The organism is Trichocoleus sp. FACHB-46 (assembly GCF_014695385.1).
Classification (GTDB): domain Bacteria; phylum Cyanobacteriota; class Cyanobacteriia; order FACHB-46; family FACHB-46; genus Trichocoleus.
Window position 1 is genome coordinate 1 of the sequence record NZ_JACJOD010000006.1, and the last position, 55657, is coordinate 55657.

Annotated in this window: 60 protein-coding genes and 1 rRNA gene (1 of these 61 cut by a window edge); 34 read left to right on the forward strand and 27 right to left on the reverse strand. The window is 48.9% G+C overall.

Annotated features, from left to right (window positions below):
• Positions 1-113: ribosomal RNA gene (gene rrf, locus H6F72_RS00235) — 5S ribosomal RNA — on the forward strand; the annotation flags it as partial.
• A gap of 62 nt (positions 114-175) precedes the next feature.
• On the opposite strand, the gene H6F72_RS00240 is transcribed toward rrf, so the two are convergent.
• Both H6F72_RS00240 and H6F72_RS00245 read right to left on the reverse strand, forming a co-directional pair.
• On the reverse strand, positions 176-1549 hold the full coding sequence (locus tag H6F72_RS00240; protein ID WP_190431028.1) for a DUF3370 domain-containing protein: 1374 nt from the start codon (positions 1547-1549) through the stop codon (positions 176-178).
• 111 nt (positions 1550-1660) lie between these two features.
• Positions 1661-2173, reverse strand: a complete 513-nt coding sequence (locus H6F72_RS00245) for a peptidase C15 (RefSeq protein WP_190431029.1) — start codon at positions 2171-2173, stop codon at positions 1661-1663.
• Between the two features lie 62 nt (positions 2174-2235).
• Here H6F72_RS00245 and hisH point away from each other — a divergent pair, with 62 nt between their 5' ends.
• Together hisH and rsmD are read left to right on the forward strand one after the other, a co-directional pair.
• Positions 2236-2880, forward strand: a complete 645-nt coding sequence (gene hisH / locus H6F72_RS00250; protein ID WP_190431030.1) for an imidazole glycerol phosphate synthase subunit HisH — start codon at positions 2236-2238, stop codon at positions 2878-2880.
• Between the two features lie 57 nt (positions 2881-2937).
• On the forward strand, positions 2938-3486 hold the full coding sequence (gene rsmD / locus H6F72_RS00255; protein WP_190431031.1) for a 16S rRNA (guanine(966)-N(2))-methyltransferase RsmD: 549 nt from the start codon (positions 2938-2940) through the stop codon (positions 3484-3486).
• Positions 3487-3660: 174 nt separating this feature from the next.
• On the opposite strand, the gene petG is transcribed toward rsmD, so the two are convergent.
• Positions 3661-3774 carry a cytochrome b6-f complex subunit V gene (gene petG, locus H6F72_RS00260; protein WP_190431032.1) on the reverse strand — a complete coding sequence of 38 codons (114 nt, stop codon included), beginning with the start codon at positions 3772-3774 and terminating at the stop codon, positions 3661-3663.
• Between the two features lie 234 nt (positions 3775-4008).
• Between petG and H6F72_RS00265 the strand changes: the two genes are divergently transcribed.
• Positions 4009-4383 (forward strand): cytochrome c, encoded by a 375-nt coding sequence (locus H6F72_RS00265; protein WP_190431033.1) that lies wholly within the window; start codon positions 4009-4011, stop codon positions 4381-4383.
• On the opposite strand, the gene H6F72_RS00270 is transcribed toward H6F72_RS00265, so the two are convergent.
• From H6F72_RS00270 to H6F72_RS00285, 4 genes are all read right to left on the reverse strand, one after another.
• A complete protein-coding gene (locus H6F72_RS00270; RefSeq protein ID WP_190431034.1) occupies positions 4384-6114 on the reverse strand; it encodes an ABC transporter ATP-binding protein in 1731 nt (576 codons plus the stop codon). It lies immediately after the preceding gene.
• Between the two features lie 83 nt (positions 6115-6197).
• On the reverse strand, positions 6198-6800 hold the full coding sequence (locus H6F72_RS00275) for a DedA family protein (RefSeq protein WP_190431035.1): 603 nt from the start codon (positions 6798-6800) through the stop codon (positions 6198-6200).
• Positions 6801-6885: 85 nt separating this feature from the next.
• Positions 6886-8163 (reverse strand): adenosylhomocysteinase, encoded by a 1278-nt coding sequence (gene ahcY / locus H6F72_RS00280; protein WP_190431036.1) that lies wholly within the window; start codon positions 8161-8163, stop codon positions 6886-6888.
• A 113-nt stretch (positions 8164-8276) separates the two neighbouring features.
• Positions 8277-9902 carry a cation:proton antiporter gene (locus H6F72_RS00285; RefSeq protein WP_370527417.1) on the reverse strand — a complete coding sequence of 542 codons (1626 nt, stop codon included), beginning with the start codon at positions 9900-9902 and terminating at the stop codon, positions 8277-8279.
• Between the two features lie 235 nt (positions 9903-10137).
• On the opposite strand from H6F72_RS00285, the gene H6F72_RS00290 reads away from it, so the two are divergent.
• From H6F72_RS00290 to H6F72_RS00310, 5 genes are all read left to right on the forward strand, one after another.
• Entirely contained in the window at positions 10138-10521 is a 384-nt protein-coding gene (locus H6F72_RS00290; RefSeq protein WP_190431037.1) for a hypothetical protein, read from the forward strand.
• An 82-nt stretch (positions 10522-10603) separates the two neighbouring features.
• Positions 10604-10882, forward strand: a complete 279-nt coding sequence (locus H6F72_RS00295; protein WP_190431038.1) for a hypothetical protein — start codon at positions 10604-10606, stop codon at positions 10880-10882.
• Positions 10883-10990: 108 nt separating this feature from the next.
• Positions 10991-11365, forward strand: coding sequence for a hypothetical protein (locus H6F72_RS00300; RefSeq protein WP_190431039.1), 375 nt, complete (start codon positions 10991-10993; stop codon positions 11363-11365).
• A 222-nt stretch (positions 11366-11587) separates the two neighbouring features.
• A complete protein-coding gene (locus H6F72_RS00305; RefSeq protein ID WP_190431040.1) occupies positions 11588-11992 on the forward strand; it encodes a helix-turn-helix transcriptional regulator in 405 nt (134 codons plus the stop codon).
• Positions 11993-11999: 7 nt separating this feature from the next.
• On the forward strand, positions 12000-12377 hold the full coding sequence (locus tag H6F72_RS00310) for a hypothetical protein (RefSeq protein ID WP_190431041.1): 378 nt from the start codon (positions 12000-12002) through the stop codon (positions 12375-12377).
• A gap of 4 nt (positions 12378-12381) precedes the next feature.
• Here H6F72_RS00310 and panB read toward each other — a convergent pair whose 3' ends face one another.
• Positions 12382-13164: a 3-methyl-2-oxobutanoate hydroxymethyltransferase gene (panB, locus tag H6F72_RS00315; RefSeq protein ID WP_190431042.1), complete on the reverse strand. Its 783-nt coding sequence runs from the start codon at positions 13162-13164 to the stop codon at positions 12382-12384.
• Between the two features lie 353 nt (positions 13165-13517).
• Here panB and H6F72_RS00320 point away from each other — a divergent pair, with 353 nt between their 5' ends.
• The 8 genes from H6F72_RS00320 (at position 13518) to H6F72_RS00355 (ending at position 20898) form a co-directional block, all read left to right on the forward strand.
• Positions 13518-14723, forward strand: a complete 1206-nt coding sequence (locus H6F72_RS00320) for an FAD-dependent hydroxylase (protein ID WP_190431043.1) — start codon at positions 13518-13520, stop codon at positions 14721-14723.
• An 88-nt stretch (positions 14724-14811) separates the two neighbouring features.
• Positions 14812-15609, forward strand: coding sequence for a hypothetical protein (locus H6F72_RS00325; protein WP_190431044.1), 798 nt, complete (start codon positions 14812-14814; stop codon positions 15607-15609).
• 144 nt (positions 15610-15753) lie between these two features.
• Positions 15754-16047 carry a nucleotidyltransferase family protein gene (locus H6F72_RS00330; RefSeq protein WP_190431045.1) on the forward strand — a complete coding sequence of 98 codons (294 nt, stop codon included), beginning with the start codon at positions 15754-15756 and terminating at the stop codon, positions 16045-16047.
• A complete protein-coding gene (locus H6F72_RS00335; protein ID WP_190431046.1) occupies positions 16044-16391 on the forward strand; it encodes a DUF86 domain-containing protein in 348 nt (115 codons plus the stop codon). The genes H6F72_RS00330 and H6F72_RS00335 overlap by 4 nt, the downstream gene beginning before the upstream one ends.
• Before the next feature lie 109 nt (positions 16392-16500).
• A complete protein-coding gene (locus H6F72_RS00340; RefSeq protein ID WP_190431047.1) occupies positions 16501-18912 on the forward strand; it encodes a PhoD-like phosphatase in 2412 nt (803 codons plus the stop codon).
• Positions 18913-18951: 39 nt separating this feature from the next.
• Positions 18952-19539 carry a hypothetical protein gene (locus tag H6F72_RS00345; protein WP_190431048.1) on the forward strand — a complete coding sequence of 196 codons (588 nt, stop codon included), beginning with the start codon at positions 18952-18954 and terminating at the stop codon, positions 19537-19539.
• A 150-nt stretch (positions 19540-19689) separates the two neighbouring features.
• Complete coding sequence (locus H6F72_RS00350) at positions 19690-20169, forward strand: hypothetical protein (RefSeq protein ID WP_190431049.1); 480 nt, start codon at positions 19690-19692, stop codon at positions 20167-20169.
• Positions 20170-20193: 24 nt separating this feature from the next.
• Entirely contained in the window at positions 20194-20898 is a 705-nt protein-coding gene (locus H6F72_RS00355) for an SMI1/KNR4 family protein (protein WP_190431050.1), read from the forward strand.
• Between the two features lie 54 nt (positions 20899-20952).
• On the opposite strand, the gene H6F72_RS00360 is transcribed toward H6F72_RS00355, so the two are convergent.
• Positions 20953-22053 (reverse strand): hypothetical protein, encoded by a 1101-nt coding sequence (locus tag H6F72_RS00360; RefSeq protein ID WP_190431051.1) that lies wholly within the window; start codon positions 22051-22053, stop codon positions 20953-20955.
• A 427-nt stretch (positions 22054-22480) separates the two neighbouring features.
• On the opposite strand from H6F72_RS00360, the gene H6F72_RS30980 reads away from it, so the two are divergent.
• Both H6F72_RS30980 and H6F72_RS00370 read left to right on the forward strand, forming a co-directional pair.
• Positions 22481-24112 carry a mechanosensitive ion channel domain-containing protein gene (locus H6F72_RS30980; RefSeq protein WP_190431052.1) on the forward strand — a complete coding sequence of 544 codons (1632 nt, stop codon included), beginning with the start codon at positions 22481-22483 and terminating at the stop codon, positions 24110-24112.
• Between the two features lie 374 nt (positions 24113-24486).
• On the forward strand, positions 24487-25095 hold the full coding sequence (locus H6F72_RS00370) for a LuxR family transcriptional regulator (protein WP_190431053.1): 609 nt from the start codon (positions 24487-24489) through the stop codon (positions 25093-25095).
• 33 nt (positions 25096-25128) lie between these two features.
• On the opposite strand, the gene H6F72_RS00375 is transcribed toward H6F72_RS00370, so the two are convergent.
• The 7 genes from H6F72_RS00375 to H6F72_RS30665 all read right to left on the reverse strand — a co-directional run bounded on the left by H6F72_RS00375 (position 25129) and on the right by H6F72_RS30665 (position 30498).
• Positions 25129-25968, reverse strand: a complete 840-nt coding sequence (locus H6F72_RS00375) for a BMC domain-containing protein (protein ID WP_199295738.1) — start codon at positions 25966-25968, stop codon at positions 25129-25131.
• 92 nt (positions 25969-26060) lie between these two features.
• Entirely contained in the window at positions 26061-26711 is a 651-nt protein-coding gene (locus H6F72_RS00380) for a hypothetical protein (RefSeq protein ID WP_190431054.1), read from the reverse strand.
• Positions 26712-26796: 85 nt separating this feature from the next.
• Positions 26797-28875, reverse strand: coding sequence for a ribulose bisphosphate carboxylase small subunit (locus H6F72_RS00385; RefSeq protein WP_190431055.1), 2079 nt, complete (start codon positions 28873-28875; stop codon positions 26797-26799).
• A gap of 160 nt (positions 28876-29035) precedes the next feature.
• The gene (locus H6F72_RS00390; protein WP_190431056.1) at positions 29036-29338 is read right to left on the reverse strand and encodes a EutN/CcmL family microcompartment protein; all 303 of its coding nucleotides are present in this window, start codon (positions 29336-29338) and stop codon (positions 29036-29038) included.
• 6 nt (positions 29339-29344) lie between these two features.
• On the reverse strand, positions 29345-29692 hold the full coding sequence (locus H6F72_RS00395) for a carbon dioxide-concentrating mechanism protein CcmK (protein WP_190431057.1): 348 nt from the start codon (positions 29690-29692) through the stop codon (positions 29345-29347).
• A gap of 78 nt (positions 29693-29770) precedes the next feature.
• Positions 29771-30079 carry a carbon dioxide-concentrating mechanism protein CcmK gene (locus H6F72_RS00400; protein WP_190431058.1) on the reverse strand — a complete coding sequence of 103 codons (309 nt, stop codon included), beginning with the start codon at positions 30077-30079 and terminating at the stop codon, positions 29771-29773.
• Positions 30080-30363: 284 nt separating this feature from the next.
• Positions 30364-30498: a hypothetical protein gene (locus H6F72_RS30665; RefSeq protein ID WP_255527242.1), complete on the reverse strand. Its 135-nt coding sequence runs from the start codon at positions 30496-30498 to the stop codon at positions 30364-30366.
• A 406-nt stretch (positions 30499-30904) separates the two neighbouring features.
• Between H6F72_RS30665 and H6F72_RS00405 the strand changes: the two genes are divergently transcribed.
• The 3 genes from H6F72_RS00405 to H6F72_RS00415 are packed head-to-tail and all read left to right on the forward strand — an operon-like array spanning position 30905 to position 35504.
• Positions 30905-32776 carry an NAD(P)H-quinone oxidoreductase subunit F gene (locus tag H6F72_RS00405; protein ID WP_190431059.1) on the forward strand — a complete coding sequence of 624 codons (1872 nt, stop codon included), beginning with the start codon at positions 30905-30907 and terminating at the stop codon, positions 32774-32776.
• Between the two features lie 12 nt (positions 32777-32788).
• Positions 32789-34357 carry an NADH-quinone oxidoreductase subunit M gene (locus H6F72_RS00410; protein ID WP_190431060.1) on the forward strand — a complete coding sequence of 523 codons (1569 nt, stop codon included), beginning with the start codon at positions 32789-32791 and terminating at the stop codon, positions 34355-34357.
• Positions 34358-34361: 4 nt separating this feature from the next.
• Positions 34362-35504 carry a CO2 hydration protein gene (locus H6F72_RS00415; protein ID WP_190431061.1) on the forward strand — a complete coding sequence of 381 codons (1143 nt, stop codon included), beginning with the start codon at positions 34362-34364 and terminating at the stop codon, positions 35502-35504.
• Here H6F72_RS00415 and H6F72_RS00420 read toward each other — a convergent pair.
• A complete protein-coding gene (locus H6F72_RS00420; RefSeq protein ID WP_190431062.1) occupies positions 35501-35656 on the reverse strand; it encodes a hypothetical protein in 156 nt (51 codons plus the stop codon). The two genes, H6F72_RS00415 and H6F72_RS00420, sit on opposite strands and share 4 nt — an antisense overlap.
• Before the next feature lie 188 nt (positions 35657-35844).
• Complete coding sequence (locus H6F72_RS00425; protein ID WP_190431063.1) at positions 35845-36336, reverse strand: hypothetical protein; 492 nt, start codon at positions 36334-36336, stop codon at positions 35845-35847.
• 312 nt (positions 36337-36648) lie between these two features.
• On the opposite strand from H6F72_RS00425, the gene H6F72_RS00430 reads away from it, so the two are divergent.
• Positions 36649-36849 (forward strand): chlorophyll a/b-binding protein, encoded by a 201-nt coding sequence (locus H6F72_RS00430; protein ID WP_190431064.1) that lies wholly within the window; start codon positions 36649-36651, stop codon positions 36847-36849.
• Between the two features lie 143 nt (positions 36850-36992).
• Here H6F72_RS00430 and H6F72_RS00435 read toward each other — a convergent pair whose 3' ends face one another.
• A complete protein-coding gene (locus H6F72_RS00435; protein ID WP_190431065.1) occupies positions 36993-37163 on the reverse strand; it encodes a hypothetical protein in 171 nt (56 codons plus the stop codon).
• Between the two features lie 368 nt (positions 37164-37531).
• Here H6F72_RS00435 and H6F72_RS00440 point away from each other — a divergent pair, with 368 nt between their 5' ends.
• Both H6F72_RS00440 and H6F72_RS00445 read left to right on the forward strand, forming a co-directional pair.
• On the forward strand, positions 37532-37765 hold the full coding sequence (locus H6F72_RS00440; RefSeq protein ID WP_190431066.1) for an acetyltransferase: 234 nt from the start codon (positions 37532-37534) through the stop codon (positions 37763-37765).
• Between the two features lie 136 nt (positions 37766-37901).
• Positions 37902-38045, forward strand: a complete 144-nt coding sequence (locus H6F72_RS00445; protein WP_190431067.1) for a hypothetical protein — start codon at positions 37902-37904, stop codon at positions 38043-38045.
• A gap of 28 nt (positions 38046-38073) precedes the next feature.
• On the opposite strand, the gene H6F72_RS00450 is transcribed toward H6F72_RS00445, so the two are convergent.
• Complete coding sequence (locus H6F72_RS00450) at positions 38074-38313, reverse strand: hypothetical protein (protein WP_190431068.1); 240 nt, start codon at positions 38311-38313, stop codon at positions 38074-38076.
• Positions 38314-38399: 86 nt separating this feature from the next.
• Between H6F72_RS00450 and H6F72_RS00455 the strand changes: the two genes are divergently transcribed.
• Entirely contained in the window at positions 38400-39524 is a 1125-nt protein-coding gene (locus H6F72_RS00455; protein ID WP_190431069.1) for an iron-containing redox enzyme family protein, read from the forward strand.
• Between the two features lie 130 nt (positions 39525-39654).
• Here H6F72_RS00455 and H6F72_RS00460 read toward each other — a convergent pair whose 3' ends face one another.
• On the reverse strand, positions 39655-40374 hold the full coding sequence (locus H6F72_RS00460) for a methyltransferase (RefSeq protein ID WP_190431070.1): 720 nt from the start codon (positions 40372-40374) through the stop codon (positions 39655-39657).
• 305 nt (positions 40375-40679) lie between these two features.
• Here H6F72_RS00460 and nrtS point away from each other — a divergent pair, with 305 nt between their 5' ends.
• Together nrtS and H6F72_RS00470 are read left to right on the forward strand one after the other, a co-directional pair.
• Positions 40680-40949, forward strand: a complete 270-nt coding sequence (gene nrtS / locus H6F72_RS00465; protein ID WP_190431071.1) for a nitrate/nitrite transporter NrtS — start codon at positions 40680-40682, stop codon at positions 40947-40949.
• A gap of 81 nt (positions 40950-41030) precedes the next feature.
• The gene (locus H6F72_RS00470) at positions 41031-41792 is read left to right on the forward strand and encodes a methyltransferase domain-containing protein (protein WP_190431938.1); all 762 of its coding nucleotides are present in this window, start codon (positions 41031-41033) and stop codon (positions 41790-41792) included.
• A gap of 15 nt (positions 41793-41807) precedes the next feature.
• Here the strand turns inward: H6F72_RS00470 and H6F72_RS00475 are convergent, their stop codons facing one another.
• The 4 genes from H6F72_RS00475 to patD form a co-directional block, all read right to left on the reverse strand.
• Positions 41808-42014, reverse strand: a complete 207-nt coding sequence (locus H6F72_RS00475) for a hypothetical protein (RefSeq protein WP_190431072.1) — start codon at positions 42012-42014, stop codon at positions 41808-41810.
• A gap of 153 nt (positions 42015-42167) precedes the next feature.
• The gene (locus tag H6F72_RS00480) at positions 42168-43892 is read right to left on the reverse strand and encodes an ABC transporter ATP-binding protein (protein WP_190431073.1); all 1725 of its coding nucleotides are present in this window, start codon (positions 43890-43892) and stop codon (positions 42168-42170) included.
• Positions 43893-44088: 196 nt separating this feature from the next.
• Positions 44089-44682, reverse strand: a complete 594-nt coding sequence (locus H6F72_RS00485) for a zf-TFIIB domain-containing protein (RefSeq protein WP_190431074.1) — start codon at positions 44680-44682, stop codon at positions 44089-44091.
• 72 nt (positions 44683-44754) lie between these two features.
• The gene (gene patD, locus H6F72_RS00490) at positions 44755-45126 is read right to left on the reverse strand and encodes a heterocyst frequency control protein PatD (RefSeq protein WP_190431075.1); all 372 of its coding nucleotides are present in this window, start codon (positions 45124-45126) and stop codon (positions 44755-44757) included.
• A gap of 384 nt (positions 45127-45510) precedes the next feature.
• Between patD and H6F72_RS00495 the strand changes: the two genes are divergently transcribed.
• Both H6F72_RS00495 and H6F72_RS00500 read left to right on the forward strand, forming a co-directional pair.
• Positions 45511-47760: a bifunctional (p)ppGpp synthetase/guanosine-3',5'-bis(diphosphate) 3'-pyrophosphohydrolase gene (locus tag H6F72_RS00495; RefSeq protein ID WP_190431076.1), complete on the forward strand. Its 2250-nt coding sequence runs from the start codon at positions 45511-45513 to the stop codon at positions 47758-47760.
• An 89-nt stretch (positions 47761-47849) separates the two neighbouring features.
• Entirely contained in the window at positions 47850-49286 is a 1437-nt protein-coding gene (locus H6F72_RS00500) for a YdiU family protein (protein WP_190431077.1), read from the forward strand.
• Positions 49287-49309: 23 nt separating this feature from the next.
• Here the strand turns inward: H6F72_RS00500 and H6F72_RS00505 are convergent, their stop codons facing one another.
• Both H6F72_RS00505 and H6F72_RS00510 read right to left on the reverse strand, forming a co-directional pair.
• Positions 49310-50416 (reverse strand): mechanosensitive ion channel family protein, encoded by a 1107-nt coding sequence (locus tag H6F72_RS00505; RefSeq protein WP_190431078.1) that lies wholly within the window; start codon positions 50414-50416, stop codon positions 49310-49312.
• A 6-nt stretch (positions 50417-50422) separates the two neighbouring features.
• Positions 50423-51517 (reverse strand): mechanosensitive ion channel family protein, encoded by a 1095-nt coding sequence (locus tag H6F72_RS00510; RefSeq protein WP_190431079.1) that lies wholly within the window; start codon positions 51515-51517, stop codon positions 50423-50425.
• A 54-nt stretch (positions 51518-51571) separates the two neighbouring features.
• Here H6F72_RS00510 and H6F72_RS00515 point away from each other — a divergent pair, with 54 nt between their 5' ends.
• The 4 genes from H6F72_RS00515 to H6F72_RS00530 all read left to right on the forward strand — a co-directional run.
• Entirely contained in the window at positions 51572-52183 is a 612-nt protein-coding gene (locus H6F72_RS00515) for a hypothetical protein (RefSeq protein WP_190431080.1), read from the forward strand.
• Positions 52184-52253: 70 nt separating this feature from the next.
• A complete protein-coding gene (mnmE, locus tag H6F72_RS00520) occupies positions 52254-53645 on the forward strand; it encodes a tRNA uridine-5-carboxymethylaminomethyl(34) synthesis GTPase MnmE (RefSeq protein WP_190431081.1) in 1392 nt (463 codons plus the stop codon).
• Positions 53646-53738: 93 nt separating this feature from the next.
• A complete protein-coding gene (locus tag H6F72_RS00525; RefSeq protein WP_190431082.1) occupies positions 53739-54515 on the forward strand; it encodes a TIGR00297 family protein in 777 nt (258 codons plus the stop codon).
• Positions 54516-54832: 317 nt separating this feature from the next.
• On the forward strand, positions 54833-55657 hold the start of the coding sequence (locus H6F72_RS00530; protein ID WP_190431083.1) for an ELWxxDGT repeat protein. 2196 nt of this gene lie beyond the right edge of the window; only the first 825 of its 3021 coding nucleotides appear in the window; it begins with the start codon at positions 54833-54835; its stop codon lies off the right edge, out of view.

The following is a 55657-nucleotide window of genomic DNA, read 5'->3' on the forward strand; positions in this document are numbered from 1 at the left end:
GTGTTCATGGCACGGTGGAACCACACTGACCCATCCCGAACTCAGAGGTGAAACGCTGTAGCGGCGACGATACTTTGGGGGCAGCCCCACGGGACAATAGCTCGATGCCAGGGTAATAATCAAATAAAGAAGGCCCCTTTGTATTTAATCAAAGGAGCCTTTTTTTGTTTTTAGGCTAATTGGGGGTGTCTAGGGTTTTGACTGTTAGAACTTGGGGCGGAGTTGAGTCAGGAGGGTAAAGAAAATCAACCTGAACGAGGCGGTGCTGGTTGCTAGGAATACTTAAGGTGACGAGTGGTTCACCTTCTTCGCCTCGCCGTTGTACTAAATGGATATATTGAGTGAGCGGCCGATTGCTCTCATCGTTATAACGGATTCGAACGTTACCCCGAAAGAACACTTGACGAGCAGGTGGTTCTAGGAAACGTAGGCCCTGTTTACTGAGTGCATCTTCTTTGAGGGGTGTCTCTAGGGAAACGGTAACTCTCTGTGATTGGCTAGTAGGATTGTGGAGCGGCAGAGTCAAGTTGTACTGAACTGCGTAGTTGCCGTGGGCTTGGTAGGCTGTATCGGAATAACGAGCTTGTATCGGAGCGCTCTGGATTTGATTCGTCCCTAAAGTTCCAGCTAGTAATGTGCTGAGGCCATAGGAGAATGCTTGTCCTGCCGTCGGAATGGTTAGGAATTGGTTAGTGGGGCTATCGACAAGTTGAGATTGCCAGGTAGATCCTTGAGCGACTCCAGCGACTCGACTGTAAATTACTTGGCCTGTTTTGATATCTGGAGGTGTAGGAGTCCGATCGCGTGGTCCTGATAACTCACCATTGTTCAAGAGGCTTTCCCATTCCTCTAGTGTGGGAGCCCGTTCATTCCCATCTGCATTGGTCTGCGCAAACATCCCTAAAGTAGCCAGATAGACTGGTCCGTTGCTCCTTAAGCGCATTAATGTAGAGCGACCATTGATAGGCGGATCGAGAGTTTTAACTGGGATTGGGAGATTGAGGAGCATGCGGCTTTCCCCGGGTGGGATCACCAGTTGTGCTGGGAAGTCAGCTTGCCTTCTGCCTCGCAAGATATCATTCATGGCGCGATCGCCTGGGCCTGCGTAGACGCTCCCAGTTGGATTTTCAATGTAGGGAGGTAGCTCAATAAAGGGGGCATCTGGTTGGCTGAGATAACTAGCGGCTTGCAGGATATCAACGGTGACTGGTTGGCTGCTGGAGTTGTGGAGAATTGCACCTAAATACAGTGTCTTCAAATCTTCAGGGGTAGTCGCTTTAGCAATGTGATGTGCGAAGAGATCGAAGCGGCCCTGAAGGGGGACATTAAGATGAGCCGCAGGAAAGCGTTTATTTGCAGAAGGAAAGGTCGAAAGTAGAATCCCTTCTTTCTGCACTACTTCCGGGCTATTGCTATTGAAGACTAAAACATCATCTAACTGACCAGGTAACGCCCTGACTTCTTGCAGACGCACAAATTCTTCCGAAGGCGGTGGGGAAGGCGTAGGAGTGGCTTGAGCCAAAGTGAAGAGGGGCAACAACGAGAACATGTGGCAGTTTGCTCGAAACGTATCAATAATAAAAAGTTTACGGGGTGCGGTAAGTTTCTATATTTGCCTTTGAAAAAATTGATCGGTTGGAGTGAATTTGATCAATTTCAATTACAGGCTCAGCAAGCGCTGCATAATTGTTAAGAAATCGGGCACGACGAGTTCTAGGTTTTGTGGAGTCAAAACTGGTACGTGAACAAAGAGGCAATGATTCTGGAGCTTTTGCTCTCTGCAATATTTCAAGAGCGAGTAATAAAGCCAATTACAAACAAATTGGCCAGCATCGTGACTGATGGCTGTTATGCGTAGGGCTGCGATTAAGGACTCTAAATCTAGAGGTGTGGTGATAACCTCATCGCCATGCTTGCCATTGGACTCCACTGTGAGCAGACAGCGGCTTTCTGCCATGCCACAACAAAGGATGATGCTGGGTTGTAATTCATCTACTTTGGCTAGAAGCTGAGATGGGGCGATATTAAAATCGACTGGAATCTGGCGGAGAAAATGCAGTTGTTGGGGGTAAGGATTTTGGTGGGAGACTATTTCCAGTAAGTCATCAGAAGAGTTCGATTGCTGGTGGGGTTGCCAGGTGGCAAAAGAAGTGAGGAGAATGGTTTGTGGCATGAGAGGTAATCTACAACCAACTACAATGAAAGTACTTTGAATCAGCGCAGGGATGTGGGTTAATGGCAGTCATTGCAGTGGTCGATTATGACATGGGCAACTTGCACTCGGTTTGCAAAGGCTTGGAGCGAGCAGGAGCCACACCTCAAATTACCGATCGCCCTGATGAGATCGCTCAAGCAGATGCAGTTGTCCTCCCTGGCGTGGGAGCCTTTGACCCAGCAGTGCAACATCTGCGATCGCGCCATTTAGAAGCACCCATCAAACAAGCGATCGCCAGTGGTAAGCCATTTCTAGGCATTTGCTTAGGCTTGCAAATTTTGTTTGACGGCAGTGAGGAAGGCCAAGAACCAGGCTTAGGAATTGTGCCTGGGGTGGTGCGTCATTTTCGCCGAGAGCCTGGAATTACAATTCCCCACATGGGTTGGAATCAGCTCAACTTGACGCAACCCCAATTACCTATCTGGCAAAGCTTGCCTGCTCAGCCTTGGGTGTATTTTGTCCACTCTTACTATGTTGATCCTATTGATCCTCAAGCGCGGGCTGCCACAGTGACGCATGGTTCCCAAATCGTGACAGCGGCGATCGCCCGAGACAATTTGATGGCGGTGCAGTTCCATCCCGAAAAGTCTTCTGATGCAGGCTTACAGATTTTAGCGAACTTTGTCAGTCAGGTTCGGACTGCCAGTTTAGTTGAATCACGATAATTTCAATTATATTTTTCCCTGCGAGATGACTATGGTAAGCGATCGCTGCGTTGATCCATGAGTTTAAGGATTTATGGAAATCGCCAACTAAAGACTCTGCCTGGGCAGATTACTCGACCTACATCTGCTCGGGTTCGAGAAGCTTTGTTTAACATGTGGCAGGGAAAGGTGGAAGGCTGCCGTTGGTTAGATTTGTGTACAGGTAGCGGCGCGATGGGAGCAGAGGCACTGTGCCGGGGAGCTGCTTCAGTACTGGGGATTGAGCAATCGAGCCGAGCTTGTAGCTTGATTCGGCAAAATTGGCAGCAGGTAGCCAAACCAGAGCAGCAATTTCAGGTGTGGCGGGGGGATATCTTGCAGCGCTTGCCAGGAGCCGCCGGCCAACAGTTTGACTGCATTTATTTTGATCCGCCTTATGCTAGCGATTTGTATCAACCCGTTTTAGAGGCGATCGCGCATTATCAACTCCTAGCGCCAGGGGGCGAAGTAGCTGTGGAACATGACCCTCAAGGTTGGACAATCGGTCAAATACCCACGCTGGAAGTTTGCCGTGAGAAAAACTATGGCAACACTGCCTTAACGTTTTACTGTCAAGCTACGACTTGATATGCAGCCCTAGAAACCGATTTGGGCAATCTAGTAAGTAAAGGCAGGTTAACCCCTGTGTTGGGCCATATCTCAGGGCAATGTCAGCTTGGCGCGATCGCAAATCCTAGTCAAAAAATTAGCCCTGACCTAGGAGGAAAACTCCGAAAAGGCCAGGGCTAGATTTTATGGATTTTACAGGCCGAGCTGGTTGCCGCGACGGTACTGTAGGTACGCTGCAACAAACAATCCAGCTAGGGTGATGGGAATCAAACCGAGAACAATCCCAGAAAGCAAAGGCTCTACCACGTCAAATCTCCTTATGACCGTTTGCAGTACGTTAACGTTTCTTGCCTGTTTCTCATACTACTAGTATTTCACCAAGTTGATTTTGTTGGTTGAGGTTATGTGAGGCCACAGGATTGTTGACTTTAGTCAGCCATCTGAGAAAACTCTCTCAGGTTGCCTGCACGCTTTGAAACTTTTAAGCTATGTTATTGAATGAAAAATTCTTTGTATCTCTCGTTTACAGTTAGAAACCTTTTGGATAACCAGACGATTAAGCCCGAAATTTTAATTCAGAAGATCAGCTTAATTGCGCTGTCAATTTTGCTGACGATTTTGTTGGTGATTCTGGGTGTCCACCAATGGCAAGTTTCTGATCCTTACGTCAAGAGTGTGCTGTCTCTTAGAGGAGACCCAGTGCTGGGCCATGCCATCTTTCAAATGAATTGTGCTGGATGTCATGGGCTGGAAGCAGACGGTCGGGTGGGTCCAAGTTTGCGAAATATTTCTGGGCGAAAGTCAAAGTTGAAGCTAATTCATCAAGTGATTAGTGGCAGAACGCCCCCAATGCCACAATTCCAACCGAGTCCGCAAGAAATGACAGATTTGCTGAGCTATCTGGAAACGCTTTAACTAGCCAATTTGGAATTGTTGGGCGTAGAAGCGAGCATAGCGATCGCCTTGCGCTAAAAGTTCTGCATGAGTCCCGGATTCCACCACACGGCCTTTTTCCAATACCAAAATGCGATCGGCGCGCCGGACAGTCGCAAGACGATGGGCAATGATGAATACAGTACGACCTTGCATCAGCCGTTCTAGCGCTTCTTGCACCAAAGCTTCAGATTCGGAGTCTAGAGCTGAGGTGGCTTCATCGAGGATGAGAATGCGGGGGTCTAGGAGCACTGCACGGGCGATCGCAATTCGTTGGCGCTGCCCTCCCGACAAATTAACGCCCCGTTCTCCCACCCAGGTTTGATAACCTTCCGGGAGCTGAGTAATGAATTGATGGGCATTGGCAACTTTGGCAGCGGCTTCCACAGCATCCAGATCGAACTTAGCGCGACCAAAGGCAATGTTTTGGGCGATCGTCCCGGAAAACAAAATTGTTTCTTGGGGGACAATCCCAATCTGCTGCCGTAAACTTCGCAAAGTGACATCACGGATATCTACACCATCAATCAGCACTTGGCCTGCTTGAGGGTCATAGAAACGCGGCAGGAGATTCACCAAGGTAGTTTTTCCTGCTCCAGAAGCACCGACTAGAGCGATCGCTTCTCCAGGCAAAGCTAGGAGGCTGAGATTTTCCAGCACAGGCTGATCGGGTTGGTAGCTAAAACCAATGTTGCGACACTCCACTTTGCCAGTCACCGCAGGCATGGACTGAGCATTCGCTTTTTCCGTGACAGCGGGCTGGATGGCAAACAACTCATAGATGCGATCGACAGAAGCTTCGCCTTGCTTGAATTCGTTGTAGTTATCGGTAATGTGCGCGATCGGATCGATCAGCAAGCCGACTCCTGCCACATAACTACCAAATTCAGCTCCAGTTAGGTTGCCTTGGGAGATCTGCCAACCCCCTAAAAGCAGCAACAACAACACACTTAGCGCGTAGAGAAACCCTACTACAGGAAATTGCACCGCCCGCAACCAAGCGGCTAGATATTTGGCTTGGCGATTGCGCTCTGCTTCGCGACTAAAGCGATCGATTTCATAGTCCTCGGCGGCAAAGGCCCGCACCAGACGAATGCCACTAAACACTTCGGTGAGCAGTGAGGACAAGTCAGAAACTCGATTTTGACTGCTGCGAGAAAAAAGCAGCATTTTTTGACCAAACCAACTAATCAGAACCCCCATCAGGGGAGCAACAAGAAAGGTTGCGAGGGTCAGTTGCCAGTTGAGATAGATCATGTAGCCCAACACGACCACGAGTTGCAACACGCAAGGAATGAAGTCATGAAAGATCTTATTCACGACTTCGCCAATGCGATCGATATCTTCGGTCAGGCGGTAAGTTAAATCCCCAGTTTGCGCCGTTTCAAAATAGCTGAGGTTGAGGGTTTGTAGATGACTATAGACTCGCCGCCGCAGGTCATAGGCGATCGCCAAAGCAGCCTTAGCCATGAGCGAATCTTGCCCATACTGAGCTGTTTTCTGCACCAGAAACCCGACGGCAACCACCCCTGCTACTTGAGCTAGCTCCCTGATGTCTCCTTTAGCGGTGAGACTCAGCAACTTCCCTGCTAGCCAGACTAAAGCAGGCCAAAAAGCAGTAAATATAAGCGTGCAAGCAAAAGCTCGAGCGATCGTGCGCCAGTGGGGTTTAAGGTAAGGCAGTAGCTGCCAATAGTGCGATCGTGTCTTCAAGGGGTAGCGTCCAGCAAGTGTTCTCTCCTTTGTCTGACGCTACCAGCTTTTGGCAGTTTCTGAATAATTCAGCTTTGGGAAACTTAAGCGCGTTTCCAGTTCTTTTTGACCACCCAAATAATGAAAGCTGTAATCAGAATGCAGAGGACTACTTTAGAGAGCGGCCCGATATATTTATCCACCACATGATAGTTTTGGCCAAGGGCGTAGCCTGCATAAGTCAACAGACTCACCCATAAAGTGGTGCCTAGGGTGGAGTAGATCAGAAACGGTACCATCGGCATGCCGCTGATGCCAGCAGGGAGAGAAATCAACGTCCGCACACCAGGAACCAGACGACAGAAAAATACAGCTTTGGCATTGTAGCGATCGAACCAGTCATCGGCTCGGTCAATGTCCTTGCTAGAAATAGATAACCATTTGCCATAGCGATCGGCTAGAGCTTTTAACCGCTCCTCGCCCAGTAATTTGCCTGCATAGTACCAAGGCAAGGCTCCCAATACCGTACCCAGAACCCCTGCTAAGACGGCATAGAAAAACTGCATTTTGCCCTGAAAAACTGTGAAGCCTGCCAGAGGCATGATCAGCTCAGATGGAATGGGTGGAAAAAGATTTTCCAAAAACATCAATAGACCAATACCCACGTAGCCTAGGGAGTTCATGGTGTTGGTAATCCACTCAGCCATCTGCTCAATTCCTCACAGGTAATTTAGAACATAAACAAATGGGGCGCTGAGAACGCCCCAATTCAGAGAATGCTAAAAACTAGGTTTAAGTTCCAGCAGTCCAAGAGTTAATGTACTCAATCTGCTCAGGGGTGAGCGTATCAATTTGCACACCCATTGCTTGCAGTTTCAAACGCGCAATTTCGCGATCGACTTCAGTGGGGATAGAGTGAATTCCGGGAGCCAAGTTACCCTTGTTTTTCACCAAGTGTTCGCAAGCGAGAGCTTGGTTGGCAAAGCTCATATCCATCACAGCGCTAGGATGGCCTTCTGCCGCAGCCAAGTTGACCAAGCGACCTTCGCCCAGAACCACAACCGATTTGCCGTTTTGCAAGCGGTACTCTTGGGTAAAGTTACGAACATCTTTCACTTCGGTTGCTTTAGCACCCAAGGATTTGAGGTCAATTTCGATGTCGAAGTGACCAGAGTTACAAACGATCGCACCATCTTTCATGGCTGCAAAGTGCTCAGCCCGGATGACATGCTTGTTGCCTGTGACGGTAACAAAGATATCGCCGATCGCGGCAGCTTCAGACATGGGCATGACCCGGAAGCCATCCATGACTGCTTCGATCGCCTTGATGGGGTCGATTTCAGTCACGACAACGTTGGAGCCAAGGCCGCGAGCCCGCATAGCGGTGCCCTTACCACACCAGCCATAACCAGCGACCACTAGCGTTTTACCAGCCAGCAGAATGTTGGTGGCGCGGATGATGCCGTCTAAGGTGGATTGGCCTGTACCGTAGCGGTTATCGAAAAAGTGCTTGGTGTCGGCGTCGTTGACGTTCATGGCAGGGAAGGTGAGCACGCCATCTCTCAGCATGGCTTGCAGGCGCACGATCCCGGTGGTCGTTTCTTCGGTGGTGCCAATCAGGTCAGCGATTTGATGCTGGCGCTGTTGAATTAGAGTTGCAACCACATCGCTACCGTCGTCGATGATGATGTTGGGACGATGGTCGAGAGCGATTTGGACATGACGGTGGTAAGTGTCGTTGTCTTCGCCTTTTTGGGCATATACAGAGATGTCGTGATCGGCAACTAAGCTGGCAGCCACGTCATCTTGAGTAGAGAGGGGGTTGCTGGCGATCAGGATGGCATCAGCTCCACCCGCCTTGAGCGCGATCGCCAAGTGAGCAGTTTCCGTGGTAACGTGGCAGCAAGCAACGAGACGCAGCCCTTCAAATGGCTTTTCTTGAGCAAAGCGATCGCGGATCTGACGTAGAACAGGCATTTCCCGCCCAGCCCATTCGATCCGCTGTCTGCCTTGGGGTGCAAGTGATAAATCTTTGACTTCGTGCTTCAGCCGGATGGGAGTCGCGGTCATGAAATTGCTTCCTTAGAATATTGAACTCACTGACTTAAACTAGACTAACCGCATTTGTTGATGATCTAACACCTGGGAGCAGGTCTGATTGGCGGCAAAGACTGCGGTAAAGACTACAGGGGTTTCTCTTCAACCTGAGTTAAGTTTTCTGCTAGCAGGGGAGCAAGTTTGCTATTTAGGCGACCTGCCCGCACGAATTCTGCATAGGTATCGGCTTCGATCGCTGTTAGTTCTTCCCATAGAAGCTCATGGCTAAAATCGCGCAGATCCGGATACTCATTGTGGAGTTGGTCAATCTCACTCTGCAAATCGCTGAGCTGACCTTTGACCAGTGCAGTTTGATAGCGGTAAAATTCCGGGTCAATTTCGGGGCGATCGCTTTGCGTCAGGTGTTTTTTGACTCGATTAATCGCCACCCAACGAGCGATCGTTTCTACATATTTTTGCTGGATGGGTTGAGCGCTTAGGAGTCCTAGACGCTCTAGCAACGGTTTGACCGTGAGTCCTTGAACTAAGAGGGTGAATAGAACTGTGCCAAAGACGGTGGCAATGATTTCTTCTCGCTCTCCCAAAATTGTGGGCACGCTCAGGGCCAGGGCAATGGAAACCGAACCCCGCAACCCGCCCCACCACAACACCGTCTGATCCGGTAAGGAAATGCCAGATTTAGCTACCCCATTACTCAGGGCACCTAAAGCATAGATGGCGATCGCACGGGAGAGGAGCATGGCCCCAATCGTGATGGCGATCGTGCCTAGGTTCGCACCGAGCACCGAAAAATGAATTTGATCACCAATCAGCAAGAACACGATTGAGTTGACGAAAAAAGCTAAGAAGTCCCAAAACTCAGTCACTACCAGCCGAGTTCGAGGACTCATGCCAATCCGAGAGCCGATGTTGCCCAAAATGATGCCAGTCGTGACGACGCCGATCACACCAGAACCACCCAAGTCTTCGGTAATCAAGTAGGTACCGTAGGCTGAAACAAGGGTCAGAGATTGCTCCACCAAGGGTAAATCAAACCGCTGGGTCAGATAGGAAATACCAAAGCCAATCAGACAGCCCACGCCAATCCCAATCCCAACCACCCCAATTAAACTGGCGAGCAGAGCTGAGATGTCCCAGTTGCTAGTGCCGAGGGGCAGGCCCACCAGAAACCCAAAGGCAACCACAGCCATGCCATCGTTAAATAGACTTTCGCCTTCCATCAAGGTGGTCAACCGTTTACCTGCGCCTAGCTCTCGAAACAAAGCAATTACAGACACCGGATCAGTGGCGGATAAGCTAGCCCCGACTAGCAGGGCTGTGGTCAAGGAGACACCTCCTAAGTAGATCAACCCCCAAGCGACCCCAGCGATCGAAATCACCACCCCTAGGACTGCAAATAAGCAAATCGGGAGCAAGTCTTGCTTGAGGTTAAACCACTTGATATTCCAAGCTGCTTCAAATAACAGCGGTGGTAAAAAGATAGACAGAATTAGCTCTGGCGAAAGATTCACTAAGCGAATATCCATAAACGCCAGCCCTAGCCCCACAATCACCAACAGCAGCGTGTAGGGAATTTGGCGAAACCAACTAATGATCCGGGGTAGGGTGGCCACACTTAAGGAAACAGAGAGCACCAAGAGAAACTGCTTGAGATTTTGCTCAATGGCTACTCCCTCTGTTACTGCTTCTATAGCCATAGTTACGAAGAATGAACAACAAATCACAATCGTGACTTGCTGCCATAGTGACATACTCACCCCTCAAGCTATCTAGATGCTATTGGATTGAACCAAGACGCTGTTAGTACAGAAATACTATAATGGTATCGAAGGCTAGCTCCTCAGTTTTGGTCGCAAAAATGGTCGATTTTTCAGCGCTTTTTCAGCGCTTTCAGGGTGGTTATTACCCTAAAATACGACCTCTACATAGGCTCTATATGTAGTGCTTATAAACTACACTAGATCTAGTGAGATTCAAGTTCTAAATATGCAGATCGGTCGCTTTTTTTCGTTACAGCAAGGTCGCGTCGGTCAGTACCTATCACCCCGAGTTTTGGTCGTACGCAGCCCCTTTCAGAAGTTACCTAAATCGGGTGGACCTGTCGCAGCTTGCTACTTTGGTTTCGACAAGATGAGTAAGGCTCAAGCTTTCACTAAGTACCTGTCTGGTCTGGGTTACACCTATCAGCTCCGGCGCGGAAAGATGCTGTCTCAGTACGCCTATGAGATCGCTTTGCGGGAGCATACTGACCTCGCAAAGGTCTTAGCCTATTGGGATCGGATGGACGTAAAACGGCCCAATTTGAGCGCTGGCCAAGCCAATATTCGCGATCGCGCCTTGCAAGTTGCACCTCCAGTTTTGGCTGCTTAAGCAGCACGGAACGGGCCTGTTTTTCCTTGAAAATGTGGTGGTAATACACTACAATAAATATAGTGATTCAAGTTCTTGCGCCATGACTAAGCACTACATTCTCAGCGTGGACCCAACTGCCAAATATGACTGGGACCGTTGCACCCTCCGCGACCCCATCACCGCCAATCGCCCTGACCTGGCTGAGCTAATTGCCGAGGCAGTCGGCGAAGCGGCTGGCTCTTATTTGGTATCGGTCAATATTGAAGTTCAGGTATTGGAGCAGACCGCACCGAATGCTCAAACGAAGCGTCTGCTTCCCAGCGATCTGGATGCGGCAGTGCGATCGCAGCGGGTGCAGTTAGAGGAACTAGCTGCGTAATTTAGGCTGATGCCTATTGCTCTCCGGGCTGGGTTGCTGTTCTACTCAGCCTCCTATTGATTCCTGACCCTTACATTCAAGTTCTTAGTTTGCTTAGGGAAGATATTTATGAAATTCAGCATCAGCCAGTATCCTGCCGCGATCGCTCAAGCTGCTCAAGCCGTGAATGAGCTGGAGCACCAAATTGGGGAAGCCCGCCAGCATATTGCTCGCTTAGAAGGCAATGCTGATATGGTCGTGGCGTTTGAAACCAACCTAAAGAATGACAATCAGCGTAAGGCTCGCCGTTTTGAAGTCCTGCAAGTAAATCCTGAGTATCAGCATGCGATGGATGCCCTGCTGCGCCTGAGCACCGAGAAATCTAACGCTTTGGCTCATCTAGAGTATCTGCGCAATGAGTTTAGCGTCGCCAAGCTGGAAACTCGTCTCGCGATCGCTCAGCAGCTCACTGGCTTGGAAACTCGCGAGTTTGTTGGGCTTTAGTCACTTAACCGTTCAGCTTCTCTGCTCTCAAATCTGTTTTTGAGAGAAATGTAGTGGCAGTAGGACCCTTGTCCTGCTGCTTTTTTCTTTGAAATCAAGCGGTATTTCTACACTTAATTACTTATAGAAATAAATAGAAATAAAAAAGTGGCCCCCGCCGCGAGGTGAAGGTCACTTAGTGATTCAAGTTCTTAATTTAAGCCTAGTAGATGAAGGAGGTTTATGCAAGAAAATGTGGTGGAATTAATTCGAGAGCTGATGAAAACTCAGCAGATGAGTATTCGCAAAATTTCCGCGCGAATTGCTAAAGAGCATGGAGGCAGTGCTTTAGGCTATACTCAGCAAATTAATCGGATTCTGAATGATTCGGACTACGATCCTAATTTTTCTACCGTTCAAAAAGTGCTTTCTGCCCTCAATTGTTCCTTCTGGCAATTGACGACTTCTCAGACAAATTTCGACTTTAAAGCGATAGAAGGGCGTTTAGATCACTTAGATACAGAGCTTGCAGATTTAAAGCTGACGGTGGACCAACTCCGGGGATCTGTTGAAGGATTGGTGCAAGAATTACGCCTTAGCCAGCCTGAAGTAAAGCGGCCATCAGCTTCTATTCATTCGTCTAGTTAGTTTGATTATGGATACAATTCTTACGCCGACAGAAATTTCTGATTTTCGCGCTGAACTGAGCGATTATCCTCAAGCTTTAGTGGCTTTAGATGTGATTGAGGACTGTGAGGGGGATCTGGAGGATGCGGCGATCGCCCTAGCAATCCAGGTTGGGCAACAACCTACCACCTCTGAGGGTTGGATCACGAGTTTAGCGAAGCGCTGGCGGCCCAGGCTATGCCAGGCAGAATTACGAGCCGATTTGGTGGACAACCGCGTGGCGACTACCATCACACAGCTAGTCGAGACCAAAGCGTTACCTTGGGAACTGGCAACTCTCGTGAGCATCTACGCCGCTAAAGCTGGAATTGACGATTTTTGTAAGCCGCTGGAAGAAAAACTGTAGGCTTTTATGGTTTAGGCGGAAACTCCTGCGATCGCACCTCACTGGCAAAGCCTTGCACTGCTTGGGTAATGCTCTCTCGTAAGTTGGCGTAGGTTTTAACGAAAGGAGGTTGCCAACTGGAAAGCCCTAGCAAATCCGCTGTAACGAGCACCTGACCGTCGCAGTGCGGGCCAGCACCAATGCCGATAGTAGGAATAGTGAGTTTCTGGGTGATTTGCTGAGCTAAATCAGCGGGTATATGTTCTAAGACGATCGCGAAGGCTCCCGCTTGTTCGAGGGCGATCGCTTCTGCCAAAATTCGTTCTTTGGCTTCTACGGATTTGCCTTGTTGACGGTAGCCAAGTTGATGGACTGACTGTGGGGTCAGGCCGACGTGCCCCATCACGGGGATGCCAACCTGCACTAAATGAGTGACGGTATCCGCCATCGCTGGGTATCCGCCTTCTAGTTTCACGGCTTGGGCACCTGTTTCTTTGAGGACTCGCCCTGCTGACTGGATGGCTTGTTGCCAACTCTCCTGATAGCTTAAAAATGGTAGGTCAACGACAATTAGTGCTTGTTTGACTCCACGGCGAACTGCTTTAGCATGGTGCAGCATTTCTTCGAGAGTAATGGGCAATGTGGTTTCGTAGCCTAGTGCCACCATTGCTAGGGAATCTCCAACGAGGAGAATATCGGCACCTGCTTGATCCAGAATTTGAGCGAATGCGTAGTCCCAAGCGGTAAGTACGACGATGGGACGACCTTGCTGTTTCCATTGGCTCAACTGCTGGATTTTGACTGTCATATTTACTTTGCTGAACGAAGTTCTAGTCTCACTTGTTTATGTGTGCGATCGCAACTAGGCGCTAAAACCAAGAGCTTGGAGACACTTGCCCCCAAACCCCCGCTGAAGGACGGCTGCGTCCTCCAGACCTCCTCCAGACGATTTGGACTGTGAGTGTTTTGATGCTTTACTTTTCCTATTCTTGCTCCTCACTCCTCATTCCTCACTTTCCACTCCTTGCATCCTTTCCTTCGGAACGCTTCGCGAACATCCCTCCTCTTTCATCCTTACTTCTCCTTGCTCCTCTGGGCGGTTCGCGTAACAATTAAGAAAAATCACAATTTCTCAGGCTGTTTTATTAAAGACGGTTAAGCATGGCTGGGTTTGACTATGATTTGGCGATCGCGGGTGGCGGGATTGTTGGGACGCTGCTAGCTTGTGCGTTGCGGGATTCGGGGTTGCGGGTGGCGCTAATTGAGGCGCGACCTCGGACAGCGGGGTTGAGCAGACGGCAGGCTTACGCGGTGACGTTGCTATCGGGCAAGATTTTTCAGGGGTTGGGGTTGTGGCAAGAGATTCTGCCGAAGATTACGACGTTTTGCCAAATTCGGCTTTCGGATGCAGACTACCCCCACGCGGTGCGGTTTTTGCCGGAGGATTTGGGTACGGAGGCGCTGGGCTATGTGGCAGAACACAACGTCATCATGCAGGCGTTGTATGAGTGCTTAGACAACAGCCCGAACATTACGGAATTGTGTCCAGCGGAGGTGGTGCAGGCGCACTATCAACCGGATGGGGTGGAGTTGCAAGTTAAGGTTGAGGGAGAAACTCGGCTCATTCGCACCCGTTTGCTGGTAGCGGCGGATGGGTCGCGATCGCCCATTCGTCAGGAGGCTGGAATTCGCACTCGTGGCTGGAAGTATTGGCAGTCATGTATTACTTGTGTGGTTCAGCCGGAAAAAGAGCACGGCAGCATTGCCTATGAGCGGTTCTGGCCAAGTGGCCCGTTTGCGATTTTGCCCCTGCCTGGAAATCGTTGCCAGATTGTCTGGACAGCTCCCCACGCAGAAGCGAAGGCAATGGCTGACCTAGACGATGGAGCTTTCCTTACAGAACTCTCTCGGCGCTATGGCGACCAAATGGGCAAGTTATCTCTGGCTAGCGATCGCTATGTGTTTCAGGTGCAGTTGATGCAGAGCGATCGCTATACGTTATCGCGTTTGGCATTGGTGGGAGATGCGGCCCACTGTTGTCATCCGGTAGGTGGTCAAGGCTTAAACATGGGAATTCGAGATGCGGCAGCATTGGCTCAGGTGTTGTTGCAGGCACACCAAAAAGGAGAAGACATTGGTGGCTTGAAAGTGCTGCGACGCTACGAACGCTGGCGCAAACTCGAAAACCTCACAATCCTCGGCTTTACCGATTTCCTCGATCGCTGTTTCTCAACTAATTGGTTGCCTTTGGTAATCATCCGCCGCTTAGGCCTCTGGCTGATGCGAACCCTCCGCCCCCTTAAGTACTTCGCTTTGCGATTGATGACAGGTCAAACTGGGCGATCGCCACAACTAGCTAGACATTAGCATTGATAGTATGTATGAAATGGTTAGCTAAGGTAAGCCATACTCATTGCTGTTTAGTGAATAATTGGTGGATATTTCTTGAACGTATATGTCTTCTGAGCCGAACACTAAAGCGATAATTAAGATAGAAGGGTTCAAAGCAAGAGCAGAAGAACTCAAGAAATTATCGCATCAACGATATGGCCCCTCTTGGAAGAAATGGCATAGAGATGTTCAAGTTTTTCTAGAGCATACTTTTGGTGTTGGGTCTCGTCATATAGCTGATTTCAATAGCATCAGTTATTCGTTTAGCTTTGGCCCAGTTTCAGAGCAGGACGTTCAAAAGAAATGGATTGATAGTTTATCTATTGCCCAGGCAACTTTTGAATCGTTTGTACACGAAATAAACGAGTATGGCTTGCCAAAGACCCATCAAGATATTTCCGTTTCCACATTCGAAATCATGGAACGTTTATTAAAAAGATTTCATTTAGTTGCAAGACAGCTAAAAGAGAGGCATGGTGAACGTTCTACTCTTCAAATAGAAGATGAATATGATGTACAAGATCTTTTACACTCATTGCTAAAACTATATTTTGATGACATAAGGCCAGAAGAAGTATGTCCTAGCTATGCAGGTAGTAGCTCAAGAGTAGATTTCCTGCTGAAACCACAACGTGTAATGCTAGAAGTCAAAAAAACACGCAAGTCTTTAGAGGCTAAGGAAGTTGGAGAGCAATTAATTATTGATACCTCACGATACAGTGAGCATCCCGATGTTGATACATTAATCTGCTTCGTGTATGATCCAGAACTTCGTATTGGCAATCCTAAAGGACTTGCGGCAGATTTAGAGAGAAGAAGTCTGGAAAATCTTAATGTCAAAGTTTTGATTTTTCCAGAATAGCGGCTGGTTTAGCGATGAAGTTAGTCAAAGAAGCTTTAAAGGAATTACTCTTGGCGATCGCTTTTTAAAAGCTTTGTTTGAGTAACGATCCCATAAAGACAGAATAAATACCTTAACTTGGGTCGAGAATGAGGTGTTGATGGCATGAGGACGCTAGAAGAAATTAGACAGTGGTTGGTACAGCATAAGGCTGTATTACAAGAGCGATATAAAGTTAGCGAATTGGGAATTTTTGGCTCTTATGTGCGGCAAGAGCAAACAGAAACCAGTGATGTTGATCTATTAGTAGAATTTTCAGAGATTCCTAGTTTATTGAAGTTTGTTAACTTGGAGAATTATCTCAGCGATAATTTGGGAGTTAGAGTTGATCTGGTGCACAAAGCTGGTCTCAAACCCCGAATCGGAGAGCGGATTTTGAGAGAAGTGGTTTATTTATGACCAGACGGCAACTTGAAGACTATTTACAGGATATTCTGGACGCGATTGTCGCTATTGAGCAATTTACAGCAAATATTGAGTTTGACGCATTCTCACAAAATCTAGAAAAAATTTTTGCGGTTTCAAGAGCAATTGAAATTATTGGTGAGGCTGTGAAGCGAATTCCCGAGCCTGTCAGAAGTCAATATCCTAATATTCCTTGGAGGGACATTGCAGGAATGCGGGATAAGCTGATTCATGACTACTTCAATACAGATGTAGAAATCATTTGGAGAGCGGTTCAGGAGGATATTCCAGAGCTACGAACTATGATTTCTTGCGTTCTAGAAGATTTAAGGAGATAATCTCCTGCTTGCAGACGAACTAATTCTCGCGATCGCCTCTTTCAGTGCTTGTCCTGTAAGCAAGACTACAATTTTCGGCTAGACTACGGAAATCATTCGGTAGTTTGCGATGAAAGACCAAGCCTGGGACGAGTTTTTGAGTGAACTGCCCCTGATATTAGCAGGGCCAATTCTGCAACATACAGACTCAGAATCAGTCACAGTTTGGTTAGCCCTGAGACAGCCGTGTCAAGTAGCACTCAAGATATACGAAACGACAGATCAAGGTGAAGTTTTAAGCGACTGCTTGTTAGAAGGAAGCCGCTCTACGGTAGCGCTGGGCAAGTTCCTGCATGTCCTGGCAGTGACAGCTCATGCTACTAAGCAGCAGCTCACAAGCGATCGCATCTATGCTTACGATCTCCGGTTTGAAACCCTAGAGCCAACACCTATTTCCTATACGCTGCTACAAGCTTTATGTGCTGATAATTTTCCTACTGTCAGCATCAGCTACTTTACTCATGAGAAACCAACTTTTGCTTTGTCTCCAGCTCGACTGCAAGATCTGCGAATAGCACAAGGCTCCTGCCGCAAACCTCATGGCAATGGCTTCGATGCCCTACCGCTACTCGACTGTCTGATTGAGGAGACGGCAAACCAACCTCGGCATCGTCCTCATCAGTTGTTTTTGACTGGAGATCAAATTTATGGAGATGATGTGGCAGATCCCTTGCTGTGGGTAGCCAGCCATCTCGGCGATGCGCTTCTAGGTTGGAAAGAGAAGCTACCCATAGGACGGCGGGAGCCGAATGACGTGGTTTATCGCACACCTGACGAACTACCCGCCGGACAACGCGCTGAGGTGGCGACTACCCAGGCGGGCTTTACAGCAGGGTTAAGAAATCAACGTGCTAAGACAACGAGCCATCTCCTGAGTTTGGGCGAGTACTACGCATCTTATATCCTCGCTTGGTCTCCGGTTTGTTGGCCCAACCCTATCCCTTTGGGCAAAGAGATGCCTTGCGATCGCAAGGCAATTCGAGCTTGGGACCGAGAAGCTAGGGATATGCGGCAGTTTATTCATACCCTCTGGAAAGTGCGGCGGGCTCTTGCCAATGTTCCGATGTACACCATCTTTGATGATCATGATGTTAGTGATGACTGGAACCTGAATCAAGCTTGGTGTTTGCGGGTGTTGGGCCGACCGCTAGGGCGACGAGCGGTGCAAAATTCTCTGTTGGCGTATGCTGTGTTCCAAGCTTGGGGCAACACACCAGAGCAGTTTGCCGCAGGAAGCTCAGGCGAAAAATTATTAGCTGCGGCTCAAGCCTGGTCTGCTTCGGAGGGGACGGACAAAACAGCTTATGAGGCGATCGCTCGTCATGTGGGAATGCCTAGTCCTGACTCCCTCACAGGCTTACCCACCTTCGTCTCCGATGGACCTGTGCTGGTGTTAGAACGGCATCCGGAAGCTATCACTTGGCACTATACAGTCCGGAGCGCTTGCCACGAAGTTTTGGTGTTGGATACGCGCACTTGGCGAGGTTATCCCGCCGATGAAAAAGCGATCGCTCCACCCATGTTGTTGTGCCCTCAAGCGTTCAAGCGGCAACTCACTTTACCTCTGCAAAATACAGACAGCCTCCAAGCTACCTTTATCATTGCCCCAACCAATGTGTTTGGGATGAAAGTGATTGATTGGATTCACCAGTGGCAGTTAAGCAAGAATAAAGTATTTGCTACAGATGTCGGCGATGCTTGGAACGTCAATACTGAAGCTCTAGCCCAACTCCTGACTACCTTGTTTGAGCAGCGCCAACAAGTGATCGTGATGTCTGGGGATATCCATTACAGCTCAGTGGTGCGTCTATCTCATCAAAGCAATCCACCTTCTACTGCTCCAGCCTCTGTCTTGGTGCAATTAACTTGTAGTGCGCTGAAGAATGAAGAAACTATAACTCGACTGATTCACACACGGTTAAAGGATTGGCTCCTACCAGAAAAGACACGTTACTGGATGGGCTGGAGCAACTCGCCCGATATGGTAGAGCTTTCAACCAAACAGTTGCCCCGCCTCCGCCGTGGAGCCTTTTCTTTAACTGAAAAGCGTTCTGGCAGAGCGATCGCCTCTCTCAAAAAGGATAATCTTTCATCTACTCCACCCGATTGGACCTGTGCTTTAGAATGGGTGCCACGAGATCAGACGCGGATTTCTCCGTTTGGCGCTGAGGTGCCGTGGTTGCTACCTCCTTGGAGACGAGCAAGGAACATTAGACACCGCTGGTTACAACCTCTCTTGCTTTGGAGATATCGCTGGTTCCAGGATGGGCGAGAAGTCGTGGGATTAAACAACTTAGCAGTGATTCAGTTTGAGCCTACGGCTAGCAGTGGAGCTTATGCGATCGCTCAATATCTCTACTGGTTCTCGCCTTGGCAGCCAACTCAAATTGTTTATAGCTCCTTTGTTAGCTCCGTTGCTCCGAATCAAACGCTGCTGGCAAAGATGCAGCCTCCGCATCATCCTATAAACCATCTTGATTGAGTCTTTTCGCGGAGTAGGTATGTTTGGGAGGAGTGGTGTATGTCAGCGTTGACCGAAGCTCTTAACCGGATTCTACATTGGCTGCAACAGTATAGTCCTAATGCTATATCAGGTTTCGCACCAGGGTTGCCGCTGGTAGAGATTGAAACCAAGCTGAGCCAGTTACCTTTTCGGGTATCCCAGGAAGTCTATGAACTGTATCAATGCCGAAATGGCAACCCGTACGATGGAGTCTTCGTCTATCACCGCTTACTCGACTTAGACGGTGCCTTGGAGTACGCAGCGGCAATTAATAAATCTTATTGGCGGGAAGTGCGAGAACAGGACGGAGATCCGCAATATCTTTTTCCAGTGTTGGACTTTGATGGGGAGTACTTTGCGGTTCCCGGGGGAGATGCCTCAAGTCCTCATACGTCTGTATTTCATATTGGTTGCGATGATGGCTCCCTTAGCCTTGCTTTCACCAGTCTGACAAACATGATGTTGGCGATCGCAGAGTGCTATGAAACCGGAATTTACACCCACATCAATGGAGATTTAGAAGTTGCAGATGTGGTGCGATTTGGTGAAGTTCGCCGCAAATACAATCCAGATACTGTTGCCGCTCTCTATGCTGATGGTTGGTAGCTGGACTCTAACTCCAAGATAATTAAGCATGAGCATCTAACATTGCACAGTGCTTGAGTGTATAGGCAGATCTAAAACTGTAACAACCTTAGCTTGGGTCGTTGAAAGTGGCAGATTAGAACTAGATGAACCCTGCTTAAGTTGAGAACAATGGCACTCTTTCGACATCTAGAACCGATCATTTCGCCGATGCTGTTGGTTGGTTTACTCGTTAATGGATCTACACCAGCACCTACCGCTGCATCTACACCAAAACCAACCCCTGCGGCGATCGCCCAATGTACGCTGGTTTACAGACCCAGTATTACCCTCAGCTATCGTCCAGAGCAGCAAGCCAAACTAACGATTCGGCGCGATCGCAAACCCGCTAAGATAACACTCAATAATTTTGAGTTTCAAGCTCTCTATTATGACGAGCCAGATCGTGGACAGTCGGTGCAACTAATTGTCACCCCAATCGTGAAACCAGGGGTCAACAATTTACCGATCGCCAGTCAGGTCTACCAGCTTCAATCTGGACAGCTACCCCGCAATCAATTTGGGAGAGGTCAAGGTTTTACGGGATCAAATTCCGTCTTCAATCCCAAAGATTTTAGTGAATTGCAATATTCCTGTGTCAGTAGCTCCTAGAGTTCTACGAGTACAGCAGTGCGAATGAAACGGCGAACTTTTCTCACCTTGTTCAGCGGTAGCGTGCTAGCGCCAGCAGGCATAAACTACAGACAAAGCCAATCAGCCACAAAAATGGATGAACTTTGGTTGGATTTAGATCATTGGCTGAGCGAGCACCTCCCTGAAGTGCTGGCAGATCTCAATTCTGGTTGCTCTAGTGAACAACTCAGTGAGTTGGAGTATCGCTTAGATTGCAATCTCCCTGAAGACTTTAAAGCTTTTTATAGACATCACAATGGACAAAAGGGGAACACTACAGGACTATTTTTAGGACTGGAATTCTTGGATACGGACAACATCTATAGTGAGTGGCTCGCTTGGCGTGACCTGGCTTTAGAAGATGAGGAGCTTGCAACTGCGATTGAGAGTGAATCTTTCCCTCAGGATGCTATTAAAACTTTATACATCAACTTGAAATGGATTCCGATCGCCCGTGATTGGACAGGCAATCATCTAGGCATAGATCTAGACCCTGGTCCTACAGGTACATTTGGGCAGGTGATCAACTTCGGAGCTGATGAAGATAGGAAATTTGTGCTGGCTCCTTCGCTAACAGGCTTTATAGCTTGGATGCTCGATCAATATCAATCAGGCAACTATCAAGCTAACGAGCGATCGCTAGCGCTTCAAGATCCGCCAAATCAGCATTTCTTGGATGTCGTCCCTTTGGTGTTTGGCGGCAACTAACTGTAGATCAGTTGAAGTAGGTGCTTCGTCTACCTCAACTGATCTACAAGAGATCTAATATCCAGTGACAACACCCCACATGTAGTCTTCGAAAGGGCCTTCACCCAGATCCACCGAGTATTTGCGGCCCCAGCTATAGCAGTCGAAACGGATATGACCGCTGTCATGTTGATACCAAACCCCATCATCGATCTGCAAGTTGCCAAGATAGGACACCCAATGGTTGGGGTAGGCGATCGCAGGGGCAGAGCCTTGCAGCATGGAAGCGTCAATCAATAAGAAGGCAACACCACCTTGCTTTCGAGCCGCTTGAGCGCTGCGCATGGCATCGAACTCGCCATAGATAAAGGTTGATTCAAAATTCACTTGGTCATAACCTAGAATTTCGTAGATCCAGCCTTTCATCTCCCACGGAGTCGTGATACCTGCAATATTATTCACAAGTCCGCTAGAGCTAGCATCAACGGGAAAGACCAGGTTCTCAGTGTCTCGCAGCGTCGCAATCAACATCCAATCGGCAACCGAAATACCGTCACGGACTTTGCTATTTCGCAACCCATCCGCAGGTCTAACCACTTTCGTGCGGCTCTGAAACTGCCCTGTTTCATACAAAGACTGACAGATAGAAACATAGCGAGCAGGCTGCTTAGACACTAACTCATATACGATCGCCGTAGGGCCACAAAAGGGTGTGTAGCTCTGGTTGACAGCGAAGGGATTGAGCACCGTAGCCCGAATATCGGCTAGGAGAGCGGCTTTTTCGATGTAGGGCCAAACACCAGGCTGAGGCGATCGCTCAAAGGCTGCGATCGCCGCTTGCACGGGGTCAACATCTGGGACTTCTACGACTTGATACCAGAGCTTGTAATTTGCGCCGTCTTGAGTAAAAGATACAGCGCTATCGGTTATCCCTGTTTCAATTCTGGCTGAGCCTAAAAAATCATCTCCGTCTGGAGAATCTTCGTCCCACAGCTTAATATCGATGTTGTTTCTAAAGTTGTAAGTTCGATTGAGGGTCCAAGCTTGGCCGTTATTCAGGCTGGTCTTTAAATAAGGCTGAAGTGCTCCATCGGCAAAGACTTCGAGGCGGCACTCGTCGGCACCCCAATCTTCTGATTCATAGCACTTCATTTGTTTGAGAATTAGCTGACGCATAAAAATCTCCTAGGCAGTGACAATTTTCAGGTTGATGATTCAAGCTTCATCGCCTGTCCCAGGAGTTTCTGAAACCATCCGCTAATTAATACCAAAAAAAGATCTGGCACACTGGCTGAGCTGAAGTTTCCATAGAAGAGAAATAAGCGATGGAGGACCAGGAAAACTGGGAGACGTTGCGATCGCACTATCGTACTTACTGCTTGCTCACACACAGCCAATTATTTAACTGCCCACCCCTCTTACCCTGACGAGCGGTGCTATTTTTGGACGATCGTTTTACACTGACCTTGGTTATTATCTGAATTTGCCTACCAACGGGGAGACGACAGCAACAACTAATAGCTGCTAAAACGTTACGAGTGTTGGCCCTTTAAGTCATGCCATCCCTCTGACTCTTCATTGTGTTTCTATCCGTGATAGCTACGTGAATCGGTATTTAGCAGCTTTCTCTCAGCTACTCAGGACGGCTGGAGTAGCGATCGCCTTAATCTGTTTATTGGTGCTGAGTCCGACTTTAGCTCAGGCGCAATCTACGGCAAAAGCACCTGTAGTTCTAGATGGCCGCACCGTGTTTCGCGTCAGTGCTTCAGGAGATTTTAGCGCTCAAGACCGAGCCGATTTAATCAACTTGCAACTGCGAGAAGTGGTTCAAACTTTAGAACCAGCAGTCGTTGAGGTGGAAGAGCGCAATCAGTTACCTACCATTGTCATCAACGATCGCTATCTGCTGACAGTGACGGAGCGGGATACGATTCTGGCTCGCACGCCGATGGACCAAGCATTGCTCTGGGCAGAACAAATTCAGGCCTTAGTCCACGAATCCCAGACTGAGCGTGGCGATGAGTTTGTTCGAAAGGCGTTGCTGATCGCGGCTAGTGTTCTGCTAGTTGACTTGCTCCTGCATTTGTTGCTAGGGCGTTTTTGGCAGTACTCCTTGCGCCCTGGATTTCAGCGGCTGTTTCCCAACTTGAATGCAGTACCTGAGGGACAACCTCGTTTGCTCGATCTGCTGCTTTATCTAAGCTTGGCGATCGCTCGCAGCATTCTCTGGCTAGGGTCAGTCTTCTATGTCATGAATCTGTTTCCGGTGTCCCGGCGATGGACCTACAGCGCTATCAGTGCGTTGATGACGAGTTTTACCGCTCCCATCATTAGCTTGGGCAAGCAAGCCTATTCGATCATCGATTTGCTGATTCTGGTGGGTTTGCTGCTAGGTTTAGTCGGTTTAGCGGGAGCCGTTACCAATGTCCTGCGATCGCGAATTTTGAGTGTCTCTGGCATCAACCGCAGTGCTCAAGAAGCAGTTGCTATCATCACCAAGTACACGTTGATCTTCATTGGCTCCATTGTACTGCTGCAAATTTGGGGCTTGGACATCACCTCACTAGCGATCGTGGCTAGTGCCTTGGGAGTAGGGATTGGCTTTGGCTTTCAGGATATTGCCAAGAATTTTGGTAGCGGCGTAGTGCTGTTATTTGAGCGACCCGTGCAGGTGGGTGACTTTGTCGAGGTCGGAGAATATCAGGGCACGATTGAGCGCATTGGAGCCCGCAGCACGATTATTCGCACCCTCGACCAGATCTCGATCATTGTGCCGAATTCGCGCTTGCTAGAAGGAGAGGTGAAAAACTGGACCTACCATAGCTCCATTGTTCGTTTGCACCTGCCTGTGCACGTGGCCTATCACTCAGAACCTAATCTGGTGCGCCTCACGCTGCTAGAAGCGACCAAGGCTCATCGGGGAGTTCTAACTGTGCCGCCGCCCCAAGTCTGGTTTCAAGGATTTGGCGAACATGCACTCAACTTTGAACTGTTGGTGTGGACAGCGGAGCCAAGCAAGCAATTTTTTCTAAAGAGTGAGCTTTACTTTCGTATAGAAGCACTACTACGGCAACGCCAGATCGAGATTCCTTTACCGCAACGAGATTTACATATCCGTTCTGGCTCGCTAGAACTCTCTCCTCAACTGCAAAAAGCAATTCTACAACTGTCAGCTAAGTTGCAGGTGGACGCTCTCGGTGAACCTGAGACTGCAAATAATGGCAACCATGATTAGAAAACAAGATCCTTAAATGCTCAAGCTAAATCTGTAATTGAGCCTTGAATCATAGCAAGGAGATGCGCGATCGCCCTTTTGGGTGAAGGGTAGTAAGGGCGATCGCTTAGAAAGAACTTCTCGACACTCAGTATTAGGTAAAAAGCCAATCTTCTCGGCAATACTGCCAGAATGGTAACTCTTTTTAGAGAGAGTTAGTAGATTTTTGCTGACAATTTTAATTTTTATAACGCTTTGCGTTTTTAAGGTAATTCTTCTCGAAATTATGAGCTAAGCGCATAAAAAACGAAGCCCAACCTATTGAGTGATCTGCAATAAGCCCAACTAAAACTCTGTAGGTTCAAATTTCAAAATACTTATTCAGTAACCCCGAAATGAACAGTTTAATCAATGCCCCTGAAAGAACTGATCGATCCATTCAAGTTTTAGACCGACGACTAACCTCAAGATTAAAACCTGCTCTGTTGCAAGAAGCCATTGAAGGCTTTATGGATGGCATTTTGCTCTTAACACCCGCTGGTGACTGGGTGCATGGCAATTCTTACGCCCGCCAAGTTTGTGGTCAGCTAACTCAGAACTTAACCCAACCCCATCGTGCCCCTCAGCAAATTTGGCTGGTTTGTGAGGTTCTAGTGAAAAATCACCAACGAAGTAGCTCAGCCTTAGTTGTGGAGTCAGAAGTTACTACGCCTAATTTCAATACTATTCGGGTGCGGGCTAGTTGGCTGAAGCCTGAGAACAGCGAATCTCCATTTGTATTAGTCACCCTTGAAGACCGGTATCAAGCGATGCAAAATAAAGCGATCGCGGAAGTACAGCAATATCGTCTCACACCACGAGAAGCAGAAGTTTGGTTACTGTATCAAGACAACTATTCTTATAAAGAAATTGCCACAAAGCTATACATCACAGTTAACACTGTGAAGCGGCATATGAAAAGTATTCATGCCAAAAGAAAGGGAGTTTTGGAAATAGAATCCTAGCGTGCGATCGCTTCCAAAAGCTAGCCAGTACGGTTAGAGTTCTTCTAATCGCTTCGGTAGCTTTTGGAGATCAGGAAGTTCTAACAAATCTGGTTCAGGTGCTTGGGCGGGAAGGGCTAGAGGCTGGACCTCAGTTCGCTCTAGCTCGACCAGTTCTTTCTCTTCTTCCTTGACTGGAATTGAGAGCAGGATTGGTAAAGGATCAGGTTTTTGTTCGATCCAGCAAGCCGCCGTTGGCAGCGTTGCTTCCAAGTCGTCTAAGGGGCGGGGAATCACCATGACGGCGTGCAATTCTCCGATCCGCTCAGCTTCTTGCATCCCGATCTCAACTGCGATCGCCACATCTGCTACAGAGCCACGAATAATTGCTGTACAGAGGCCAGCTCCAGTTGTCTCGTAGGCAGCTAACTGCACATCCGCCGATTTGAGCATGGCATCTGCGGCACCAACCATCGCCGGAAAGCCTCTAGTTTCCAGCAGACCTACGGCTAAGTTACTTAAACGGCTTTGGGAATTTTCTAAAGCTAACTCGGCTAAGCGAGTGCCGATGGGTAATACGGCTTCTAGGTTGGGTAGGGGTCGAGGAATGACTACGGCAGACACCAGTTCCCCAAACTTCTCAGCAGTTTCCGCCCCCATCTCCACCGCCAGGCGGACATCTGCAATTCTGCCCCGGACCACCGCAGTGCAAAAGCCACTGCCTGTTTTTTCGTAGCCAATTAAAGTCACACCCGCCGACTTGAGCATCATATCGGCAGTGCCAATGATGGCGGGAAAACTCTGGGTACAGACGAGACCGAGAGCGCTTTCCTTGAGGCTTTGGATGCGACGGAGCCGTTCAGAGGCAGGAGGAATGTTCGGAGGTGTCATCATCTAAACCTTAATCAGAACCTATAGAAGCGGAGTATTCGGGTCATGATTCTTCCTTAAATTGTAGAAGTCGTTAGCCGAATTCTCCGCCCTCCTTAGGCATCATTCGCTAAATCATCATTAATTGGTTGATTGAGCGCTTGTCGATGGGGTAAGAGCGTTCCCAACAACCGATTGATATAAGCCTGCCCATACACTTGAGTCGGTGGCGGCTCCGGAGATTTTGTTGCTAGGGCGGATTGATCTGGGGTCGGCTTCGAGGCTGCCTCTGGTGTTGCAGTGGTCTCGCTCGGTGCCGATGTCGTAGTTGCAGCAGTAACAGGCTCAGATTTGGCAGATGCAGGTTCAGGAGGTGTTTGCGCACTCACTCCTGAACCATTCTCCACAGCTACTTGACGGCTTGAATCTCCATACAAAGAGCCAGAGGGTAACAACTGTCCTGCCTCAATCGCACAATTGAAGAGGGTAGCAGAGGAACCGATGCAGGCGTTCGCGCCAATGGTCACTTCACCGATGACTAGAACACCTGCACCCAAGTTCACGCCTTCTTGCAGCTCCAAAGTTCCTTTGTAAGCATGCAGGACGCTGCCCATGCCGATACATACTCCCGCATTAATGATGATCCGGCTGTTAGATTCTGCTTGAATCAGCACTCCCGGTGCGATCGCAACGCTTGGATGAATTGTCACGTCACCCCGTACATAGATTTCAGGATTTGCAGGGGGGTGAAGTGGTGGCAAAGACATGAGCGTGGGCACCTCTAGGGTCAAACAAGAATCGGCTGTATTAGGTGACCTTGGCAGATCAGAACCTCCACCGGAATTTACATCATCAACGCTGAGCGACTGCGGTAGGCTGCTGAATCAAGAGTTCCAACACCCGCCGCTTAGCTTTGGGGTCTACGCCAATTAAGCGGACATACTCCCCTTCATGCTCACCCGCGATCGCCCTGAGCGAAGCGAGCACTTCAGATTCGTTATTGCTTTGGATGGAGGGGCCACTCTTCCAAGAACTGGTGCGATAACGGCGCTCATCTGCGTACTCGGTACCGATGCGGCAACCTTGATTTAACAGTTGGCGAACCTGTTGTTGCACTTCCGCAGGCAAACCACTGCTGGAACCAGAGCTGGTTGCAGCGCTTCTATGGCCGTTGCTTGCAGAACTGCTGTAGCTGCTAGCACCATTGCTGCTGTGACTGCTGGCTTGACCACTAGGCTGACTATTCCGGCTGCTATCGCCAGGACGTTGAATCACTTGTTCAACGACGCGACGCTTGGCTTGGGGGTCTACGCCGATTAAGCGGACATACTCGCCTGTATGTTCTGCCAAGAAGGCTTCCAAAGCTGCGATCGCCTGAGATTCGCTGCTGGCTTGAATCGAAGGACCGCTCTTCCAGGAGTTAGTGCGGTAGTGGCGCTCATTAGCGTACTCGGTGCCAATGCGACAGCCTTGATTTAGCAGTTGTCGAACTTGATCGCGTAGGTCTCCACTCACAGTGGAGCTAGCACTTGATGCTGAGCTAGAGGCACTGGAGGTAGCGACACTGCGGGTGGTGCTATGGGTCTGAGCACCAGACTCCTCGCCAGGGCGTTGAATAATGATTTCGCCTACCCGTTGTCTGCCTTTGGGGTTAATGCCGAACAGTCGCACATATTCCCCCTGATGCTCGTTGAGGCAAGCTTCTAGATCAGCAAATACCTGACCTTCATGGGTGGATTGAATCGGAGAACAGCTCGTCCAAGAGTTCATCCGGAACCGACGTGCATCCACATGCTCCGTACCAATTTGATAGCCTTGGTTGATCAAGCTACGAATTTGCTGTTGGACATCAGCAGGGAGCTTGCTACCGCTAGCGCTAGCGGTGTAGCTGGATTGGTAAGTGCTGTGGTTGGCGTTGTTGCTACTACGGCTGGTGGCGCTGCTAGAGGCAGTTACTTGCGGATCACCAGGACGCTGAATAATTAATTCAGAAACCCGCTGCTTACCCTTGGTGTCGATGCCGAACAGACGGACGTATTCCCCCTGATGCTCGGCTAGGCAAGCTTGTAGTGCCGCGATCGCTTGAGATTCGCTATTCGCCTGAATGGGAGTGCAGCTTTGCCAGGAATTGGTACGGAAGCGACGCTGATCCACGTGCTCAGCTCCAATTCGGTAACCCCCAGCCATAAGTTGGCGCACTTGTTGCAGTACTTCTGAACTTAGTTGCATAGTTGACTCTTGATGGTTGCGATTGCCAGAACCCTGATCTACCTTAGGGGTATCAAGCCCAGAGGTATGAGGCTCCGTTGATTTATTACGAATGGGTATGGTACAAGCAATATCTTCAGCAGAGAGATAACCAGAACGCAGTGCACCGTTGATGCCCACCACGTGCCTCGCAAACTCAATATCCGAAGGTTCTACATCGGGGAGGCGATCGGCCTGATGCTGACTAGTAACGACTGCACCGGAGGGCACATACCGACCCGGCGGAATTTCCACATCCTGGATCAAAGCATGCATCATCACAATGCAGCCTTTGCCGATCCGAGCGTTAAACACTGTGGAGCGGAAACCAATAAAGCAGTCATCTCCAACATAGGCTGGCCCGTGAATCAAAGCCTTGTGCATAATCGAAGCATTGCTGCCGATCCAGACAGAGTATTGATTCTGGTCATCCCCAAGCACTCGGCCCTTGTCTAGACCATGAATTACCACTCCGTCTTGAATAGTGGTACCCGAACTGATGTAGAACGGACTGCCCTCATTCGCTCGGATATGGGTTCCAGCAGCAACAAGGACATTGGCACCAATATGAACATCTCCAGTAATGTTGGAGACAGAGTGGACGTAAGCCGTCTCATGAATCTGCGGTTGGGCCAAGCTTTTGGACCACGGAGTGGGAGGGGCCGCAGGACTGCGGACTACCATAACTGATATCTCCTAACTGAAATAGCCATGCTGGCTTTCAGCAGTAATGGTTGATTAGGGCAGGTGTAGACCCGCCCCGACGAGAACTGCTGGCTCAGACTTGCAAGAACAGCCAACAATTCATGACCCAGTTGGCTGCTAAGCAACTGTTAGTGGGCGACTAACGATAGACCTCGTTCTTGCTATAAAGCCGGGAATTGTCAACCGTAACCGTGTCAATAATTGCCACTACAAGCGCATCAATCGGGCGCTTTTCTTGGCTAGAAGGCTGACGAGCTGCGCTTCCTCGGCTGATCAGTACCCATTCATCCAACCCTGCCCCGACACAATCTGCTGCTACCTCATACTCTGGTAAAAGGTTGCCATTTTCATCGATCAGCTGCAACAAGAGGAATTTACTACCCTGTAGACTGGGGTCTTTCTGTGTACTGACAACCGTGCCGCGAACTTTAGCAATTAGCATTCAAGCCTAGGGTCTGGTGTAGGGGAGAGAGCGAGGACCATTTACGCTCTCGCGGAACTGTTCCACTGCCTCAGTGTAACGGATAGGTAACACGTACTCCAGGTTTTCGTGAGGGCGAGCAATCTGGTGGGTAGACAACACTTGCCCCCCATTCACCCGCTTCACAGATTCAATCCCTGCTGCGATAGATGCTTGGACTTCAGAAATGTCGCCGCGCACAATGACGGTGACACGACCACTACCAATTTTCTCGTAACCAACTAGGGTGACGCGAGCGGCCTTGACCATTGCGTCTGCGGCTTCCACAATCGCTGGGAAGCCTAAGGTCTCGATCATACCCACTGCAATTGCCATGAGTTTTGACTCCTTTCTCTCTTTGAGCGCTGGATTAAAAAATACTGAACCAAAGCTTGATAGCCTTGGCCGCCGGAATCAGGTCCGGAACTGTTCCACCGCCTCGGTGTAGCTCATGGGCAACACATATTCTAGGTTTTCGTGGGGACGAGCAATGATGTGGGTCGATAGCACTTCACCACCGTTAACCCGCTTCACAGACTCCACACCAGCCGCTACAGAAGCCTGAACTTCAGACACATCACCCCGCACGATCACGGTGACGCGACCGCTACCGATTTTCTCGTAGCCGACTAAGGTTACGCGAGCGGCTTTAACCATCGCATCTGCGGCTTCTACAACAGCTGGAAAGCCTCTGGTTTCAATCATGCCCACTGCAATTGGCATCGCTTATCTCCCGGATTAGATAAAAATATTGGAATGAACTGAGCTGAAAAATTCACGGAAAGGGTCATTGTTCCAGCGTCAGCGGATCTTTTAACATCCTGTGTTAAAGAATAGAGGACGGTCTATTCATTGGCAATATAAGACAAAATGATATTATCTAATAACGCTTATTATTAAATTTAATTAATTCTGCTTGAAGTGCTAACTCCATTGAATATTAGTTTTCTTTAAAAAATCAATTTAAAGGTCAATTTTGTGCATCTGAAAGTTTTTTAGCAAAAAACTTACTTTCTCAGGCGTTTTTTAGGCTTTTTGATGATGGCAACTATCTCGGCAAGCTGCGCCGCTGGACGTTTGTTAAAGCGCTCAGTAAAGGCTGAAATTGAAATCTGCCCTGGGTTAGAATCTTGAGCTGACATAAATTTAGACCAACGAATTTAGTCGGGTGCTGGAGAGAAATCTAGCAAGAATTATGGATGTCCTTATGAGATGATGGATTAAATAAGGGATTGAGATCTCTGCTGCAATGAACGGGGCGACGTAATAGTCGAATCATCCCTGACCATAGCGGCAGATACGTTTGCGATCGCGTTGCTAAAAGGCCAAGTTATGATTACTTATATAAGTAAAAGTTAGGATTGCCTTTGATGATTTTTTGGCGAATAAACCCTAGATTTATCGGGGTTGAGGCGTTAAGCTGGATATTAATAAAGATTTAATCCACTGATTAATAGGCCACTTTTAACTGAGCTCTCTGGGGTTGGTTCGCTGACTCTGGGGAGTTTCTAAGCAGCACTAGATGGTGAAGTTTCAAGGGCGATTTCAATGAACCAGTTTCTCCTCCAGTCCAGCTGGTGGGTTCCCTTTTATGGGTTACTGGGTGCGCTCATTACCCTGCCGTGGTCAACCGGCATTGTGCGTCGCACCGGTCCCCGACCAGCCGCTTACCTCAATATTTTGATGACGGTTGTTGCCTTGGTCCATGGCACGTTGCTCTTCCGAGGGACTTGGAACCAAGCGCCACAGCAGTACATAGTTCATTGGCTGAGCGTGGCTGATTTAGACTTGTCCTTTGCCCTCGACATCTCTTCGGTTAGCGTCGGGGCGATGGAATTGATCACAATTCTGAGCTTCCTGTCGCAGCTCTTTGCCTTGGGTTACATGGAGAAGGATTGGGCCTTGGCTCGCTTCTTTGCCTTGATGGGATTTTTTGAGGCAGCGATGAGTGGCTTAGCTCTGAGTGACTCACTGTTTCTCAGCTATGGGCTTTTGGAACTCCTGACGCTGTCTACCTATTTGCTAGTAGGTTTTTGGTACGCTCAGCCCTTGGTTGTCACTGCGGCTCGTGATGCTTTTCTAACCAAGCGGGTAGGGGATTTGCTGCTGTTGATGGGGGTAGTGGCTCTCTCCAACATGGCGGGCAGCTTAAATTTTTCCGATTTATATGAATGGGCTGAAACAGCAAATTTATCACCTGTAACGGCAACGTTGCTCGGTTTGTCTTTGATTGCAGGGCCTGCGGGCAAGTGCGCTCAGTTTCCGCTGCACCTTTGGTTAGATGAAGCGATGGAAGGCCCGAACCCCGCTTCGGTGCTACGAAATTCTCTAGTGGTCGGTTGTGGCGCTTATATCTTGATTAAGTTACAACCCATTTTGGGCTTGTCCCCTGTGGTACTAGCCACGTTGGTGGTGTTAGGGGCAGTAACGGCGATTGGGGCTGCTTTAGTAGCGATCGCCCAAATAGATATCAAGCGGGCCTTGTCTCATTCCACCAGTGCTTACTTGGGTTTGGTGTTCATTGCAGTGGGTATGCAGTGGAGCGGGTTTGCCCTTTTGGTGCTGTTTACTCATGGAATTGCCAAAGCCTTGCTATTCATGAGTGGCGGCTCGGTAATCATCACCACCAACAGCCAGGATCTAACAGAGATGGGTGGCTTGTGGTCCCGGATGCCAGCAACCACGATCGCTTTTTTGGTGGGGATTGCGGGTCTAGTGGGCTTATTCCCCCTGGGAGGCTTTTGGGCGCTAGAGCGAGGGGTGGATGTTTTCTGGACGGAGCACCCATGGATCGTAGCAATTTTGTTGATTGCCAATGCCTTGAGTGCCATTAATTTGACGCGGGTATTTCGCCTGGTGTTTTTAGGCGCTGCGCAGCCTAAATCTCGACGAGCTCCAGAAGTACCTTGGCAAATGGCAGTACCGATGGTGAGCTTGACCATCCTGACGCTGCTCGTACCCCTGATGATGCAAAAGCTGTTGTTGTTACCTGACTGGAGTTACTTGAATCTAGGGGCGGTCCTCCTACTAGTTCTTTCAGGTGCGATCGGTTGTGGGATAGGGGCAACGATTGGCTTGACCCGAACTTTGTCCAGACCAATTTTGATTCCATTGAGATTTGTGCAAGACTTGCTGGCTTACGATTTCTACGTCGATCGCTTGTACCGCGTCAGTGTGGTGCTGAGTGTGGATGTACTGTCTCGGCTTACCTCTTGGTTCGATCGCTACGTGGTTGATGGCTTTGTCAACTTTGTGGGTATTGCCTCCATCTTTAGTGGTGAGACGTTGAAGTACAGTGCTTCGGGCCAAAGCCAGTTTTATGCTCTGATTGTTTTTCTGAGCATTACCTTCTTGGGCTTGTTTATGAACAGGTCTCTTGTGAATGGCATCATCAATTTTCTGATGGGTTCATCAGCGTAAGGAGGAGAGATCATGCTCAGTGGCTTAATCTGGATACCTGTTTTGGGAGCAATTTTGGTGGCATTTTGGCCTCAAACTTTGGCTTCCCATCGTTATCGGACCCTGGCTTTGGTGTTTGCCATTATCACCTTAGGTTTGTCGGTGGCATTGGCGAGTCAGTTTATCCAGCTCGAACCAGGACAACAGTTTCAAGAAGCACTACCCTGGTTAGATAACTTAGGACTGACCTATCGCCTGGGAGTCGATGGTTTGTCATTGCCCTTGGTCGTGATGAATTGTCTCCTCACTGGCGTTGCTATTTACAGCACTGATGGAGAAATTCAGCGGCCTCGACTTTACTATGGCTTGCTCCTGTTGCTCAGTGCTGCTGTGACTGGGGCGTTTTTAGCGCAGAATTTGCTGCTGTTCTTCTTGTTCTATGAAGTAGAACTAATTCCGCTGTACCTGCTGATTGCCATTTGGGGTGGAGCTCGTCGGGGTTATGCAGCTACCAAATTCCTGATTTACACCGCCATTTCTGGGGTGTTAGTTCTGGCTTCATACTTCGGCCTAGCTTGGCTGAGCGGCTCTTTCAACTTCGACTACGAAACTGTCATCGCCCATACGCTCCCACTGGGACAGCAGGTGGTGCTGCTAAGCCTGCTTTTGATAGGGTTTGGCATCAAAGTTCCTCTCTTTCCTTTCCATACTTGGTTGCCCGATGCTCACGTAGAAGCTTCTACTCCCATTTCAGTAATGCTGGCGGGTGTATTGCTCAAGCTGGGCACTTATGGCTTGCTGCGGTTTGGGTATGGTTTATTTCCTGACGCTTGGCAGGTGGTTGCACCCTGGTTAGCGAGCTGGGCGGTTGTGAGTGTGCTTTATGGGGCATTAGCGGCGATCGCCCAAACCGACATGAAGAAAATGGTGGCTTACAGCTCCATTGCTCACATGGGTTACGTGCTGCTAGCGATGGCGGCGGCAACTCCTTTGAGCTTGATCGGCACTTTAATGCAAATGGTCAGCCACGGCTTAATTTCCGCCATGCTGTTCTTGCTGGTGGGTGTGGTTTACACCAAGGCAGGTTCGCGTGACCTGAACGTCGTCCGAGGTTTATTGAATCCAGAACGCGGCTTACCCCTAATCGGCACTTTGATGATTGTGGGAGTGATGGCGAGCGCTGGCATTCCTGGCATGGTCGGGTTTATCTCTGAATTCATTGTTTTCCGGGCCAGCTTCGCGGTATTTCCGGTGCAGACGCTGCTCTGTATGGTGGGAACTGGCTTAACGGCGGTGTACTTTCTCTTGTTAATGAACCGAGCTTTCTTCGGGCGGCTCTCAGAAGCAGTGGAAAACTTACCCCCTGTCACATGGCGCGATCGCGCTCCTGCCATTTTTCTGGCAATCTTGATCGTGGTTTTAGGGATTCAACCTAAATGGTTGACGATTTGGGGCGAAGCGACGATTACAGCGATGGCACCTGTCTCCGAAACTGTGGTGGTCAAAGCGACACCTATCCCTGAAGTGGCTGATCCGACTGAAAAGCTGCTAAAAGAAGCTCTACTAACTAGTTCAGCGGCGATCGCTCTGGAGGCGAACTAAACCGATGGTCAGTACTATCCAGCAACCCTCTAATCATCCTTTGGCGGAGTATGTGCATCGGCTAGAAGCGGGAGAAGCACTCCTTGCCAATAGTCAGGTTAATGTTTTAGAAGTCGTAGGTATCCTCAAGAGCTATGGCATTGTGCTGGATGCCTACTCTAAAAACTTGATCTATATTGCTGACCATCAGTTTTTGGAACTCTTCCCGTTTTTCAAATATTTCAATGGGGAAGTGTCTTTAGGAAAGCTGCTACGCTTCTGGAATCACGATCGGATTAATTACGAGTATGCCGAGTACGTGATGAAGACCATGTTATGGCATGGTGGTGGCGATCTGGATACTTACCTAGATTCACCGGAATTTTTAGAGCGGGCACAGCGGGTAATGCAAGCCAAGACCAAAAATAATTGGTTGGTGAGCGGTTTGCAACGGGTGTTTCCAGACTTTTTGCCAGAACAGATTCGACAACTTGCCTATTACAAGGTGTTGGGACTGTTCTGGCGGGTAATGAGCGATATGTTCATTGACCTCTCGGATCGCTTCGATCGCAAGGAAGTTCAATCGATCGCAGAGGTGGTGCAACATGTGCAAGATGCTTTGGTTGCTGCTGCCAATCAACCTTTGGTTTACGCCGTCGAAGTGAAAGGTCAGGTGTATGACATTATTCCCGAATCGGCAGGGCTGACGTTCTTGATGGATGCAGCGGTTCCTTATGTAGATACCATTTTCTTCCGAGGCACCCCTTTTCTCGGCACGGTATCTTACAACGCTCAAGCCCAACAAATTCCAGTGTTTCAGGACCAGTTTATCTATGGAGCGCTGTATGCCGACCCACTACCGATTGGTGGGGCTGGCATCCCTCCGACGCTGCTAATGCAGGATATGCGGCACTTCCTGCCAGATTACTTGCATGACATCTATCGGCAGGGACTCCGGGGGGAAGATGATCTTCGGGTGAAAATTTGTGAGAGCTTCCAAAAGTCGATGTTCTGTGTGACGACGGCAGCGATTCGGGGCTTGATGCCTCACCCACTCGATACAGAAGACCCGAAGCAACGCCAAGCTAATCGAGCCTATCTAGAAAAGTGGATGGATCGCTTTATTCCCTCTCGCTTGGAGATCGTGAACGTTCCAGATCGGTATTAGCCAGAGGAGCGATGCATCAAGGATTTGATTGGTAACTTGAAGACCTCCCAAGCTGTGTAGCGCTGAGAAATGTCAATTCCCAAGGCTGTCTTGATGAGATATAGCCCATAAAGACAGATCAGAATCAGCAGCCCTTGTCGGAATCGTCTCATAGCGGTTTCAGGATGTCAGTTGCAACTGTATGCTAGCCAATCGCTTTGGATGATTTATGAACTTGGCATCACAAATTGATGTCGTCTGAGTCAGCCATCACATTCCCTCTATGAAATAAACCGCGATCGCTTTGAAGGGAAGTGGCGATCGCGGCTAGCGGGGAGAATCAGGCAATGGCTTTAACAACTTAAACAGTAACAGCCGCAGGCCGTGGAATTGAAGCACCTGCAAAGAACTGCGCTAGGTTTTCGGGTTCCATGAAATTGAGATAGCAGGTAGCAAGAGGTGCGGGGAGAAGTTCTAGCATCAGTTTATTCTCAATCCAGAACTCGATTACCTGGAAGGGACCGCGATCGCAACGGACCGTGTGCCATCCTTCTCTTGTGCCGACTTCAGCAATTTGCTCTTCGCTGGCAGGAACAGAAATCGCCGCATGTACCGCAGTGAAGGGAGAAGTAAAGGCATTTTGGCTAAAGGTAACGGGGCCGGAGAAGCCTCCTGGCATCAACTCGGTGCCTACGGGATACAGCTCGATCATGGTGCCATACGCATCACCCGCAATCACCATGTAACTGTCGGGGTTAGAGGGGAAAGGGGCAACTTTACCGTTGAGCAGCTCAGCTAGAACTTGAGCAACGTGGAGCGGATTTTCAACGGGGATAGAAATATGATGAATCATGGCAACGTCTTCCTCTGATCAATGGAGCAAGGGGGCAGTAGTTGTCAGATTGACTGACCCAACCCGATGATTGCAACATCTCGATCAGCGATCGCTTTTCCGCAAACCTACTGGTTGTTTGCCTAACTTTCACCCGATTGGATGACCCTCCGAGGAATGTGGAACGCGATCGCACAATTCTAGGAGTGAGATTGGGAATTGCTCTTAAGGTCTACTTTTAGGTAGAGACGATAGATAGCTCTAATGGCAGACCTCAGAAGTTGAACCCGGACATAGCATGGAGGCATCCCTTGATTATTAAGGAATGTAAACATGCAGACCAACAAAGCAACTGAACTACCTCCTGTAGCTCCCGCATATAACGGCATTGACCGCAACGCATTTCTTTTGGGTTGGAAGCCTCAAGCAGAATTGTGGAATGGACGTCTGGCGATGATCGGCTTTGCTGCTTATCTGCTTTGGGATTTAGCTGGATTCAGTGTTGTCCGTGACGTTCTTAACCTAGTCCACTAATCAACGCCCTCTTCATTAAGGGCAAAAACAAATTTAGGTTTCAGCTACAAAAATTAAATAATCAATACAAAAAAACTTCACATCTCCTCCAGAAGGTGTGAAGTTTTTTCGTGTTCAAACTTTAGCGACTTTGACTATTATTCTTACAAATAGTGATCGATGACTAAGGCAACTGCAACTGCAAAAACCAGGATGACAAAGGCAACGAACGGATCACGTCCTTGCAGCACAGAAAAGGTTGCAGCAAGGCTTGCTCCTACGGTTGCCGTGGCACCCGCACTCACCCAGTCTTTCTTGGAATTCTTATCGTACATATTTCCTAGCTGATAGGTTGATGGCAAGAACCTGCTAATTCCAATCAATCTACCACTCAAGACTGAGCTGCTGATTTCGCTAGGGAGATCTTGTAATTAAGGTTGACGATCGTTCAGCTTTCTTAATGCAAACTGGTTGGCTAGTGACGCTTTAATCACGACTTATTCGTGTAGTGGAAGTATTTGTGTAGTGAAACGGTTGAAACTCAGACTTTAATGGGTTGCCAGGCTTCATAAAGTCGAAGATATAGCTAAAGGGGGGCGTTGAGCTAGGCATCTCTGCATTAGCCTGAGCCAAGCTTGCAAGATCTAACGGTTTCGTCACTTTAGTTATCTTCAGGTTGAAACTTAAATTTAGGAGATTATCTATGTTTCTTAAGCAACAAAATGATGACGCTTTGATTGAAGTGATTTCCGTTGAAGACTTGGCTAATCCTATGCACGATAAGGTGCAGGGTCGTATTCAAGATGGTCAAGAGGAGCAAGATCCAAAATCCTTTGCTAAAACAGAGCTGATTTTTCCTTCAGGTGAATCTTTGCCGCGCTGCTGGTTAGATAGTCATTATCGGGAGAACACTTCTCCTGCGGCAATGGCTTCATAACATAGGGCCTATGGTGTTGCTATGATCTATGTAGGCTAAACCCTGAAGACTCTATCCGAAGACAATTTGTCAGGGTTGAGCGTCTCAGACGGCTCTGAGTTTTCGGATAGGCAATTAGATTTAGGAGGGTAGTCAGATGGCTAGCCATAATAAATTGTTGCATGAGGGTGTGCCAGGATCATCGGGTCATTCGTTGGCCTGGGAGGTGATGGTGGTTTTGGCTTGTGGTTTGGGGATTTGGCTGGTAATGATGGTTTTCTTTGTGGGAGTGGTGGTTTAGGGTTTTGTCACGTTTAGGTTTGCCACGCTTAGCTTCTGGTAAATCCGAACCTTTGGGGCACTCGCCCCCAAGCCCCCACTGAGGGACGGCTGCGTCCCCCAGACCCCTTCCAGACGGGTTTAAGGTGTGAGCGCTTCGATACTTTGGCTTCTAGCTCATTACCTTTCATTCTTTCCGACACGTCAAAAGGTAGAAGTCGCTGTCCTTCTGGGGATGGACGGAGAGTTTGTGTGGTTTCGTTACTTTGAAGACAGTAAACTTCTGGCACTGCTTTGGCACTCGTGTCCTGAGGTTTCGTAGCGGAGAGCTTTTGAGCGATCGCGATTAGCTGTTTTCAACACAAAGGAAGATTTCATGCAGAGCAGTACGATGATGCTCCAGAACCCGAAGGCTGGAGTCAGCGTTGTATCCGAAGCTCAAGTAGCTCCCAACTACTTGGAATCGGAGCAACAATTTGTTCGGTTACTGGAACTAGAAGATCTGGACCAGAGAGTGCAGGCGGAGCCAGGATTGGTTCAGGATTTTGAGCGAGTTTTGGCGATCGCTTTAGATGCAGCTTATGTAAATGAGCAGCCTGAAGCAGAAGCGGCTCATCGGTTTGCACAGCGGGTGCTGTATCGGATTAATCGCCTCAAGTTTTTCTGGTATGACGATCTGCGTCATTACATCAATGAGCGAGCGTTCTATCTACAACAAATCCGTAACCGCATTGAGTCGGTTTGGCAGGTCTGGGAAGGCCAGCAATTGGATGTGTCAGCGTTGCGGCAGTTGGATCTGGCGGCGGTGAAGCAAGCGCTGATTGAGCGCTCTGATGCTGATCTCGATCCGCCGTTGAATGCGAGTAGCCGTTATCTCCGGGAAGAAGCGACTTTGGCGGGGTATCGTCGTTTGTTGGCGATCGCGTCGTTTGATGGTTTGGTGGAAGCGAGCCGACTAGTACGGATTTTGGGCGGTGCCAGCAATGAAGTGCATTGCACGTTGGTGCGGGTGTTGTTGGAAGAGTACGGCAACGGACGACTGAACCGCAAGCACTCAACTTTCTTTGCCAACATGATGGCTGAGTTGGGCTTGAGCACAGAGCCAGAAGCATATTTTGACTTAGTGCCTTGGGAAGTGTTGGCGAGCATTAACCATAACTTCTTGCTAACTGAGTGCAAGCAGCACTACCTCCGTTACAACGGTGGCTTAGCTTATTTTGAAATTGCTGGCCCTTGGATTTATCGTAATTACATGACGGCGGCACAACGCTTGAACCTATCGGATACGGCCTCTGGCTACTGGGAACTACATATCCGCGAGGACGAGCGTCATGGTCGTTGGATGATTGATGATGTGGCGTTGCCTCTGGCCGATCGCTATCCCAATGAGGCTTGGCAGATTGTATTGGGATATGACCAAGAGAAGCTGATTGGCGATCGCGCGGGAGATGCAATGGTGCGATCGGTAAGAGAAGCAGATACGGCAGCGACGTTAGATTGAGATATAAGACCTAACCCTCGGCCCCTTCCCTAGTAGGGAAGGGGAGTTAAAGAATATATTGCAAAAACATATTAAAAGCCCCTCTCTTTTTAGGAGAGGGGTTTTGGGGAGAGGTTCCACAGTGTAAGTTTTACAGCGCTGTCATCAACCGCATGAGTTCCGGGGAGACATCTTCCTTATCGGTGGTTTCTTGCTTGGTGAATAGCACTCCAGCTAGGAGATATAGGTTATCGGAGTAGAAGGCGCGCTTCTCTCGACGCATTTCAGCGATTCTACTTTGCACTTTGGGGTCAGAGCTGTAGTAACCGAAGGATAAGGGTGAAATGATGAAGTCGGAAACGAAGTAGTTTTGCTCACTGGCGTAGTCTACCAATCCTTGAGGATCGGAATAGCTAGCGGCCATGACTAAGACATTTTTATGATTGCAAGAGAGTAGCTTCTTGGTGATAGTGATTCCATCAACGCCGCCATGTAGTAAAGGCTGATAAAGTTTGTTGTCTACAGCGGGTAAGTAAGGGGGATTTGAGATTAAGTAATCCGCCTGAAACTTAAGGGAATCGAAGAAGGATTTGCAGTGCACTTGGTAGCGCTCGCTTAATCCTTGTTCGCTAATCTTTTCGTTGGCAACGTCAGAAGCTAAAGGGTTGATTTCAAAGCCGTGAACAGTGCCTTCAAATTCAGTTCTGAGTAAAGCTTGGATTACGGGACTACCGTCGCCTGAGCCAAATTCAATAATAGATTCTGAACCAACGCAATGCTTGAGAACTAGATTTTCTATACAGTTTGAATAAAAGTTTGACTCTTCAGGACAGAAGAATATATCTTTTAGCGGTCTAGATGAGAGAAGCATGAAGTATTTTAACTAAACACCTATCCAAAAGATAGTTGCTCAGCATTTCTGTAACCTCTGCCACCAGTTCTATATCTAAAGGTTTGGTTTGTCTGTTTGTGATTGGGATCATTGTTTCTCAAAGTAAAGAAAGTGATAATCTCTAGCTTCAAGAGGCGATCACTCCTTTAGCTCAACTAGTTACTAACTAAAGCAGTTATATCGCTGCTCATAACACATTTTGCTCAAAATGTTTGCTATTTGTTCCACAGCTTCAATAGGCGAAATAGTTTAACTTGAGCATTAGATGTGATGGCTCATTGGCGATGAAGGGAATCAAAGGCTATCTGGCTAGCTTGTTCGACAAAGAGTTTATTCCCACTGGCCTGAAAACAGCTTTATTCGTTGGCTCTCTCTTGTTTGTGATCAATCACGGTTCTGCGACGCTCCAAGGCAACATGACCCGCGATCGCTGGATTTCTGGAGCCTTGACTTATCTCATGCCTTATCTCGTCAATGTCTACGGGCAACATACCAGCCGCTGTCGAGGGCAGCAAAGTAGGCCCTTGATTGAAGTCAGTACACAGGAGATTTAAACAAGAATTATCTCGGCTCTCCTTTGAATTGATGCCCCCACGAATAAACTGAACCAACAGCAGTTTTGGGGAATGAAGACGATGACAACTCATCAGTGGAACGCTGGCCTATACGATCGCAAACATAGTTTTGTCGCTGAGTATGGTGCGGCATTGCTGGATCTACTCGATCCGCAACCAGGTGACCAGATTCTTGATTTAGGCTGCGGTACAGGCCCACTCACTCAGCAAATCAGCGATCGCGGTGCTGAAGTTCTTGGCATTGATAGCGCCGCCAGCATGATTGCCCAAGCCCAGCAAAACTATCCCAACTTACGCTTTGAAGTCGCTGATGCCACCAACCTACCTTTTATAGAAGAGTTTGATGCCATCTTCTCTAATGCAGTGCTGCACTGGGTCAAGCCACCCGAAGCTGCGATCGCTAGTATGTGGCAAGCACTGAAACCGGGAGGCCGCTTGGTGGTCGAGTTTGGCGGCAAAGGCAATGTGCAAGCGATCGCTTCTGCCTTAGAGCAAGGCTTGAAAGAGAGCGGCCATCCCAACCCCGAAGCCCTTAACCCTTGGTACTTCCCTAGCATTGGCGAATATACAGCCCTATTGGAAAAGCAAGGCTTTGAAGTCTGTTTTGCGGCGTTGTTCGATCGCCCTACGCCCCTCACCGACGCAGACGGCATCCAAAATTGGATCAAGATGTTCGCCCAGTCTTTTCTGCAAGCCGTTCCCACTGAACAACAAGCAACTTTTCTTGCCCGAATTGCTGAGCGCATCCGTCCTCAACTCTACCAAAACGGCATTTGGGTAGCCGATTACCGCCGGATTCGCGCGATCGCCCTCAAGCCTTAAACCTAGCTTCTATCCTTAACCCAGCAAGAGTAAAGCGATTAGAAGAGCAGATGCGATCGCTAGGAATACTGTGCCTGGTCCACCCTCAGATTCTCTCGATTGAGTCAGGTCACGACGATAGTCACAATAGATGCACTGAAATAGGTCGTCCTCGCTGTGAATGCACCGCACCAAGCCTTTCTTGCCACACTTGGGACATGCCAATACTTCCGTTTCGGCCATAGATTTTGCTCCCGATCGCAACGCCCGATTACGATCTATTCCAACTCTGCCTATGTTGCGATCGCAGAGCTTACCTTCAAGCTAGATCACTTTTAAATCACTCGCCTAAATTGCAACGCTTCCTCACAAGTTGCGTTACTGGGTGCCAAGCGATTAGTGTCGAGCTAGTAGCGGAGCCGCCCTCAGTAGCGTTTGAGTGTAGGGGTGCTTCGGATTGTTAAAAATCTCCTTGGTTGAGCCGATTTCTACAATCTTGCCGCCATTCATTACGGCAATGCGATCGCAGAAGAAACGCGCCACCCAGAGATCGTGAGTGATGAAGAGATAGGTGAGTTCAAACTCCTGCTTTAGCTCCCGCATCAGCTCTAATACTTGCGTTTGCACCGTCGCATCCAGCATACTCACAGGCTCATCGCAGATCAGTAGCTTCGGGCGCGTAATTAGGGCACGGGCGATCGCTACCCGTTGTTGTTGGCCTCCAGAGAGATCTGCTGGGTAGCGCTGGTAAAATTCCTCAGCAGGCGTGAGTCCCACCCGCTTCAGCATGTACAAAACCTGCTGCTTCACCTCAGCCGAGTTTGCCAACTGGTGAATCACCAACGGGTCACCAATGCTCTGGCCCACCGTCATCAGGGGGTTAAGGCAGGCACGCGGGTCTTGAAACACCATTTGCATTTGTCGCCGTTGCTGTCGCATGGCCTCCTTAGAGAGGCGAGTCAGGTCTTGCCCCAGAAACTCCACCTTGCCGCTCGTAGGCCGAATCAACTGCAAAATTGTGCGCGACAGCGTACTTTTGCCACAACCCGACTCCCCTACCAAGCCCAGCGTCTCACCTGGGTACAGCTCCAGATTGATCCCATCCACCGCCTTGATCATTTGATCTTCTTTATTGAAGAATCGCGCAATGAAATTTTGCTCCAGTGTGTAGTGCTGCTTCAAATCTTCCACCCGCAGCAACGCTTCTGGGTTAGCCCAAGGATCGGGGATCGCCCCTGATCTTTGGGCTTCATCGCTCGCGGAATCAGAACTCGAAAGATCTGGTAATGGAATCGGTGCATCCGCCGGAACCGCCTGAATATGCAGCGCCGACTCTAATAAAGCTTTGGTATAAGGATGCTGAGGTTTTTCCAGCACCGTAGCAGTCGGCCCTGTTTCTACCATCTTGCCGTCATACATCACCGCAATGCGATCGCAATACTCCCCCACCATGGCCAAATCGTGCGAAATCAGCAGCAGTGCCATCTCTCGCTCCGCACACAGTCGCGTCAGTTCCTGCAAAATCTGCGCCGAAACCGTCACATCCAAACTCGTCGTCGGCTCGTCCGCCACAATCAGCTTTGGATCAAGCAACAGCGCCAACGCGATCGCCACCCGCTGCCGCATCCCCCCACTAAACTCATGCGGGTACTGCGACCAACGACTCGCCGGAATCTTCACCGCCTCCAATGTTGCGATCGCCCGCTCCTTTGCGTCTCGCCGCGACAACTGCGGCCGATGAGCTTGCAGCGTCTCCAGACAATGCTCTCCAATCGTCATCAACGGATCAAGCCGAGTCATCGGATCTTGGAAAATCAGCGCCACCGCCTCACCCCGAAACCGCCGCAACTCTCCTGGAGACAAATCAAACACTGACTGCCCCCGAAACGTCACCCGTCCCTCCACCTGACTGTTAGGAGGCAACAACCGCATCGCCGCCCGCCCCAACGTAGACTTGCCACAACCCGATTCCCCTACCAATCCCATGCGATCGCCCGGTCGCAGCGTAAACGACACATCATCCACCGCCCAATCGATTCCCCCATCAGCCTTCTGTCCCCGACTTGAAGCAGGGTAAGCAACTCGGAGGTTTTCTACAGAGAACAAAGCATCAGAGGGCATAAGAGGAAGGATGAAGGAGGAGGGATGAAGGAGGAAAGGTAGTTAGGAGCCAGGGAGCAGAAGAAATAAAGGTATCGAAACGCTTACACCCAGCTCCGTTTGGAGGGGGCCTGGGGGACGCAACCGTCCCTCAGCGGGGGTTTGAGGGCAAGGGCCCCCAAAGGCTTGGTTTTAGAAAGACTTGGTTCTGGAAAAACTAAGGCCCCTGACTCATAGAAATATTCTTTAACGGCTCCGGCTTATCAAACCGCCGCATTAAATAGGCCACCCCAAAATCCCCATTCGGGTGCGCCTGCAAATATTCCGCCAACTCAAACACCCGCGCCGCCAACTCTGGCCCCAACTTATCAATTGTTGCCTGTTGCTCCGCGATCGCGTACTCCTTCTCTCGAATGCGAGTTTGCCACTCACTAGAAAAAAGCTGCTGAATTACCGTATGCAGCCCCATCTTCTCTAAAACATCCCATTCCCCGTGGTCGCACCAGATCCCGCCACAATCTAAACAGCGCTCCACATAAAAAGGAATTCTCACCCCTACCTTCGCCCGCGATAGGTAGCGACCACACTCCGGGCACAACGCAGCCTTCGTATCAAACGGAGACTGGACAAACTCCACATCCAGCACCTTCGGCAGTGCATCAACCGTTGGCTGAGGTTGATGAGCTTGCCAAGATTCGTACTCCGTCGCTGGAATCCAAGTACCTTGACAATCAGGGCAGCACTTCGCTGCCAACGCAGGAGCCAGCGTACTATCTACCAGCTCTACTCGTCGATCTTTGGGACATTGCACAGGCTAGCCTCTCTCCAGTAGAACTTGCCAATTTAACGATTAGGGTATCAGGTTGGGGAATCAGGGTAAACGTCACTCCTCACCCACCTGCAACAGCACATTGCAGTACCCAATCAGCAAATTCAGGCGATCGCTAATTTGCACCTGCCGCTGCTGAGCGGTACTCGATTGGCGAGCTGCTTGCAAGAACATGACGTCGGTTCCCATCAACTTGAGTTGTTTATTCATTTCAATTTGATAAGACTGTACGCGCTGTTCCACCGTTGTATCAGGATAATTTTCCCAACTGAGCGTTAGAACTTGACGCTGAAAAAACTGCTGGATCTCTTGAAATGCCACGATTAAGGCAGCGGGATCAGGCTTCGCTTGAGTCGCTTTAACTTGAAACTGCTCTAGCGATCGCAGAAATTCTTGATAGATTTGGCGATGAGCCTCTGGCAACATTCGGCGCGTCTTTAGTTAAGATTAGAATAAGAGTTTGTTCCTACTATTAAACCTAAGGTTTGATGCAGCTATGAGGCTGCGACCTTAAGGTTTAAAGGCAAGCTACCAACTTTAATTAAATCAACCTTATATTCGTTAGTATTTTTTAACTCAAATATCATCGTGATTTGGCTTCAGCGAGGCGGGGATCACGGTTTTTCGATTATTTTCCGTGGATTTGCACCGCAAGTCCCCTCTATTGCAACAGCTATCGCATCTCTATACAACCTCTATCACAATAACTAATTGCTTACTGGCTGGGCATGCTTGTATATCTAAACACATTTAGATGCAGTAGAATCAGCCATACTCTACCGCCCCTTATTCTTCCCTCACTTCCACAGCATGAACGTAACGGCAACAGTTCCCACTACCCCCTTTGTCGTTCCTGACTGGCTTCAGGAATGCTTACTCACCCAGCAAAAAGGTTCTGAGGCCAATGCGACTGGTCATTTTGAGGAAACAGACCTCATTTGTCGGGCATTCGAGTTTGCCTATCAGCTGCATGAAGGGCAATACCGCGCCTCCGGGGAACCCTACATCGCTCATCCTGTTGCCGTTTCGGGGTTATTGCGAGACTTGGGGGGCAGCAGCGCCATGATTGCTGCGGGCTTCTTGCATGATGTCGTAGAAGATACCGAAGTGACAGCCGAAGAGATTGAGGAACGCTTTGGCCCAGAGGTGAGACGGTTGGTGGAGGGGGTCACCAAGCTGTCGAAGTTTAATTTCTCTAGCAAGCGAGAACGTCAAGCCGAGAACTTCCGTCGTATGTTTTTGGCAATGGCTCAAGATATTCGGGTGATTGTGGTGAAGCTAGCCGATCGGCTGCACAACATGCGCACCCTAGAGCATCTGCCAGATGCCAAGCGCCGTAGCATTGCCCAGGAAACCAGAGAAATCTTTGCGCCACTCGCCAACCGCTTGGGGATCGGTCGGTTTAAGTGGGAATTGGAAGACTTATCGTTTAAGTATCTAGAGCCAGAAGCTTATCGTGAAATGCAGCAGTTGGTGTCTGAAAAGCGCACCGATCGCGAAGAGCGGCTCAACAAAGTAGCAGAAATCCTGCGCGATCGCCTTCAGCAAATTGGAGTGCAGCATTCAGAGATTAGTGGTCGTCCTAAGCATCTCTATGGCATCTATCAAAAGATGCAGCGGCAGCAAAAAGAATTCCACGAGATTTACGATGTGGCTGCGGTGCGGGTGATTATGCAAAACAACGATGAGTGCTATCGCGCTTTAGCCGTGGTTCACGACTCGTTCCGCCCGATCCCCGGTCGCTTCAAAGACTACATCGGCTTGCCCAAGTCCAACCGCTATCAATCTCTGCATACCAGCGTCATCGGACTGAACGGACGCCCACTAGAAGTCCAGATTCGGACTGTAGAAATGCACCATGTGGCGGAATACGGGATCGCCGCTCACTGGAAATATAAGGAAACAGGGGGCAGTAGTACGCTGCTGACAGCCTCTGATGAAAAGTTCACCTGGCTGCGGCAGTTACTAGAGTGGCAAAGTGACCTCAAGGATGCTCAGGAATATTTAGAGAGCGTCAAAGATAACTTATTTGATGGCGATGTCTACGCCTTTACTCCCAAAGGCGATGTGGTGCCTCTCTGTCCTGGTGCGACCTCGGTTGACTTTGCTTACCGCATTCATACCGAAGTAGGCAATCACTGTGCAGGCGCTAAGGTGAATGGCCGCATCGTCACGCTAGATACGCCATTGCAGAACGGTGATATTGTCGAAATTCTGACCCAGAAGAACTCACACCCCAGCCTCGACTGGCTGAACTTCGTCGTTACCAGTGGAGCCCGCAACCGCATCCGCCAGTGGTACAAGCGATCGCACCGAGATGAGAATCTATTGCGGGGTCGAGAACTGTTAGAAAAAGAATTGGGCAAGAGCGGCTTTGATGCTCTGCTTAAGTCTCAACCCATGCAAGTGACGGCAGAGCGCTGCAACTATCACAGTGTGGAAGATTTGCTAGCAGCTTTGGGGTATGGAGAAGTCACCCTCAGCTTGGTCGTTAACCGTTTACGAGAAACAGTCAAGGCGCAACAACCTGTAGTACCTGTGCCAGAAGTGTTGCCACTGCATACCAGCACTCGGCCTGTCCCTGTCGCCCCCACTAGCAAGTCGCCGATCGCCGGAGTCGAAGGGTTGCTGTATCACTTGGCGGGTTGTTGTAACCCCGTCCCTGGTGAGCGCATTATTGGGGTGGTGACGCGCGGGAGTCATGGCATTTCGATTCATCGTCAAGGTTGCCACAACAGCGACCAAATTCCCGGCGATCGCCTCGTTCCTGTGAGTTGGAACCCGATTGACGAGGAGCGAGCTAGACCTCAGAACTATCCGGTGGATATTCAAATTGATGTGATCGATCGCGTCGGGGTGCTGAAGGATATTCTGTCTCGTCTGACCGACAACAACATCAACGTCCGCAATGCTCAAGTGAAGACCTTCCCCGACCAAACAGCGACGATCAACCTCGGCATTGATATTCGCGACCATGCTCAGCTAGAGCGTACCTTTAGCCAAGTTAAGAAACTGAGTGATGTGCTGAATATTCGTCGCCTGAACCAAATCGAAGATTAAGCCAAGGCGATCGCGCTACTAACCCAGCACACAAGTCAGGTGAATCAGTGGCAGGATGAAGGAGTCCGGACGACTACCTGTGATCTTGCATGACCCCCGCTGCTCGTACCAATCCCTTCCTGGCTCTCAACTACGAACCTGCGTTTGAATCGCTGGGGGAAGACTACTCTGATGTGGTTGCTGCCGCTGCGTTTCCTGCCCAAACTTTGCGGTGGCGCAACGATGACCTCCTGCCCAAAATCGGCCTCGACCCGCAAGCGGTGACAGACGAAGACTTCATTGAGGCGTTTGGGAGATTTGAGGGCCGCCAACCGCTGCTGGCAATGCGTTACCACGGCTATCAGTTTGGCGAATATAATGCCTTTTTGGGGGATGGTCGCGGTTTCCTTTACGGTCAAGTGCGCGGTACTGATGGTGAACTCTACGACTTTGGCACCAAAGGCTCTGGCACTACTCCCTACTCTCGCGGTGGCGACGGCAGATTGACGCTAAAAGGTGGCGTGCGGGAAGTCCTAGCAGCAGAAGCACTCAACTATTTAGGCGTACGGACTTCTCGTTGCTTAAGCATGATTGAAACTGGAGAAAACTTGTGGCGCGGCGACGAACCCTCTCCGACTCGCTCCTCGGTAATGGTGCGCTTTAACCGATCGCATATCCGCTTTGGCACCTTTGAGCGATTGCATTACTTGAAACGCAAAGATCTGATTCAAAAGCTGCTAGACCATGTGATCGAATACTACTATCCTCACTTGCAAGGAAAGAGCGATCGCTATGCCTTGTTCTATGCCGAGCTAGTGCAAAGAGTGGCGGAACTAGCAGCCCAGTGGATGTCGGTGGGATTCTGTCATGCGGTGCTAAACACAGACAATATGTCAATCACCGGAGAGAGCTTCGATTACGGTCCTTATGCCTTTATGGATCGCTACGATCTGCGGTTTACGGCAGCATATTTCGACTATTCTGGGCGCTATTGCTACGGCAACCAACCGGGAATCTGTCAGCTCAATCTAGAGATGCTACAAACACCTTTATCTGCGGTGATGGCGATCGCGGATATGGAAGCGGGCTTAGCGAAGTTTGGTGACTATTACTATGCTGTCTATCGCCAACGCATGCTCAATAAACTCGGCTTCGCTGAGCTACCAGAAGCCGAGACCGATGAACTGATTAAACGGACGCTGCAATTGCTGGAAGTGTGTGAAGTGGGATACCACGCTTTCTTCCGTGAGCTAAAACAACAGTTCAACGCCAGTTGGCGAGAAGATGGCGGCATTCTCAACAACGCTGACTTCGCCACCACAGATGAGCAAAAAACCTGTTTAGACCGTTGGCGGCAACATTATCACACCCTGCTAATCAGCCAGCCTATTGAGGAAATGGAGCACATCGCCCAAAGGCTCAACCGACATAACCCCACCACACCGTTGATCCGCCCCGAAATTGAAGCGATTTGGGCACCAATCACCGAGGAAGACAACTGGCAACCATTCTATGATTTGCTAGCAAAGATTCGTAGTGGAAATTAAGGGCGATCGCGCTTCAATCAACGCTATATGGTGATGGGAGATTCAATATAAATTGTGGGTTCTTGTAGTACAAACTCAATACCGAAGTTTCTCAGTTGTTGAGAAATCTTAGTATTGGCAACCTCTAGCAATCGCTTCCTGAGTTGCAGGGAGTTTTCACTAGAACCCAAGATAAAAAATGTGACTCTGGCTTGCGTCGCTTGAGGTGGAGCTTGTTGAGTAAAAGTAATATTGGTACTGCCTGGGTCAATCCCAAACACTGAATCTGTACTTTCGATAATTACTTGTTGTACTAAAGCTTGCTCTCGATCTTGCAGATTATTTAGGAAGTCTAGATAGAGCAAGACCATGATTTTCTTGCCCCTGGTAATATTTTCAATCTCTAGGTTAGCCAGTGTTGAATTTGGCACAATAAACAGCGTACTTTTAGCCGCAGTACGAATTTTGGTTGAGCGCAAACCAATGGATTCGACTCGACCAAATAAGCCGCTAGGTAAACGAATGTAGTCACCGGGTTCAAAGGGGCGATCGAGATACAACACCACAGTACTTAGCAATTGCTCCAGGGTTTTTTGGGCAGCAAAAGCGATCGCCAACCCCCCTAAACCTAAGCTTGCCATTAAGCCAATTAAGTTAAACTGCTGACTCTGAGCAAAAGCAAAGACAGCAATAAATCCAATTAAGACATTGGCTAACGTTTCTACCACCAGCAACAGCTCATCGACTTCTCGCCCCACTTTCCGCACTAAATCAATGCCATAGGTGCGAACAAATTGCCGAAATAACCTAGAAGCAAGCCAAGCTAAACTTATAACGACTGCTAGATCAATAAACGGCTTAATAAAGCCATAAAACGCAGGATAGACTCGAATCCAAGCTAGAGACCAGGAAATTAAAACGAATGTGCCAGCAACCTTGAAAATTGGTTTGATTGGTTCAATTAAATGATCGTAAATTTCCGCAACTTGCTCTGGCGAAAACCGTCGAATTACTAACTTGACAATTTCAGGAGTGTAGCGGCCAACTAGTAAAGAGAGCAGCAAAAATAATAAGAAAACGGTTGCTCTTTGCAATATTGCTCTGGCAACATCAACTTGCAGGAAGCTAGAAACTGAATTAGCAATGTTCATCTAGATTTAGATGGTGATGGGAGCATCCACATAAATGGTTGGCTCTTCAATATCAAATGTAATGCCGTAGGATTTTAGTTTTTCTGTAATGGTTTGATTGGCAATGTCAAGAAGTTGCCGCCGCAGCGTCATCGAAACTTCTTCTGAGCCCAAAATAAAGAAGGTAACTTGAGCTTGCGATCGCGCTTGTCCTAAAGCATCGGTGAAATCCTTAAATGTGACAATCGTGTTTTGGGTATCAATGCCAAAAATATCATCTGTACTATCAATAATGATTTGCTGAACTAAAGCTCGGTCAGCGATCGCAATGACTTGATAGAAATTCAAGTAAACCAAAGCCATCACTTTCTTGCCACCTGTGTAATTCTCAATCGTTAACTGTGTTAGAGAGCTATTAGGTACAATCACCAGCGTTCCTTTGCCAGATGTGCGAATTTTAGTTGAGCGTAAACCAATTGATTCTACCCGTCCAAATACGCCATCTGGTAAGCCAATATAGTCATCTACGACAAAGGGGCGATCGAGATATAAAACAATTCCTCCTAAGAGTTGTTCTAGTGTTTTCTGGGCGGCAAAAGCCACCGATAAACCGCCAATGCCCAAGCTAGCAATTAAGCCAACGATGTTGATGCGGTGCGTTTGGGCAAAGAGTACGATCGCGATGATGACAATGCCAACGTTCGCCAGCAATTGCATCAAAATTAGGAATTCACTATTTGACTTCCGCCCGCTTTTAATAACTGCTTCTAAAATATAAAACTCAAAGAATTGCTTGAATAAACGAGAGACAAACCAACTTGCAGTAATGGTTAAACCGAGGCTGACGGGCACTTCAACAAACGCTTGCCCTCGTTTCTCCGGAATCAGCAGGGCCAGAAGTTCTACCAACCCCAAAATCGCCACTACCCATCCGAGTTCCTGGTGTGGCCCCACAACTTTTTGGTAAAACTCTTTCACAGGCGGCGAAGCAAAGCGATCGAGCATCCAGTTAACCCAGGCAGGAATCCGACGACTGCCAAACACTAGTAGCAGCCCCACCAATGCGAGCAAACTTAACTCAATTCCGGTGCCAGTGCCCAAAGCATCCAACATTGAATCCATCCTCTTGGTGTTCTTATCTTAGAAGAACCCTGAACTTCTAGCTGCGATCAGACAATGTCTCACTTCCTTGCTCTTGTTTTAATACCACCTGATGCCACTGCCATTGAAACTGAAGTAGCAAAACTCCTCAAGCCTTATTACAGTGAGCTGACTGTTGCACCCTACAAAGAGTATTTGAATCAGGTCGCCGTCGCACGTGAGGTGGAGCGATTGCAACAACTTCCAAAGCAAGCGATTGCAAAGTTAGCAGAAGATTGGGAAGTCGCTCAGGATGATTTAGAGGCGATGGCTAAGTATGAGTTGGACTGGTTTGAAGATGAAATAGCAGGTGTGGATGAAAAAGGCTCTTACAGACTCACAACCATTAATCCTTTAGGAAAGTGGGATTCGTATCGGTTTATTCAGGAAGAATCTAGAGAGTCAGGGGCACCTCTGCCTTATCCTTGCCTGGTAAGTACTTTACCGCCAGTAGTTCCCTATGCTCTTGTAACTCCTGATGGTCAGTGGCATGAAATTGGCATGGATGCAGGAATAAAAGCATTTGCTAGACAGCTACGCGGAGAGATAATACCGAGTCAAGACGAAACAGCATGGGACTTGGAAGTTGAGAGGCTGCTTCAGCAATATCCCAATTACTTAGCGATCGCGCTGGATTGCCATTGTTAAATAACTTCTATGATGAATAGGCTAGCTAGTCGTCTCAGCCAGAAATAGAGCCTTCAGTTACGGAGCAGTTATGTCTAGGGGAGTCACACAGGGAAAAACGATCGCGGCGATCGCCACCGCCATTGTGCCACAACAAGGAAGCGTTGGCATTGTGCGTATGTCTGGAGCTGAAGCAGTCGCGATCGCCAAAACCCTATTTCATGCTCCTGGGCAGCAGACTTGGCAGAGCCACCAAATTCTCTATGGCTATGTGCGCCATCCCGCAACCCAGCAAGTAGTAGACGAAGCCTTACTACTACTAATGCTGACTCCCCGTTCCTACACCCGTGAAGACGTGGTCGAATTTCACTGTCACGGTGGCATCATGGCGGTGCAGCAGGTTTTGCAGCTTTGCCTAGAACAGGGAGCACAACTGGCCCAACCAGGAGAATTTACCCTCCGAGCTTTCCTGAATGGCCGACTCGACCTTACCCAAGCCGAAAGCATTGCCGATTTAGTGGGAGCGCGATCGCCTCAAGCCGCCCAAACCGCTCTCGCAGGATTGCAAGGCAAACTCGCCTATCCCATTCGCCAACTCCGAACCACTTGTTTAGACATCTTGGCCGAAATTGAAGCCCGGATTGACTTTGAAGAAGACCTCCCACCCTTGAATGAGCCCGAAATTCAAGCCCAACTGCATCAAGTGGTGGCTGAAGTGACTCAGATTCTGGCCACTGCCGAACAAGGAGAACTGCTGCGGTCTGGCCTCAAAGTGGCGATCGTCGGTCGTCCCAATGTCGGCAAATCCAGCTTGCTCAATGCTTGGAGCCGTAGCGATCGCGCCATCGTCACCGATCTTCCTGGCACCACTCGTGATGTGGTCGAATCTCAGCTAGTAGTCGGTGGTATCCCCGTGCAAGTGTTGGATACCGCAGGAATCCGCGATACCGAGGATCAAGTAGAAAAAATTGGTGTAGAGCGATCGCGATCGGCAGCTCAAGCCGCTGATTTGGTGCTGTTCACATTTGATGCTCAAGTGGGCTGGACCGAGGCTGACCAAACCATCTATGACCAAGTGCAACACCGACCGTTGATTTTAGTCATCAACAAAATCGACTTAGTCACCACTCAACCGCTAGAATCCATTACTTATCCTGAAAACATCCGGCGAGTCGTTACCACAGCCGCCGCCCAGAATCAAGGAATCTCTGATCTGGAGCAAGCCATCCTCGCCACCGTCCAAACCGAAAATCTGCAAGCTGCCAATTTGGATCTAGCCATTAACCAACGCCAAGCCGCCGCCCTCACTCGTGCCAAAGCTGCCCTCCAGCAAGTTCATGGGACGATGAGCGATCGCCTCCCCCTCGATTTCTGGACAATTGATCTGCGCGGAGCCATTCAAGCCTTGGGAGAAATCACAGGCGAAGAAGTCACCGAATCTGTACTCGATCGCATCTTTAGCCGCTTTTGTATTGGTAAATAACCCCAGGAGCAATCTTCAAAAAATTCAAAGCAGAGGTGCAAGCTCAATAATTTTTGCTTGAATGACTACATCCCCATTAATGCAACCTGAGATATGCCTGCTGAACTCGCGTCCTTCAATCCCTGGCTAATTGCTCTAGCTCTTAACTCTGTTCTAGCAGCGATCGCCTGGTTCTCCCCCAAGAAACTTCTCACCCCAGCAGGTCTACTCCATGCTTGGTTCTTGGGTGTTCTAATTTGGGGAACATTGGGTTGGCAGGGATATGTAGTCGTGATGTTCTATTTCCTAGTTGGCTCTGCTGTAACTCGGATTGGCATGGCTCAAAAGGAAGCAGAAGGAATTGCTGAAAAGCGTTCTGGAGCAAGAGGTCCAGAGAATGTTTGGGGTTCTGCATTAGTAGGTGCTTTATGTGCGCTAGGAGCGTTTGTCATTCCTCTGCTAAACCCTGATAACAGCGCTCGTCTCTTTATCCCTCTCTTAATCCTCGGTTATGTAGCTAGCTTTAGCACCAAACTCTCGGATACCTCTGCCAGCGAAGTAGGAAAAGCCTACGGTAAGCGCACTTTCCTGATTACAACTCTGCAAGCCGTACCGCGTGGAACTGAAGGCGCTGTCAGTTTAGAAGGTACTTTAGCGGGCATCTTAGCTTCTGCCGCGATCGCCCTTGTCGGATGGGGCGTGGGTTTAATTAGTTTGTTAGGTGTTGCTTTGTGCATTATTGCAGCCTTCATTGCCACTAATCTAGAAAGTGTGATCGGGGCTACACTGCAATCTAAATATGATTGGCTCACCAACGAAGTGGTGAATATCTTGAATACCTTGATTGGGGCAGTTGCAGCAATTTCACTAGCTTGGTTAATTTCTCCTTAGATCCTTGCAGAAATAGAGACTGAGGCGATCGCATTCCTGAAGCGATATCATTAGTGCTGACCAAAAAAACAAGATTTATATCTGAGAACGAGTAATACCTAAAAGGCATTAAAATCTTTGAGGCTTCCGTAAAATCTCTGTGAATCTTTGTAGTTTCACTAGTCTCAGTTGAAAGCGAAAGCTATACCTAAACTGAGCCATATCAGCCCTCAATTTTTTGCTCATAAAGCCTAGTTGCGCTCTATTCTACCTGAGTGAGGGACCTAGAGCTTACTGCTAGTGTTGCAGATTGTCGTTATTTGCAAGGAAGATAATTTATGCCTGCCCAGCTGTTCGATGCTAGTTTTTATCGTGCCTTTAATTCTGATTTGGCTGGACTTACAGATGAGCAGGCATCTTCTCACTTCCTTACCTATGGCTTGAGTGAAGGTCGCATCTTCTCTCCCTTTGTCAACCTCCAATTCTATCAAGCTCGTAATCCTGATTTGGCAGCAGCAGGTCTAACTAGCAATCAGCAGCTCTTCCAGCACCTGCAAGATTTTGGTGTTGCAGAAGGTCGAGCGTTTTCTCCCTTCTTAGATCTTGACTTTTATCTCGCCAATAACCCCGATGTCAACCAAGCTTTTGCAGGAAGTCGCGAACAAGCATTCCAGCATCTACAGACCTATGGCTTGAGCGAAGCCCGCATTTTCTCTCCCTTTGTAGACCTCAACTTTTATCTCGCCAATAATCCAGATGTAGCTGCCTTCTATGGCAATAACCGATTTGGAGTATTGCAGCACTTACAGATGTATGGGTTGAATGAAGGCCGAGCGTTTTCTCCGTTTGTAGATCTCAACTTTTACTTAGCGAATAACCCAGATGTGAATCAAGCCTTTGCAGGCGATCGCCACTTGGCTTTACAGCACTTGCAAACTTATGGCTTGAATGAAAGCCGAAAGTTCACTCCCTTCTTTGACCTCAACTACTATAAGGCGAACAACCCAGACTTGATTGATGCTGGACTGAACAATACTCAGTTGCTACAGCACTTTCAGATGTACGGATTGCGGGAGAACCGAGTTTTTGCGCCAGCCTTTGACTTGAACTACTATCGCTCCCTCAATCCAGATTTAGTGGCGGCTGGGCTTAATGAACGAGGC

Excerpts from the sequence above, each read along its gene's own strand:
- H6F72_RS00240 (WP_190431028.1), bottom strand. The coding sequence starts at position 1,549 with ATGTTCTCGTTGTTGCCCCTCTTCACTTTGGCTCAAGCCACTCCTACG.
- H6F72_RS00245 (WP_190431029.1), bottom strand. The coding sequence starts at position 2,173 with ATGCCACAAACCATTCTCCTCACTTCTTTTGCCACCTGGCAACCCCAC.
- hisH (WP_190431030.1), top strand. The coding sequence starts at position 2,236 with ATGGCAGTCATTGCAGTGGTCGATTATGACATGGGCAACTTGCACTCG.
- rsmD (WP_190431031.1), top strand. The coding sequence starts at position 2,938 with ATGAGTTTAAGGATTTATGGAAATCGCCAACTAAAGACTCTGCCTGGG.
- H6F72_RS00275 (WP_190431035.1), bottom strand. The coding sequence starts at position 6,800 with ATGGCTGAGTGGATTACCAACACCATGAACTCCCTAGGCTACGTGGGT.
- ahcY (WP_190431036.1), bottom strand. The coding sequence starts at position 8,163 with ATGACCGCGACTCCCATCCGGCTGAAGCACGAAGTCAAAGATTTATCA.
- H6F72_RS00285 (WP_370527417.1), bottom strand. The coding sequence starts at position 9,902 with ATGTCACTATGGCAGCAAGTCACGATTGTGATTTGTTGTTCATTCTTC.
- H6F72_RS00290 (WP_190431037.1), top strand. The coding sequence starts at position 10,138 with ATGCAGATCGGTCGCTTTTTTTCGTTACAGCAAGGTCGCGTCGGTCAG.
- H6F72_RS00295 (WP_190431038.1), top strand. The coding sequence starts at position 10,604 with ATGACTAAGCACTACATTCTCAGCGTGGACCCAACTGCCAAATATGAC.
- H6F72_RS00300 (WP_190431039.1), top strand. The coding sequence starts at position 10,991 with ATGAAATTCAGCATCAGCCAGTATCCTGCCGCGATCGCTCAAGCTGCT.
- H6F72_RS00305 (WP_190431040.1), top strand. The coding sequence starts at position 11,588 with ATGCAAGAAAATGTGGTGGAATTAATTCGAGAGCTGATGAAAACTCAG.
- H6F72_RS00310 (WP_190431041.1), top strand. The coding sequence starts at position 12,000 with ATGGATACAATTCTTACGCCGACAGAAATTTCTGATTTTCGCGCTGAA.
- panB (WP_190431042.1), bottom strand. The coding sequence starts at position 13,164 with ATGACAGTCAAAATCCAGCAGTTGAGCCAATGGAAACAGCAAGGTCGT.
- H6F72_RS00320 (WP_190431043.1), top strand. The coding sequence starts at position 13,518 with ATGGCTGGGTTTGACTATGATTTGGCGATCGCGGGTGGCGGGATTGTT.
- H6F72_RS00325 (WP_190431044.1), top strand. The coding sequence starts at position 14,812 with ATGTCTTCTGAGCCGAACACTAAAGCGATAATTAAGATAGAAGGGTTC.
- H6F72_RS00330 (WP_190431045.1), top strand. The coding sequence starts at position 15,754 with ATGAGGACGCTAGAAGAAATTAGACAGTGGTTGGTACAGCATAAGGCT.
- H6F72_RS00335 (WP_190431046.1), top strand. The coding sequence starts at position 16,044 with ATGACCAGACGGCAACTTGAAGACTATTTACAGGATATTCTGGACGCG.
- H6F72_RS00340 (WP_190431047.1), top strand. The coding sequence starts at position 16,501 with ATGAAAGACCAAGCCTGGGACGAGTTTTTGAGTGAACTGCCCCTGATA.
- H6F72_RS00345 (WP_190431048.1), top strand. The coding sequence starts at position 18,952 with ATGTCAGCGTTGACCGAAGCTCTTAACCGGATTCTACATTGGCTGCAA.
- H6F72_RS00350 (WP_190431049.1), top strand. The coding sequence starts at position 19,690 with ATGGCACTCTTTCGACATCTAGAACCGATCATTTCGCCGATGCTGTTG.
- H6F72_RS00355 (WP_190431050.1), top strand. The coding sequence starts at position 20,194 with ATGAAACGGCGAACTTTTCTCACCTTGTTCAGCGGTAGCGTGCTAGCG.
- H6F72_RS00360 (WP_190431051.1), bottom strand. The coding sequence starts at position 22,053 with ATGCGTCAGCTAATTCTCAAACAAATGAAGTGCTATGAATCAGAAGAT.
- H6F72_RS00370 (WP_190431053.1), top strand. The coding sequence starts at position 24,487 with ATGAACAGTTTAATCAATGCCCCTGAAAGAACTGATCGATCCATTCAA.
- H6F72_RS00375 (WP_199295738.1), bottom strand. The coding sequence starts at position 25,968 with ATGATGACACCTCCGAACATTCCTCCTGCCTCTGAACGGCTCCGTCGC.
- H6F72_RS00380 (WP_190431054.1), bottom strand. The coding sequence starts at position 26,711 with ATGTCTTTGCCACCACTTCACCCCCCTGCAAATCCTGAAATCTATGTA.
- H6F72_RS00385 (WP_190431055.1), bottom strand. The coding sequence starts at position 28,875 with ATGGTAGTCCGCAGTCCTGCGGCCCCTCCCACTCCGTGGTCCAAAAGC.
- H6F72_RS00390 (WP_190431056.1), bottom strand. The coding sequence starts at position 29,338 with ATGCTAATTGCTAAAGTTCGCGGCACGGTTGTCAGTACACAGAAAGAC.
- H6F72_RS00395 (WP_190431057.1), bottom strand. The coding sequence starts at position 29,692 with ATGGCAATTGCAGTGGGTATGATCGAGACCTTAGGCTTCCCAGCGATT.
- H6F72_RS00400 (WP_190431058.1), bottom strand. The coding sequence starts at position 30,079 with ATGCCAATTGCAGTGGGCATGATTGAAACCAGAGGCTTTCCAGCTGTT.
- H6F72_RS30665 (WP_255527242.1), bottom strand. The coding sequence starts at position 30,498 with ATGTCAGCTCAAGATTCTAACCCAGGGCAGATTTCAATTTCAGCCTTT.
- H6F72_RS00405 (WP_190431059.1), top strand. The coding sequence starts at position 30,905 with ATGAACCAGTTTCTCCTCCAGTCCAGCTGGTGGGTTCCCTTTTATGGG.
- H6F72_RS00410 (WP_190431060.1), top strand. The coding sequence starts at position 32,789 with ATGCTCAGTGGCTTAATCTGGATACCTGTTTTGGGAGCAATTTTGGTG.
- H6F72_RS00415 (WP_190431061.1), top strand. The coding sequence starts at position 34,362 with ATGGTCAGTACTATCCAGCAACCCTCTAATCATCCTTTGGCGGAGTAT.
- H6F72_RS00420 (WP_190431062.1), bottom strand. The coding sequence starts at position 35,656 with ATGAGACGATTCCGACAAGGGCTGCTGATTCTGATCTGTCTTTATGGG.
- H6F72_RS00425 (WP_190431063.1), bottom strand. The coding sequence starts at position 36,336 with ATGATTCATCATATTTCTATCCCCGTTGAAAATCCGCTCCACGTTGCT.
- H6F72_RS00430 (WP_190431064.1), top strand. The coding sequence starts at position 36,649 with ATGCAGACCAACAAAGCAACTGAACTACCTCCTGTAGCTCCCGCATAT.
- H6F72_RS00435 (WP_190431065.1), bottom strand. The coding sequence starts at position 37,163 with ATGTACGATAAGAATTCCAAGAAAGACTGGGTGAGTGCGGGTGCCACG.
- H6F72_RS00440 (WP_190431066.1), top strand. The coding sequence starts at position 37,532 with ATGTTTCTTAAGCAACAAAATGATGACGCTTTGATTGAAGTGATTTCC.
- H6F72_RS00445 (WP_190431067.1), top strand. The coding sequence starts at position 37,902 with ATGGCTAGCCATAATAAATTGTTGCATGAGGGTGTGCCAGGATCATCG.
- H6F72_RS00455 (WP_190431069.1), top strand. The coding sequence starts at position 38,400 with ATGCAGAGCAGTACGATGATGCTCCAGAACCCGAAGGCTGGAGTCAGC.
- H6F72_RS00460 (WP_190431070.1), bottom strand. The coding sequence starts at position 40,374 with ATGCTTCTCTCATCTAGACCGCTAAAAGATATATTCTTCTGTCCTGAA.
- nrtS (WP_190431071.1), top strand. The coding sequence starts at position 40,680 with ATGAAGGGAATCAAAGGCTATCTGGCTAGCTTGTTCGACAAAGAGTTT.
- H6F72_RS00470 (WP_190431938.1), top strand. The coding sequence starts at position 41,031 with ATGACAACTCATCAGTGGAACGCTGGCCTATACGATCGCAAACATAGT.
- H6F72_RS00475 (WP_190431072.1), bottom strand. The coding sequence starts at position 42,014 with ATGGCCGAAACGGAAGTATTGGCATGTCCCAAGTGTGGCAAGAAAGGC.
- H6F72_RS00480 (WP_190431073.1), bottom strand. The coding sequence starts at position 43,892 with ATGCCCTCTGATGCTTTGTTCTCTGTAGAAAACCTCCGAGTTGCTTAC.
- patD (WP_190431075.1), bottom strand. The coding sequence starts at position 45,126 with ATGTTGCCAGAGGCTCATCGCCAAATCTATCAAGAATTTCTGCGATCG.
- H6F72_RS00495 (WP_190431076.1), top strand. The coding sequence starts at position 45,511 with ATGAACGTAACGGCAACAGTTCCCACTACCCCCTTTGTCGTTCCTGAC.
- H6F72_RS00500 (WP_190431077.1), top strand. The coding sequence starts at position 47,850 with ATGACCCCCGCTGCTCGTACCAATCCCTTCCTGGCTCTCAACTACGAA.
- H6F72_RS00505 (WP_190431078.1), bottom strand. The coding sequence starts at position 50,416 with ATGAACATTGCTAATTCAGTTTCTAGCTTCCTGCAAGTTGATGTTGCC.
- H6F72_RS00510 (WP_190431079.1), bottom strand. The coding sequence starts at position 51,517 with ATGGATTCAATGTTGGATGCTTTGGGCACTGGCACCGGAATTGAGTTA.
- H6F72_RS00515 (WP_190431080.1), top strand. The coding sequence starts at position 51,572 with ATGTCTCACTTCCTTGCTCTTGTTTTAATACCACCTGATGCCACTGCC.
- mnmE (WP_190431081.1), top strand. The coding sequence starts at position 52,254 with ATGTCTAGGGGAGTCACACAGGGAAAAACGATCGCGGCGATCGCCACC.
- H6F72_RS00525 (WP_190431082.1), top strand. The coding sequence starts at position 53,739 with ATGCCTGCTGAACTCGCGTCCTTCAATCCCTGGCTAATTGCTCTAGCT.